Below are 57671 nucleotides of genomic sequence, written 5' to 3'. Positions count from 1 at the left end.
CGTTGATTCGTAACGACGTACTCAACCAGCTTGAGTCGGCACGTGATATTCAACAGGCCTTCTTTAATCGTAAAGGCGTGCTAGATGTTGAATTTACGCTCGAACCTGTAGAGCTGAGTGCCAACAAACGTCGCTCTGTGATTAACATTGACGGTCAGTATGTCGAATATAGCCATGGCCCGCGCAAGAATGTAGGGCTTATATGGCCGAATACCTTGCGTGAAGCAGCGGTGAGCAAAATCACCTTGGTGCCTGTTGCGGCTAACACGTCACCAAGAAGCATCAGTATTCGCGGCCCGTGGGCATTCTTCCGTTTGCTAGAGCAGGCCGAAGTGGTCGGTTCAACCGCAACCAGTGTCGATTATCGTTTCAATATCGACAGTGGTAACGTGATGTATAGGCTGCACTCAGAGGCGGACAGCAACCCGTTTACAGCGTCCATATTTAGAGGCTTTAAGCTCTCGCGTACTCTCTACTAACGTCATGACTAAGGACGTATAACCATGGCGCAATGGATGTTAACTGACATCGATGGGGTAAAGTTAGCGGCAGATGATTCTCGTCTAAAAGACTCTGCCGACTATCAAAAGATCCGCAACGAGATAAACCGCCGTTTCAACCCATTGGCGGGATCGGTGGATTGGGAAAAAGTGCGCACATTGTGCGAGAAAGTGGCGACAACCGACGGGGCAGATTTGCTGGTGGCGATTTACTACACCGTCGCCTCACTGAAAACACAAGGTTTACCGGGTTTCGCTAATGGCTTAGAACTTCAAGTGGCTGTGCTTCGAGATACACGAGTGGATCAAGCCATGCCGCAAGCCAAGCGTATTGAGCTTTATCGTTGGATGCTGGGTCGTCTTGGTGAAGAGCTTCGTGCGATGCAGCCACAACTCAGCCAATTGCGCGACTTGTACCGTTGTGAACGTGCATTGCAAGCTATCGACCGAAACCTCTCGCAGCGAGGCAGCGAAAAAGTCGCCGATCTCGATGTGTTGGGCTTTACCGTTTTTGAACACATCGACCGTCTAGAAAACAGTTCGCATTCAGGCGTTATCACGCCACCTCCAGTCGAAACAAAAGTTAAAAAACAGAATGCTTGCGCATTGGTTTTTGTTCTCGGCGTCTTGTTAGGTGGCGCGTCACTTTATGGCTTGCAGTTCGTGCAGGGAAGCAGACCATCCCCTGCGTCAGAGTTAACTGTTGCGCTTACCGAGCCAAAGATTATCTCAGTGGAAGAGGCGCAGCAAATTCGTGAGGAGTTTGGCGCTCAGGGGTTGAAACACTATCAGTCGCAGTTGTTTAGTCGATATAGCGAAAAGCTATCGATGTTGTCTGAGGCAAATGTCGCGGATTCTTTTCGTTCGAGTATGGAATTGGCAGATAGTTTCCAATATCTATTTCCGGACTCTAAGGAAGCATTGGAACTGAGCGAATCTGTTCAGCGTTGGCAGTCAAGTGTTGCAGCGGACTTCGATGAGCTAAATGAGCGTTTCATTACAGCTAGAACTCGTGCAGCAAATGTTAGCCTTCTGGTGCGAACGGGAAGACTTGAGCAGTTACAAACGTTGGCCGTTGGGCTTGAGAACTATGCGATAAGTCTGTCACCTTTGATTGCTCGAATTACCTACGCAGAAAGGCTGATTCAAGAAGGAAATGTCCAACAAGCCGAAGAGGAGCTTCGTATAGTCGACAAAAACCTCAAATCTATTGTTATGAAGAATATGCTGCTTCAAGGAACGCTACGTAAAAGCAATTAGCTTAAATTAATTCACGTTCAACATCTAACTTCATTCAGAAGTACGACATGGCTGGCTGATAATTGGCCAGTTATGCTCTAAGGAATTTATTCCTCATTCCATTTGTATGTTTCAGATGGATTTCCTCTGCAAAAGTAACTCATTGCGAAATTATCAACTACCTCTTCCTTGTCATTCTCAATTGATCTCATCGTGAGACGATCTTATTTCGATCTTTAAAAGTAAAGTTTAAGTCGGATTTTTTGCAATAAATCCATATTCCTTATTGATAATTTAGACCTTTATCCAGATAATGCCCCGCGTTGTTTGGGTGGTGATTTTCGAAGAATGAGTTTAATTAAAGATGCTCTCTAAATAAGAGCTACTTATATTAATTTGAAAGTTTTGTTTGCTTGTAGTGACGACGAAACTTATTTTCCTTAAGTGTTAAAACTGACTGGTTTTCTTAAAGCATGATTAAAAAAATCTACGCCGCATTACTGCCTTTATTACTAGCTGGATGCCAATCTACGACACCGCCTGATTGGTATATTGTTGAGACGGTTAACGACCCAAGTTATATCTATTCGGTGGGAGAAGGGCGCAGCCTAAATCTAGCGAAAAAATCCGCGTTAAGCCAAATCAATGAACAGTTATGGACTCAGGTGGATTCTTCTTTTTCCAAAGATGACAGTTTTCGAAAGATTAATGATGGTGCGTTGAGCTACGAAAGCGTCAAAAGTACCGTCAATGCAAAGTCCGCGCAGTTGACACTTGTTGGCACGGAATATATGCGCAGTGAGCAGAATGATATCGCCTATTACGTGCAGGCTCGTGTGAAGCGTGACAATGTCAAAAGCCAGATAGAGAGCGAGCTGAGCCAAATCGAAAGCAATGCTGAGGCTCAGCTGAAGAACCTGTCACATCAAGATACGCTGACGTGGTGGTTAGAGAATAACGATTTAGAAGACGAATTGTCAGAGCTTTATGTGCGCATCGGTATTCTTTCAACGATGAACGAGAAAGGTGCAAATGAAATCACCTATCTGCCCAAATTGGTCGCAACAGTAGACCAAGTAAAGTCCAGCATTTTTGTTTACATAAAACCTGATGCTAATGATAAAAAAAGCGCAGCATTTGTCGCTGAGAAATTCGGCGCTGTAGGTATTAATACAACGACTCGAAAGTCTCGTGCGGTCTCACACGTTTTATCAATGCAGTCTGACTATCGTAAAAATATGGTTGGTGATGCATTTATCACCACAAAAGTTACCGAGTTATCTCTTAGAAATATAAAGGGACAAACTTTGTCCACGAGCGAAGTTATCTCAACCGGCAACTCGGTATCAAACTTTAAACTTTCCCATGAAGGTGCAGAACGCCATTTCTCCGCTCAAATCGAAGAGGAAGGTATTTGGAAATCATTGGGGTTAAAAATAAATAGTAATGCATTGGAGAAGTAGAAATGTTTAAAAAATCGTTAGTGGCAGTGGCTCTTACAACGTTAATTTCTGGTTGTCAGTTGACTCAAATCGACACGGTTTGTATGCCAACTGGCCAAGTAGATATTGAGAAATCACCTGTCGCAGGAAAAAAAGCTGAAGACATTAAAGTGATTGTTTTGCCAGTTGATATGGCTTTTAATGATCCAGCTAAAGGCCGTCTTCAAACTGTTTACCGTAACGATCTTGAAGCCACCATTGAAAAAACCGGCAGCAAGTTGGTTGACCGTAAGTTAGCAAACAAACTGAAAGGTGAAATCAAGTTAGCGGAACAAAGTGGTCGCTACAATAAAACCGGTGTACCAATCGCCGATCTAGCCATTATCACCGAAGTGACAGCCAGTGACCTTTCATACAGCTTCACTGAACGCCGTGAAAAAACCAATGACGAGGGCGAAACCAAGGTTTATCCCGCTCACTGTGATTTCCGCACTGAAGTGAAAGCCGTTGCCAAGGTGGTATCTTTGCCAGAGATGAATCTTGTTCAGCGTATTGAGCTAGCAAGCTACGACACATTTACTTCTGAAACTTCCAACTCTAAGTGCCCAATCTCTAACGCGCAGTATACCTCTATGGCAAGTGAAGCTGCTGCGAAATCAGTGAAGTACAACTTTGAGCTTCAAAAGCTGCTTGCGCCTTCTGCTCCCGTAATGGAAATGCGTCAGTGTGAAGCTGGCACCATGGTGAAAGTGGCAATGGGCTCAAACAAACGAATTCAACCTGGTGCCGATATCTCATTTTCTCAAGTATTCAAATCAGACGAAGGGCATATCGAAACATACACCGTGGGTGATGGATATGTTGTAAACCATGACAGTGACGCGGTTAAGCCAACCTTCTCATGGGTTGCTATCGATGAAGAGTTGTCTTTGAAATTGCGCAAGGGTGATACCGCTAAATTGGTTCCTGAAGAGTGTCCGATTTGGGATATTTCCTGCATGACCAATAGCTGGGGCAACTAATGACTAAGAAATCCCTTGTTGCTGTTTCTCTAGCGCTATTTCTTTCTGCTTGTTCGAACAATGCAACCGTTGAACAAAGTCAAAACTTTGCTGCATGTACTTTCCCTGACTCTCCGAAAGATGAAGCACCAGGTTGGGTATGTGATGTGATGCCATCAGACATTGGTATTGCTGCGACAGGTTATGCGAAGAAAAGCGCAGCGGGCATGAGCGTGATGCGCAAAGTAGCTGCGAATGAAGCGCGTGTTGCTTTGGCCTCTCAGTTTCAGACCGACGTGAACAACATGTTCAAACAAGCGGTTGAGTCCACCATGAGCACAAACACCGAAGACGGTGTGAGTGAATCTGTGATGGAAACGTTTGAAAATGTCACTAAGACAGTCGTGTCTCGTTCACTCACTGACAGCCGTGTGCTGGTTAGCCAAGTGAGCCCCACAGGTGGATTGTATGTGCTTGTTGGTATGGACCAAGAAGCCTACAAAGCAAACCGAAACGGCGCTATTGACGCTGTGGGTGAAGATGCAACGTTGTGGAATCAATTCAACAACGAGCAAGCGGCCGATGATTTGGCAAAAACGCTTGAGTCTCTGAAACAACTTTAAGCGCTTTGTGCAATTAAAGAATCGATCTTATGAGGTTATCGCGAGGTAACCTCTTTTTTATGGTGCTAGGTACCGATAATGGCGACGAATAAAATAAAAGCGTTGGCAGTGTGTATCGCTGTCGTATTGAATGCTCCCTCTCCATTGGCTACTGCAGATTCTTTTGCTGAGTTAGATAGAGAAGCAAAACGGGTGAATCAGCCTCAACAAGAAAAATTCGCTGAATTTTACCAATGGCTTGATAACTACTTGTCTGAGTACGAAGCGTGGCGAGATGAATACACCTTGAATTTAGACAAAGAACGTGAATTGCTGATTGACCAATGGGGTAGTGGTGAAGTGTCTGATTCAACCAAATCGGTTGAATATTCAGGCAGTAATACAGTGAAAAAAGTCGTTGATTATGATGATAATACGGCGACCATTTCAGTGTTAGTTGATGCAGACCAAGACGCATCATCAGCACGAGAAGCGCTTGAGGTATTGGAAGTTGATGGCCAAATACTGTCACTTAAAAATGCGAGTGAAGACGTCGCTTATGTTGATTATTCGTCAGTGCAAGAAGGCATTGAAAAGCAGTTCATTATCGACCAAATTCAGGTGCAAATGCGTGAACTTGACGTTCAAGCAGAGCGACTGATCCGTTCAAAAACGGGGATTCCAGAATCCTTTATTTATGAACGTGCACATAAGAAAAAAATCGCCCTTCTACAAACTGCTGCACCACGAATTACGTCGATAAGTGAACAGTTCAGAGCCAAACGCAAAGAACTGGGTATTTCTGAAACTGTTGAGGCGAAATCTGTCAAAGTTGTAGAAACCGCTGTTGCCGAAAACGTTGTCAGTTCACCGAAGGTCAACATTAAACCTACTGAACATGTTGAAACAGTAGCAACAACGTCACCCGATGAAATTTCATCGAAAGAAGACATCGCAAAGGTTGAAGCGAAGCCGGCGGTAACGGTGCAACCCGAAAAAATAGTCACCCAGATAGGCGAATTAGCCAAGGTTCAACCTGCAGAAACCAAAGTCGCGCAAGTGCAAACTTCAAGCGTTAAGGCCGACAAGAAAGTGGTGAGTTACAAAGTAAAATTACCAGAAAACTCACTAAAAAAACGCGCATCTACCTATCAACCATTGGTTGAAAAAGAAAGCGAGCGTTGGGAAATTGATGCTGCGCTTGTCATGGCAATTATGCACAGTGAATCTTCTTTCCGCCCTGATGCGAAATCACATGTTCCTGCTTTTGGCTTGATGCAAGTTGTGCCGAACAGTGCGGGTCACGACGTGAACAAATTGTTCCGTAAGATCGATTCTCCAATGTTGGCAGCAGACCTCTACGTTCCGCCTATTAACGTGGAGACGGGCACTGCCTATCTCAATATCTTGGATAAGCGCTATCTGAAGGTCGTTACCAACGAAGAAGCACGCCTTTACTGTGTGATTGCGGCTTACAACACCGGTGCTGGCAACGTTGCAAAAGCGTTCAACAAAGACAGGTCGACCAACATTCGTAAAGCCGCAGTGGTGATCAACAGCATGACGCCGGACGAAGTGTATGACCACCTGCTTGAAAACCTACCTTACGATGAAACCAAGAATTACCTGCGAAAGGTAAAGGGCCGAATCGCGATGTACCAATAATTCTGGAGAGCAAGCATGTTTAGGATTTTTGTCTTTGGCCTTATGGGCATTGGCGTATTTATCGGTGTGCGCTTTTCTGATGATATCAAGCAGTACGTGAGTCAAGATGAAATCGAAGCGTTCAGCGAACACGTGATTGAAACCGCAATAGAAAAACTGGAAGATTTGAAGGGGTAATGCATGTCGGTGGTTGAAGCCAACGAGCTAAATGAAACGCAGGTACTTGAAGAAATACAGCGTAGTAACTTAAAGGAACGTGTACGAGAGAAATGGGCCAAGACAATCACATTTGTCTCCATTGTAGCCATTGCCTTAGGTGGGCTTAACGACACAATGGATGCAATTGATAAGGTGTATAACATTACGCTTTCTCAGTTTACGGATATTCCTTCGCACAATAATCTGGAACGTGTATATATTCGCGCGTCTGAAGATGTGCTTGAGGAAACCTTTGGCGCGCCTGTTTACATTAAGAAATCGATGTCTGGCGATTTCATCAAATATTACAACGACAAGCGTTTTGTGCTTTCTGCTGTGACTCGTGATGGCGCAATTTCGGCTTTCCTTGTTTTTCCAAAAGAAGGTTATACACCGAATAGCGCGGAGCATGCGGGTGGTGAGGAACTGTTAGAAACCGCATTTTCTTCCAATGAAAGCGTGAGCGATATTCGAGTTAACTTCTCACGTTCAGTGAGCTACTACATTGAAGAGAACACGACGGGAACGTTCAGTAATCTTTATAGCTCTGTCGCTGGGTACAGCGAGTTTCTTGAGCCGTTAGACGAACAGAAGCAACGTCTGTTGTCAGAGTTATCGGATGGCTTGATGTTAGGTGATGATATTACCGAAATGGTGGTAAGCCTGAGAGACGCGGTAACGCCAAATTTCTATGGTTACAGCAACCAAGGCTTAGAAGTGCTTGAAAGTGCGATTCTGACACTGACGGAATACAGACTCATTACAAAGCAATAGGCCAAGTCCATTGTGAGCCACACGAAGAAGGGAGCCAAATGGCTCCCTTCTTTTATTTATTTTCAATGATTACAGCGCTGGCACTCCCACCGTCACCGAATCAATCGCAAGTGGATTGCGTGTAGGAAGCGGAAGCTTTAACGCACGAACTGTAGCAAGACCTTGATCAGTAACCCCTCCTGCGTATTGCGGTTTGGAAACGCCAGGCAAAATACTCGCTACGACACCTGGGTTCCACGCTTCAAAGAAGGCGGTTAAATCAGTTTGAGCGGCATAAGATGCACACAGCAGCAAAGCGTCACTCTTACCTAAGTTTGATTGGTAACATTGGTTCTCACCGACTAAACGCATCCCATTTTCAGATTGGTTACGTGTGAGGCGATGCATTAATTTGTAAAGGTTAAAGCCATTCATGCCAAGTTCTTGATTGTAGAAATCTGGCAGTTCGCCTTCGTACCATTGGGTGATGTCCAGCTCTGTGTCTGCCCACTCTTTTAGTTGTGCAAACATCAGCAAACGTTCACCTGCGCCACCGGCGCCCCAAGCGTGACCGTTTTCAGCAGCAACAAAATCGGGCGCGATGCGAATATCTCGCTCAACGCGCGACATGGTTCCGAGGTACTTTTGCTGCATGTACAAACCCAGTGCGTTGTTGGCCACTTCCGTTGCGCCTTCCACTGTCAGTGGGGCTTCAGCGGCGTTGTGGCCGACTTCATGCCAAATTAACCAATCGTTCAGAGGCGTTGTCGGTATATTTTCGCTGTCGGCATTAAAGCTGCTGTTCATCACCGGATAACCCGAGTGAGCGGCACCAATACTGATGGCAACATCGTTAACAAACGCATGGCGATTGTTTGATGTGTCTGAGTGGGTCGCTGCACGGTTGTGTTGTCCGTTAATGCCTTCGTCTCTCGCATAAAAGTCATTGAGATCTTTTGCGAAGGTATCAAGGTCTGCTGAAAACTGAGCAATTCCTCCCTCAATGTTTGCTGCGACCATGTTAGCTTTGGGTGCGGTGTAGATGAAGCTGTTGGACACCACATCTCCCATTGGAGCAGGGGAGTGCTGTGGATTCACCCACTCACCCTTATTGCCGTCAAACAAAGGTGCGGCGACCGTGCCGTTGAACGTGATATCAACGGCACTACTGTTGCCACCTTGCACGTAAATCAAACCGCCGTAAGGCACAGTAAATTCACCGCTGCTCATCAATGAGTAGCTTTGTTGCATGCGGGGTGGACGTTTCAGTGCAAGCTCGTGTTTCTCGCGCCCGGTCAAATCGTCATGCAGACCGATGGTGAAAGTAACAGGAGACGTATTCCCAGATACGCTGACTGTCACTTTTTTATGTGCAACGGCCCATTGCCCAGTGGCTTGTCGGTTGCCCGCGTAGTAAGCAACGGTATTTCCACTCATATCAAAGGTCAGGTCTTTGCCCGTATTGTCTCCGTCTGGCTCACCCGGGAACTGGCGGATATCCACTTTCACGTCGTAGTCCCAGAAAGAACGCCCCAGCATCAAACGCGTAAGAGGTTTTTCCATGTAGTTGAGCGGGTAACTTGGGTTCATTAGCCCTGCATATTCACCGGCATCTGCGCCATAGATCATCGCCATGTTAACCAGTTGATTGCCAAGCTCTTCTGGGCAACGCGTACCCTCGGCCCCAGTGTCTTTTGAATAGCAGTTTAGGAATTGGGTGAATTTTTCGAAGCCCAATTCGTCAACGAGATTCGCTTCATAGCGATAATCCAGATCGTTCCACAGCCAAACAGACATGTTGGTGTAGAGTCGATTCAAATCGACGCTGCTTAAACGTTCCCCTTGTTGACCACTGGTGCGGAAATAGCGCTCGTGTTGGTACAGAAGCTCAATGTTGGTGCCCAAGTCCGCCGCTTTGATCATGGCGCGTGCTTCTTTGTCTCCCAAATCCAATTTGGTATAGATTGGGCGAGACATGCCGCCAGTCAGCGGAACGTTATTTCCAGGACGATACTCAAGACAGTTGATTTCATAGTGGTAATTGGAATCAGTACATTCTTGATAAGTACGTTTACCCTCGACGGAAAATTTACTCAGTAAATCATTGATGGCTTTACGCAGTGACTTGGTATCAATAACTGGCTCGCCATGTGATACGTCAATATGACCGTTGTCATCACGGACGAAATGGTCTTCTTCACGAATAAACGCTCTATGAGCAACGTCTTTATCGTCTTCGCCTTTCTCCACGTAATAAGCAGTTTCCAGATTGGGTTTTTTATCCGGCTTATTGTTCAGGATGAAATCCCAAGTCACATTGCCTTGTTTATCAATGTTGTAAGGCAATTTAGGTTGCTCGCCGTTTTCACCATCAATAGCCGCGTAACGTTCGATGATGTAATGACCATATTCACGGTGTGAGCGCACGCGATCAACATAACCATCGTTCGGACCATTACCGTTTGGCACAACGGATTCGCCCATGCCAAAAGCAATGCCAGCCGCATCCAGCAAGCGACCTAGTTCGCCAGCGTCATTGGTTGCTCGTAAGGTTTCCATGACGAGAATGCTGCCGCCCTTAGACACGTATTCCATCAGTGCCGTGGTGTCATCTTGGCTCAATTTAGGACTGTGGGTATTGGCGGTGTGGGGAGGAAGATAGGAATCACCCGTTGGACCGTTGTAATCGAATCCGTTAATGATCAGTAGAGGCGTATCTAAAGGGTCAATGCCATCAAACGACTGGGTTTGCTCAGTGATCACATTGAAATCTTCAGCAATTACGTAGTCGGCTTGATGACCCAGGGTAATGCCTGCGCGAGTGAAATACACATGCGGAATGTTGGTGCCGACTTTGATCTGCTCATCAGCGTTGCGGTTTGTCAGATAGCGGATGACATTGCTGAAGAAATGCTTCATGTCATCGCCATCTTGTCCATTGGCACATTGACGATTACCGCCCCAAGAGTACCCGTCTGGACACACTAAGATCGAGTTGTAACGGGCGTTACCCATCACCATGATTTTGCCTTTACCTAATTCACCGATGCTGACAAATGGCAGGCCATAGGTGGCAGTGTTAGCACCCGCTAAATCAGGTTTCACCGTAGGGGATTCGGTGATGTACGCTAAGTCACGCTCGTCGTAGGCTTTAGGCTGACCGAATTCAATCCAATAGTTGTTGTCGTTACGCGCCATCATGACAGGGAATGCGCGGTTCGAAATATTCACCGCCGCTTGTCCACGCGCGGTGCCTACGCTGCCATAAAACCAAGTTGCATCGGCGAAAACATGGAATCTATCGACAGGCTTCCAACCTTGGGTGACGGCATCGTTGATGCCCCAAAGCTTGTTGATGTCTTCTTGAATGTTTTGCAACTCGTCGGTAGCAACACGAACGTCCGGTTGAGCATCAAAACGAAATGCTGAAGAATGACAGGTTACCCCGCAAATGGCGTCATCGATTTGTTTTGCAATCCCACGTTCAAACTGATGTTCAAACTCGGCAGGGACGGTTTGGGTTTGACCACCACCCACTTCAAGCTCGGTGTCTTTGTCGTTAAGAGACAGCGAGATCGCTTCGTTGATCACGTTAGGGTATTGCGCGAATACACGTTCAACGGTGTCATTGATTGAGAGTGTTTCCCCCTGCTTGGTCGCATAGCGATGAACCAGTGCTTCAGCATTGCGCCCACGTTGCTCAACGCCTAAATCAGCCAGCGTAAACCTAGTTTGGTTAGCGCGAAGGCCGCCTAGTTCAAAGGTATCGATACCGAACGAGAGGGTTTCGCCCCACACAAATTCAAACTCACCTGACGCGTTAGTTTTTCCACGAGAAGATCGGCTGAAGTAAGACAAACCTTGAACGGGCTTGCCATGCGAATCAGTGATGATCGCTTTAGACAGAATCGTTTCTGTTGGTTTGTACTGATAGGACTCTTCGGCGTTAGCGGAAACGAAACTCCCATTTAGATTTGTCGATGTGCCTTCTGACACTTCGGGTTCAACATCTGGCACGTGGGTGCTAGGCAGTTTGTCAGCAAGGTTCTCTTCAGCTGGCTCTTCTTCCAGCAATTTGTCGAAGTCTACGGGTGCTAAAGACAGGTCATTGTTGTAAGTCGAAGAAAACGCGAGTTCATCTTGAGTTGTCATCGAAGGGAAATCAATTTGATTGCCATGAATTGGTGCAACAGAAGTGATCAATGCTTGTGCATTACGCAATTTGTCTGGGCTATTGGCAAATTCATTCGCACTTTTCAGTGAAAGACGATGACGAACAATGGCCTCGCGGGTTCCCGATGGTTGTTCGTCAAAGATATGACTGAAAGAGGCCAGTACTGTGCCGTTGTATTCACAAACAACCGCATCGTTTTGAGAGAACTCAAACGCATTCGCCTGTTCACCGTTACAGGTGACCGAAGCGCCAAATACCTTGGTGCCATCTAGGGAGAATTCGCCAGCAATTATTGGGTCCGGCATACCCATATCGGGAGAGCCATCAGTTCCTTCTTCAGGAAGAACTGGGGCTGGTGTTTCAACGTCAACATCAGGCTGAAGGGGAATAGATGATTCGCTGTTACACCCTGCAAGGAGGGCAATGATGAGCATGGAAAGTCGTTTTTTATTATGCATTATTGTTCCAATGTGCCACTTAACGGCAGATAAATGGAGGGGGCTTTTCTATGAGGTACTTAATGAAAAAGCGGCACGTTTTACTGCAAAATTAAGGTAAAGACGAGTTTTATATGCAAAAACCTGAACGAGTGTTGTGTATGTGCACAAAGTGAGCATTTTTAAACCGTAAGATAATGAGATTATTGCAGTTTTAGTGGGAGGCGTTGATATGAGTGCGTAGTGGGGCAAGGTGAAACTACTGATACAAGATGCGAGTAAAATAAGGTCTTTTGTTGCGCTGAAACCGGTGATAAACCGAATAAAAAAAGCCAGATCAAACGATCTGGCTTTCTGTTTTGTGCGTTGCTTTCAGGCTAAATTAGCTCGCGTTTGCGGCGCTTTTTGACGGCGTACGACGACGGTTAGCGCCGGGTTTGCCTGCGTTGTTGCCTTGTGGGCGTTGACCATTGTTACCTTGTGGCTTACCACGTGATTGCGTTTGGCCTGCATTGTTGCCGTTGCGGCTGTTGCTGTTACGGTCAGTGCCTTCACGACGTGCTTGGCCTTCGCCAGTGCCTTCCGCTTTTTGACCTTGCTGTCCGCCTTGGCGTGGCTTGCGATTTTCAAATACGGCCTTGTCACCATTGCCTTTATAGCTAGAAGAGCGGCGTCCACCTGTTGGTGCACTTGGCTTCTTCGGTTTCTTGGCTCGGATTGGACGAGAATCCAGTTTAGATTCTGGCACTGGAATGCTTGGCTTAAAGCCCTGCAGTTCTTGGCGTGGCAGCAATTGCTGAATCAGACGCTCGATGCCGAACAGATCGTCCGCTTCGTCAGCACAAACCAACGAGATGGCTTTACCCACTTCGCCAGCACGACCAGTACGACCGATACGGTGAACGTAATCTTCCGCAACGTTTGGCAAGTCAAAGTTAACCACTTGTGGTAACTGTGGAATATCGATGCCGCGAGCAGCAATGTCAGTGGCAACCAACACACGCACTTCGCCAGATTTAAAATCAGCCAGTGCTTTAGTACGCGCGCCTTGGCTCTTGTTACCGTGAATGGGTGCAGCGGTAATGCCTTCTTCATTGAGGAAATGCGAAAGCTTGTTTGCACCGTGTTTTGTGCGGCTGAAGACCAGCACCTGACGCCAGTTGCCTTCTTTGATTAGCTTAGTCAGCATTGCTGATTTCTTTTTCTTGTCGGCAGGGAAAATACACTGCTCAACAGTACGCGCCGTCGAGTTGGCAGGCGTCACTGAAATTTCAACAGGATTGTTGACCAAACCTTTTGCCAGCTGACGAATTTCATCAGAGAAAGTTGCTGAGAACAGCAGGTTCTGACGATTTTTCGGCAGCAGATCTAGGATTTTTTTGATGTCACGGAAGAAACCCATGTCCAACATGCGGTCAGCTTCATCAAGAACCAGCACTTCAAGCTGAGAGAACTTCACGGCATTTTGGTTGTAGAGGTCAAGAAGACGACCCGGTGTTGCCACCAAAATCTCAGTACCTTTACGTAGTGCTGTCATTTGTGGGTTAATTTTAACGCCACCGAAAACAACCGTTGAACGAAGGCGCAAGTGCTTGCTGTAAACCACAGCGTTTTCATGGATTTGAGCGGCAAGTTCGCGCGTTGGCGTCAGGATAAGAACGCGAGTGTGATTTGGTTTAGCACGTTCACCTTGGCTCAATTTTTCAAGGATTGGCAGGACAAATCCAGCGGTTTTACCTGTACCGGTTTGTGCTGCAGCCATGACATCCTTGCCTTCCAGAACAGCAGGGATAGCCTGTGCCTGAATTGGAGAAGGCGTCGTGTAACCCTTCTCTTGTATCGCTTTAAGGATTGGTGCAGAAAGACCTAACGAGGTAAAACCCATATTTATAATTCTCAATAAGATTACGTCCCAAAATGGACGGCTGATGGCACATTCGCCAAGTCAGTAGGGAAAGGGGCGCTATTCTGAGGCTTTTGATCGTTATCATCAACGACTATCGCTATTTAATTTGCAATACTTTATCGGCAAAATGGCATCGCAACCAAAATCAGCAAGATGAAAGGATCAAAGGGAAATAAATGACACATCCAATATGGGAACTGCCTGTAGAAACGGGCGCATTGATCTTAACGCCTTGCCCTGGCACCAAAGGCACGCCACTAAAGGAAAGCTTAGAGCAACTTAAAGCACAAGGCGTGACCGTAATAGTGACGGCGATTAACCACGCCGAAATGGCGAAAAAAGGTGTGACCGAATTGAGTGACTGCGCGGAGCAAGTCGGTATCGCTTGGTTCCATGCGCCGATTGAAGACGATGAAGTACCGGAAGCCGTGTTTGTGCAAAGCTGGCAGCAGTGCCAACCTCGCTTGCATCAGGCCATCGCCAATGGTGAAAAAGTGGCGTTACATTGCATGGGCGGTTCAGGTCGCACGGGTTTAATGGCTGCGCACTTGCTGCTAGAGCGTGGCTGGGAATTGGACGACATTATTCGCGAAGTACAAGCCCTCCGCCCTGGTGCATTCACCAAGCAAGTTCAAATGGATTATATTCGCGATTTCGTCAGCCAGTAATCCGCTTTACATCCTCGATTTAAAAAAGCTGCCTCTGCAGCTTTTTTTTTTCGATATGATTGTCACATATGTTGAGAGGCTGATTGGGAATACAAGAATAGGGGGACGTTAATAAGCAGTAATATGTATATCAATAAATCTAGCCTTTAAGTCATCAAGACTAATAAGTTAGACAATAAAGAGAGTATTGGTAGCGGCTTACTCCCTTATTTCATCAATAAATAAGAACGATTACATTTCACCTAATCACTTGAAAATTAGGCATTAATACGACTGTTCTTTTTCCGCTATACGATCTTATTAAATCGCATACTCCAATTTTTAAGACAATGCGATGGTTAAATATTGACCATGATCTTGTGTATCGTAAGATCGATACTGTGTCTGTCGTGGTATGCAACCCTGACTTATTCCCCATCCGTTTAACAACGCTAATTTAGGTTTCTATCATTGGGTTTGCGTCAGGGCATTCCTACCACAAGTTAACGCCAATCATTAAGGATCCATTGTCTTGGTAGAGGAGGTCACCCATGCCAGTAGCACTGACATATCCCGGCGTTTATATTCAAGAAATTCCCAGTGGTAGCCGATCAATTAGCGGAATTGCCACATCCATTTCTGCGTTTGTCGGTGGCTTTTCCCGCGGCCCTCTCAATGTCCCTGTACGTATGTTCCATGTCGGCGATTTCGATACGAATTTCGGCGGCGTGCATACGGACAGTGAAACCAGCTATGCGCTCTCGCAGTTTTATATCAACGGCGGCGGTGAGGCAATCGCGGTGCGAGTTGGCGGTGGTACCAACGGCAACCTAACAGCGCAAAGCTGGAATGGCGCAACCTCGCTCACTTTTTCTGCCGGACGACAATTTCAGGACAATGCGGTTCAAGATCCCGGAGGATGGAACAACCACATTCGGGTCGATGTTGATTATCAATCGTCAGACCCCTCCGCGTTGTTCAATCTCGCGGTGACCGAAATTCGCCACGTTGATGGGCTGGAAATTCCGGTTCGTAACGAGTCCTACCGCAATGTATCCATGTTGGCGACCCATCCGCGCTATGTATTGAATGTCGTCAATGATGATTCAATGATGGTGCAACTTACCTCGGCGGGTAATACCGACATGCCGGCACCTACCGGATTTTACTCCGATGTTCAGGACACCACGCAGTATGCGGGTATGGCCGATGCCAACACCTTGCAGGTTGATTTAGGGACGGGTGCGCATGACGTGACAGTGGATGCCACCACCAAACCTGTGACTATCGCTGATGCCGCATTGATGCTGCAAAACGCGATCCGCGATACAAGACCCGCCGATCCGCTTTGGGCGCAATGCCAAGTGGTGGTGCGCGGCACAAGAATAGGTGTTTTCACTGGCAGAAACAGCGCCGAATATCGTGCAGGACAAGTGGTGTCCGTGGCGGAGTCAGTCGGTGATTTCGGCACCGTAATCGGCTTAGTCGGCAGTGTCACCGCCAATGTTCAACAATACGCCATGAATACCGCGGCACCGGCTGGGCATCAGACCGTTGCGACGGCGGGAGTCGATGCAGTTGCTGCTCCTACCGCTGCGCAACTGCGTGGGAATCGGGCATTGCGCACGGGTTTTTATGCCTTGGAAGATGTGGATTTATTCAATCTTCTCGCCATACCTGAAGCGTCAGATTTGGGTTCGGTTGCCAATATGTCCAGCGTGATAAGCCCTGCCATGAGCTATTGCGAAGAGCAGCGTGCCTTCTTATTGATTGACCCACCTGCAGATGCAAACAGTGTTGACGAGGCCATAGATTGGCTTGATGAAGTCGCAGGTGCAGGCCTTCGTCATCGTAACACGGCAGCTTACTATCCTCGGGTTCAGGTTCCTGACCCCAACAATGAAAACCGACTCAGAACCATCGCCCCGAGTGGCACGATTGCTGGGCTTTACGCGCGTAAAGATACCGAAGCGGGTATTTGGACAGCAGCAGCAGGGATCACGGCAAGTCTTCGCAATGTGATTGGCTTTAATCATGCCCTGACCAATAACGAAATTGGGCAGCTAAACCCTATCGGTCTTAATTGCCTAAGAAACGGCGGGATCAGCGGGAACATTGCATGGGGTGCAAGAACCTTGCGTGGCGCGAACGAATTGGCGTCTGAATGGACTTACATTCCCGTGCGGCGAACCGCGTTGTTTATCGAAGAGTCCTTGTTCCGAGGCTTGCAGTGGGCCGTGTTCCAACCTAATGACGAACCGCTTTGGTCAGAAATTCGCATTGCGGTGGGTAATTTCATGCAGGGACTGTTCAGACAAGGCGCATTTCAGGGCACGGCACCCGAGCAGGCGTTTCGTGTCAAGTGTGATGCGGAAACCACTACGCAAGCTAACATCGATGCGGGCGTGGTGAATGTGCTGGTGGGTTTCGCGCCGTTAAAACCTGCGGAATTTGTGGTTGTGAGTCTGCAATTGATGAATAACAGCGGCGGGTAATCCTTCTACCTGTTGGTGAAAGCCCGCAGGTCTGTTGGAAATCATTTTTCGGTTCCGTGTTGTTCGGTTTTATTGGTTTAGTGTTCTTCGGTAAATAGCGAGGGGGCGACATGTCTCAGCTCAACGTGAATGGTCAACGTATTGTGCCTTATCCCGGCTACAAATTTATCATCAAGGAAGCCGGTGGAGATGTGCTCGCGGCGGTGCAAAAAGTATCGGGTCTCAGCCGTTCTGTCGAAGTGATGGAGTACCGCGAAGGGGGAGACCCTTCTCATACCCGCAAATCGCCGGGCCAAGTGAAATTTGAAGCCATCACCCTTGAACGTGGTGTAACGGAAAACCTGCAATTCGAGCAATGGGCTAACAAAGTCTGGCGAATTGGCACAGATTTGGGTGGTGAAGTTTCACTGGCAGATTTTCGCAAAACACTCATTCTCGACGTGCTGAATGAAGCAGGGCAAAAGGTCATGAGTTACACACTCTTCCAATGCTGGGTATCAGAGTACAAGGCTATTCCGGCGCTCGATGCATCAAGTTCTGCATTTATGATCCAATCGGTAAAACTTGAAAATGAAGGGTGGGAGCGTAATGCAGTGACAGTGCCAAAAGAACCTAGCTTTGTGCATCCGGAACAGTGAGTGATCCACCATGCGTGTCACGATTTCGGCACTCAATGACAATGATCGCGTTGCGCTTTGGGAAAAGGCACTTGATATGTCGCCACCCGATCGCAATCTGGCTTTGCTCGCCGCTTATCTTCCAAAGCCGTCAGATGAAGATGTTGGCGAATGGACGCTGGCAGGTCGCGACCACTTTCTACTTCTTGCCTATCGTTGTGAGTTTGGTGAAAACATCACGGTGACGTCACCTTGCGTATCATGCGATACCAAAACCCAGTTGTCTTTTCGTGTTTCCGACGTTTTAGCGACAAGTTCAGACCGCCTTAAAACGGCCTGCCATTTAGATTCAGTCAACACAGAGGCGTATCTTCCTCATTACGTGTCAATGAATGACGACGAGTTCAGTTGTCGATTTCGTCTACCGACAATCGGTGATCTTTACCTGCTCGCGTCTGCCCATTCTCCACTTTCACAGCTTGCACAATGTGTGCTGGCACCTGAAAGCTATAACGATGTCGCCACTGCAATCACGCAGAAGGACGACCCAGTTTCCGCGTGGGAAGGTGTCTATCAAACCCTCGAAGCGCAAATGTTAGCGATAGAACCGCTTACCATTGTTTCGCTCAATGCCTCTTGCCCAGAGTGCAAAGGCGAAACTGCACACCAATTCGATATTGTCAGTCAGTTTTGGGCATTGTTGGCTGCCGACGTGGAGCGTCAACTGTGGGACGTGCACATTCTTGCGTCTGCTTACGGTTGGTCGAGCCACGACATTCTGGCTATGAGCCCTGCGCGCCGCCGTCAACACATCGCGATGGTGATTGAATAGCAATGTTTATGAAAGACTTACTAAGATCAGGCTGTTACCTCATCTTATCCAAAGGATACGTGTATGAGTCGCCAATTAGGACATTACATTCGCCGAAACATTGATGGCTTTCAGACGCTGAAACCGGTGGTGAACTCTTACTATGCTGGTGCGACGCGGTCAGTGTCGGCTTCTGCGTCGAATGTCAGTCAAGATCGTGTTCAGTCAGAACCCTTGGTCGATGATTTAAATACGGTGAGTGATGGAATGGAAGGTGACACTGTCACTAATTCGTTGTTGGAAACTCACCTTGAAGAATCGCCCAATCAAACAGCATCACAGCGTGCTCCAAGCAGACAAGATGAAGTTACGGGTAATCACGATGTGACCATTAACATCGAGAAAACACAGGTTGGTTCTCATCCTTCTCGTATTTCAAAGACGAAAGGCCAAGCGAACAATACTGATGTGAGTGATGCTTTTAATCATCCGGTCTCCACCAATCCGTCTTCATCGAATACACCTATTCATGCACCGCTAAATACACCGTCGACTCCAACTCGAACACGACATGATTTCACGCAACAAGTGGCGGCATCCATTTTGGGTGAGACGGATGCGAATCAATCGCCAAGTGAGCAACCCGTAATTGAACATGCCTCAGTTGAAAGGCATATACCGAATAACAAACAAGATGAACAGAGGATAGCGTCGAATTTACATCTTTTAGCAGAACAGCGCCTTCGCGCAGAGCCTGCAGCTCATGATCTTCCGAATCGTGATGAATCGCCTCGTCATGCAAGAACAGACAAGCCTGCACTGCGCAGTGTCACCAACCGACATCGTGCCGATTCCCCGCAACCCATTACGGTAAATTTGACGATTGATCAAGTGTCGATCATTGCTAGCAAAGCGGATTCTCAAACCCCATCGCAAGCGCAGCGTCAAACAACCACTTGGAAGCCCGATCTCACATTGTCTGACTATTTACGTCAGCGTCAGGACGGTGAACGATGAGTAGTGCACTTGCCATCGCAGGCGTCACCCAATTGTTGCGCGATCTGCTCAATGATGGGCTGGTGGATCACGATGTGGCGGCGGTGGTGAACACTAATGTGCCTGTTCACGCATTGGCACCGGATCAAATGCTGGCACAAGAAGACAACAATGCCCCTGCGCTAAATGTTTTTCTCTATCACACAGAGGTGAACGCAGCGTGGGCGAATCAGTGTCTGCCAACACGTAATCCAGAGGGGAATCGAGTCAACAACACGCCATTACCGCTCGACCTTTATTATCTGGTGTGTGCTTATGGCACGGCAGATCTGCATGGCGATGTATTGCTCGGTTATGCGATGCAAATACTGCACGAACACCCTGGATTTACGCGAACAGAAATCCAAACCGCATTGAACCCTTCGCCAGCCATTGCCGCGGGCTTACCGCCACTTTTGCAAGCGTTGGCTGACACCGGACTTGCTGATCAAGCAGAAGCGCTTCGTATTGCGCCACATCAAATGCCAATGGCGGAAAAATCCGGCCTTTGGAGCGCTCTGCAAAGTCAATATCGACCCTCGATGGCCTATCGCGTTTCCACGGTATTGATCGAAGCGGAATATGGCACACGAAATCCGCTCCCCGTGCTGACCATTGGCGAAGATGATCTCGGTCCTACGGTATTTCCTCACCTGTTATCGTCCTTGCCTCAACTCACCCGTGTTATTTCGCCTGCACACCAAGCAAGTGCAAGGCTGGGCGATATTCTGGATGTTGAAGGCCGTGCACTTGATGGCGCTAATCCACGTTTCACGCTTTCTCATCTCTCACTCGACATAGAACACACGGTGGCTGCCAATGCTGGCGGCTCCGCGCAAGGGCAGTCTTTAACGCTGCCAAACGTCCCCGCCAACTGGGCATCAGGTATCTATTCAATCTCTTATGCCGTAGATGTCAATGGGGCAACACAACAATCCAATGAACTGACAGCACAAATCGCGCCTGTATTGGCGCTGCCACCAAATAGCGTTGTACGAAATGGCCAAGCCGTCATCGTCACCGTCGGGGTGTCACCCAATGTACACCCCGGTCAACAAGCAACACTTTGGTTAGGCAGCGAAGGCGCTCAGGCTGAGTCGGTGTCCGTGATTACGAGCACACTGGTCTTTCACTTTGGGCCTTTGGCTGCAGGCATCTACCCCGCGAGATTGCGGGTAGATGGCGCAGACAGTTGGTTCATCCTCAAAGACAGGCCGCCCATCGCGCCGGATTTCACAACACGCGCGCCCATTTATGATCCCACGCAAAGAGTAGAGGTGCCAGCATGACTGATACCTTCCGTGTTAATACCTCAGCGCAAGAACAACGCGCAGAATTTGGAAATAATCCGTCAGGTAGTGGACCCGCGGTTGATCTGTTTTCTCAATGGCAGGCGACCAATCAGGCACATATATCTCGACTCATCGAATGGGTACTTGTGTCGTTCGATGCGGTGCGAAATGAAGAGTCAGGGCACTGTACGTTAGCGGATATCAATAAAGGCTTCGTCTGTGATCCTCCTACCGCCTTTAACGTGTTAGTGCAGCAGTTCGACTTGAATGAGGGCGATCAAGCCGTACTGGCTTTGGTTCTAGCGATGTCATTTGATGGTCGTGTTGCTGCAAAATGCGCCATGGTGACAGAGAATTCAAGACGTTCTCACCCAACAGCAACACTGGCATTTTCAGTTTCTCATGATTGTGATTGGGGCAGTTTTTCCCCTCATAGTCCGCTGCGCTATTGGTTACTTTTGGAATGGCAGCCGATAGGAAATGGCGATGCCACGCTGGTTGTCGATGAACGTATCCTCAATTTCTTACGTGGTATCAACTACCTTGACGAGCGCTTGGCGGTGATGCTTGAGCCGATGCCCGCGGTCGCCAGTGATGCGTCGCTTTCTTATTCTCAATCACGCGGGTTGCAATCTGCACTCACCTACATACAGCAATCCCATCAGCATCAACTCAACCTGCATCAATCGCACCCGCATCAATCTCATCGCCAGCAAGTGGTGATTGAGTTTTTTGGTGAGGACAAACCCAGTAAAACCTTGATGGCTGCAGCCCTTGCACACCAACTTGGTGCGACGGTTCAAATCCTTCATGCCACCAGTTTGCCAACTCAGCCCAATGATTTGGATGCGCTGGCAAGGTTATGGCAACGCGAAGCAGGGTTAATGCCATTGCTGTTGCTCATTGAAGGGGCTGACGACCCAGCGCGTCTCAGACAGTTGCAGCAGTTTGTTGGCCGTGTCGGCGGGCTGGTGATGATTGATGCGGGCGTCATGCCCATGGGTGTGACACCCAACAGCTTTCCGCTTTTGGTTGAAAGGCCGACGGTGGAAGAGCAAGAAGGTTTGTGGCGAAACGCTATTCAAGGGGCAAATGAAAGTTTACCGGCACGATTGTCGGAGCAGTTTTCGCTCAGTCAGCAAGACATCAACCAAATGACCTTGATTGCTGAATCCGGCGGCGGAGAGTCACTCCTTCATTCTGACCCTCGATTTGAAAAAGCGCTTTGGACATGTTGTCAGCAACGCGCTGCATCATCACTCGCGAAATTGGCGCAGCGTATCGACTGTAAAGCCAGTTGGCAAACGCTGGTGTTGCCGCCAGCACAGACCAAAATGCTGGATCAGCTCACCGCACAAGTTGGGCTTCGCAGCCGAGTTTATCAGCAATGGGGTTTTCGTCATCGTATGAGTCGCGGCATGGGGATCAGCGCCATGTTTTGTGGTGACAGTGGCACAGGCAAAACCATGGCCGCTGAAGCGATTGCTAATGAACTTGGCTTGGATTTGTACCGCATTGATTTATCCAGCGTGATCAGTAAATACATCGGTGATACAGAAAAGAAAATGCGCGAGTTGTTTCAAGCGGCCGAACAATGCGGAGCGATTCTGTTTTTTGATGAAGCCGATGCCTTGTTTGGCAAGCGCAGCGAAGTGAAAAACAGTAACGATCGCTTTGCCAATATCGGCATTGATGACTTGTTGCAACGTATTGAAACTTATCGAGGTTTAGCCATTCTTGCGACCAATTTGAAATCCTCCGTCGATAAAGCGTTTCTGCGTCGACTACGCTTTGTCGTCGATTTCCCCTTCCCCGGGCCATTAGAGCGCGAACGCATTTGGTTTACTGCATTCCCGCCTGAAACACCGCTCTCAGCCGATGTGAATCCCACTCGTCTTTCTAGGCTCAATTTAACGGGCGGGAGTATTCACAATGTCGCTTTGAATGGCGCGTTCTTAGCTGCTCAACACGGCGATTGTGTTTCCATGCAATGGCTAATGGAAGCGGCGGCGGCCGAGTTACAAAAGCTAGATCGACCGATTAAAGCGGGGGACCTAGAATATGAATGAATTCGCCAACCCAAGCCTGCATGCCGTAAAAGATCAGCCTGCGCCAGCACCCTTTCAGATGTCGAGGCAATCGCCAGTTCTGCAACGTAAATGCAGTTGTGGTAACACCGCGACACAAGGCGCACCTTGCTCAGCGTGTGGGGCGAAAGCGCCTATGTCAGCTCAGTCTAGCGCTGCGTTCGCGGGTTCAGGTGTGAGCATGACAAAGCCACCGATGAGCACCAACTCGCAACAGCCAGACGGGCATTTGCCTGAAGCGTTACGTCAGCGAGCAGAAAAGACATTCGGCGCAGAGTTTCCGGAAGCCAAGCTTTATACCGGAGGTGTTGCCCAGCGTTACGCCCGTCAACTTCAAGCAAAAGCCTTTACCGCAGGGTCAGATGTTTACTTTGGCTCAGGCTTTTACAACCCCGATTCGCAACAGGGTCTCTCACTCATAGGCCATGAACTCACCCATGTTGTTCAGCAGCGACGAGGTTTGGCGTTCTCAAAACTTCATGGCGAAGGGGATACCTACGAGCAAGAAGCGGATCGAGGCGGCGAAGCGTTCGCTGCAGGTAAGCGGTTTCAGATTTCATCACCTAAAGGTTCTGTCGGTAAATGGGCGCAACGCATGGGAGCGGCGTCATCTGCAAAGGCTGTAGGAATGGATGACCCGACTCATGATCTCGATTTCTTGGGCGAGATGATGGAGGAGCCAGAAGTCGAGAGTCTGTTTGCAGATTTGCAGTCTTTGGAAGATCACAAAAACAAACTCTATTTAATCCCAGAGTCTGCCATAGAATCATTCGGTAATAATGGCACACCAACGCCGACCCCAACACCAAAGGCTGCACCGATCCCACAAGCCAAGCGACTGGATGGAGTGACACCAAGAAATAGCATGCCCCTCATCCAAAGGGCGGTTGTGGCGGGGTGTCATGTACCCGCGATGACCATGGGGCAAATTGGCATCGTCGCTCACCGTCAGATTGGCGGATTTTGTGGTGTTATTCATCAAGCCATTTCACCGTCAACGCCTTGTCTCGGTGGTGGTCATCCCGGGTTCCAAATCCCGGGCTCAACGCGCCCAGATATGGTCAAGCAATACAGTCAGGGGCCGTTTTTGGATGAAGTTGGAGAAATTAAGCCCGCCTCTTGGCTCAATGGTCGTCAGGCTGACGCCGAAGCGCAACTTAATCGTGATATTGCTAATTACCAGAGGATTATTGGTCCAGCGACAAGTATGTGGTCATACGCTTTTCCTACCATGCCATTCGTTGGCAATCCCCTGCAGAACATAGATGTGTGGCCACCAACGGGTGGGGCGACTTCCAACGGCGTTTACTACTATCGCTGTCGAAACACGCGCCGAAGACGCGCTCCTCGTCGAGTCAGAATTCGCGTCAGATTACCTGTTCCCGTGTTACTTCCGCGAACAGCACCGAGGTTGGTGCCGCATCCAACGCCAGCGCCTCAACCACAACCCACGCCGAGGCCAGTAGAACCCCAATCTGAACCGTGGCAAGTGCCGGAAATGCCGGATCTTCGCCCCGCTGTAAAACCCGTACTTGTTGGAGCCGCGGCTGTAGGACTTGGTTATTTGATTTATCGCGGCGTTCGCATGATCCCGTCGCTGGCGCCGCCGCTATGGTGGACGATACCCGGCAACTTAGCGGTGCCATAAGGGAGAACGAAATGACACAACTTAACGTGCACTTCCGGCACATTGAAATCAGCAGCGACGCGGGTTATGCCGATGTCTATCGCGCGATGTCTACCGCCGTGTCGACGCAATGGCCAGTGATGGAGTCGTTCAGCACTGAGCAACAGTTGGTGGCCAAAGAGAAGGCGATAGTGAGGGCCACTGATGCATTGATGCATCAACTGACTAGCCACAAACACAGCGTAAAGGGGCGATAAATGTTATCGAGTCAGCCGAACTACGTTAAAGCCGGCATTGTGTTGCTCGATCCGCAAAGTGGCGAGCCCGTAAATGCGATTCCATTGCTGATCAATCCTTCCACGCTCAGTACGCAGTTTGAAGTGAAATCGCAGGCAGGGTCGCAAACTCGTACAGAGCAGATGCGACTCAATGGGCCTCCAACCGAATCGATCAGTTTTGAGGCCATTCTCGATGCCACTGATGCGCTCGAGCGGGGCGATGAGGATGCGGTGACTTATGGCATTGGCCATTACATCGCCGCGTTGAGAAGCTTGATTTCGCCGACGAAGCGGCAACTGCTGCAAAACGATGCGCGAGCCCGAGAAGGAAAGCTGACCATTATTCCGATGGTTCAGCCATTGCCCTTGTTTAGTTGGGGCGCGTATCGCCGCGTACCAGTGAAAGTCAAAAGCTTGGCTCTGACAGAAGAGTTTTTCAGCGCGCGGCTTAATCCATTAAGCGCGAAAGCCAACTTGAGTTTACAAGTGTTGACGGTCGACGATCTTGGCTTTGATCATCCCGCTTCGTCACTGTTTTTGCATTACCTCACTGGGCTAGAAACGCAGGCGGGGCGGGTCATTAAACCTGTCACAAATAGCTAAGTCCTGTTAGCCAGCTGCTGATTGCAAAAAGCAGCAACCGGAACACCACAAAACGGACGCCAATAAGGAATCATTGATGACTGATCTCACGCACTATTTACTCAGCAACACGGAAGAAACGGCGGACTTTGCGTCCAGCAGCCGTTATGCCGGTGCGCCGTTGAATGTGATGATGGATGATCGTGGCACAGAGCGTGTGTTTGTCAGTCGCCGATTCCTGCCGCAGCCTGCGTCCATTGAAAACGTGCAAAGCATGACGATCAGAGAAGGAGACCGGCTGGATTTACTCGGTGCGGCGTATTACGCCGACCCAACCCTTTGGTGGCGAATCGCCGATGCCAACTTGGTGCAGAATCCGAGCGAATTATTGACCATCGTCGGGCGCAGAATTGCTCTACATGGCGATGAAGGAGAGCAGTAATGTCAGAGGTGGTGATGAGTCTCTACATTGGCCCTGTTGCCCCTGTACCCGTATCAAAAGTGGTGATTAACGCCTTTGTCTCTTGCGAAGTGCGTTCAGTGACGGAAGGTAAATCAGGGTTTCAACTGGTGTTCGAGATTGACAATAACTCACCGCTTCATACGGTATTTCTGCTGTCAGCCAACAATCCCATCCCCTTAGTACGCACCGTGATCGCGATAGATATGTTCGGTCAAAAATCCGTGCTTATTGACGGTGTCGTCACCGATCATCGCGTTAGCCCCGGCAGTGCACCCGGTGTGTCTCGGCTCACGCTGACGGGAGAAGATCTCAGCCGTGTGCTCGATTACATCGATTTCAGTTTTATGCGTTATCCCGCCATGCCGGATTTTGCCCGCATTAATCTGGTTCTGGCGAAATACGCGTTTTTGGGGCTGATACCAAAAGTCATCCCGTCTGTGTTGATTGATGTGCCTATCCCCACAGAACGTATTCCGTCTCATCAAGGCACTGATCTGAATTACATCTTGTCGTTGGCGGAGCGTGTCGGCTACGTGTTCTACATCGAGCCCACGTCTCAAGTGGGTGTTTCAACCGCCTATTGGGGGCCTGACATTCGCATTGGCAAGGTTCAACGCCCGATTAATGACGACTTAGATGCACATCGAAACGTGGAATCCCTTTCAGGCAGTGTTGATACCCAAAGTGCGGTGATGCCTACGATCACGATTCAAAATCCGCAGACCAAGGTACCGCTGACGTTGCCCGTTCCTGATGTTAATCCCCTTAACCCGCCACTTGGCGTGTTGCGCCCAATCCCCCTTCGCACAGCACCGATCACAGGCACGGCCAAATACTCGCCCGTTCAAGCCGCGCTGGTGGGGTTAGCCAAAGCGGCAAGGTCTGCCGTTAGGGCGGTGAAAATGTCGGGTTCGCTTGATGTTTTGGCGTATGGCTCCTTATTGGAAGCAAGAAAATTGGTGTCAGTGCGCGGCGCAGGTCATGCGTTTAATGGACTGCATTACGTGGAATCCGTCACCACGACCATGAGCGAAGGCCAACTCAAACAGCAATTTGAACTGAGCCGAGATGGGCTGCTTTCAACCGTCAGTAGGGTGCCAGTATGAGCGAAAAGTTTTACGGGAAATATCGCGGCGTGGTGGTGAACAACGTCGATTTATCTCAGCAAGGGCGAATCCTAGCCACCGTTTCCGATGTGACAGGCATGCCACCCGGCAGCTGGTGCATGCCGTGTTTACCCGTGTTGGGTTTGAACGCCGGCATCTTTGCTGTGCCGCCCATTGGCGCGGGTGTCTGGATTGAGTTTGAACAGGGCGAAGTCGACCATCCGATTTGGACAGGGTGCTTTGCAGGCTCTGCGGCAGATGTGCCGACGTTGGCAAAAACCGCACCCGCGCCGATCTCCGCCATTACGCTGCAAACCATGGCGAAGAACGGCATCGTGATTTGCGATGCAGGCGGGCCTATGGGGTTGGGGGGTATTACCTTGCAGACCGCCACCGGCGTCACCTTGTCGGTGACTGACGCAGGAATATTCATCACCAACGGGAAAGGTGCACAAATTAGCTTGGTCGGGCCGACGGTAGATATTAATACCGGTGCGCTCACCATTACTTAGCGCTTAATGCTTAGTGATTAAACGCTCAACCACACCGTAAGCGCGAAACGAAGGAGACAGCCATGCCCGGGCCCTTGTTACATGTTGGTGCGACAGTCATGTGCTCCCATGGGGGTCAAGCGACACCGACAGTGCCGAATCCGCGAGTCGTGGTTTCGGGCGCGGCCACCGTATTGCTGACGTCTCCTTATGTCGTGGCAGGGTGCGCCATGCCACCCCCGACAGCGGGCAATGGACCTTGTATAACAGGGCAATTTTTATCGGGTTCGGTGCGTGTGGTGTCGATGGGGCAGCCTTTTGTGCTGCTAACTGGCCAATCTGTCTGCGCGCCAACAGGGACACCCTTGCTGCCAACTGTGGCGCAAGTACGTGTGATTGCGAGTTAATTTCCGACTTATTAACGGCTTAACTTATTAACGTCTTAATTTCGCGGAGGAAAGATGAATTATCCAGATTTCCCCTATCGCATTGATACTCAAGGGCGGACAGCGACAACGCTCCGCTTTGACCTCATTCGCGATCGCATTGAGCAGGTGTTATTCACTGAGCCAGGAGAGCGGGTGATGATGCCAACTTTTGGCTGTGGCTTAAACCGTCTGCTGTTTGCGGGAGTCAGTGATGCTTTGATAGAAGATACCCGCACATTGATTGCCACTTCGCTACAAAGCTGGATGCAAGATGACATCGAAGTGACGGATGTCTCTGTGCTATTTGATCAAGGTGCCATGTTTATCGACGTGTCCTATTTAGTGCTGCCATCGGGTGATCCCCAGCAAGCCCAATTTGTGAGGGAGTCTGCCGCATGATTTATTTTTGCTGTGACCAACGACGCAGAGAAGCAGTACGCAACAGTGCATTCAACGGTATCGACTTCGTAGAAGTATTGGACTTGGAGGCGGTGAATCCCGCTGATCGTCAGCGTTTTTTGCATCTTCACCTTGTCAACGACCCCGGCGCGGTGGTGTATACAGAAGACAATATTCGCATTGAAGGCGACGCCGCCGTTGAGATAGTCGCAGTCACCATGGGGCTGGACGGACAGCAAAACGTGGTCGTGATTGAACTCGCACAACCGGGCGATTTCGGCCCCTATATGCTCAATATTGTCACCAGCACGTTAAACCCTGCGCCGCCGCCCGAGATAGACCCCTTTCTGGCATCCATTACATTTTCGTTCAAAGTAGAATGTCCGACAGCGTTTGATTGTGTGAGTGATTGCGAGTGCGAAGCGCCGCCTGAACCAGAGACAGAAATAGATTACACCGCGCGTGATTATCTGTCGTTTCGCCGCATGATGCTCGATCGCATGGCCATTGTTGCTCCCGCTTTTGCCACTGGGCATCCTGCCGACCTTTCTACCGCCATTGTCGATATTCTCGCGTACACCGCCGATCAGTTGGCTTATCAACAAGATGCAGCCCAAACCGAAGCGTATCTCAACCGTGCGCGTTCGCGTATTTCACTGAAGCGGTTAACACGATTGTTGGATTATTCCGTGGATGAAGGCTGCAACGCGCGATGTTTTTGTCACTTTGCCGTGTCGGCTGATGTGCTGCCCATTGCGCCAAGCACAGCGGTGATCCCACAAGGTGCAGCAGTGTGTACAAGGCTGAGCGAACAGCCGATCACCTTTGCTAGAAACAATGCGTTACTGGCTCAAAGCGCCGCGGTGTACGAAACCTGTCACGACGTGCCAGCCTTGTTTGCCGCACACAATGAAATGGAATTTCATACGTGGAGTAACGCCCGGTGCCATCTCGCCAAAGGGTCAACGAGCGCGACGTTGGCAGGGCATCTGCCAAATCTCAGCCAAGGCCTGTATGTCGCGATGGAGGAAATCACTGGCGCGAAAACAGGCAATCAAGCCGACCGATTTTTAAATCATCGCCAAGTCGTGCTGTTGACAGAGGTACGCGCATTTGACGTCGCTAACGCGCCGCTGACTGACCCCATTACGGGCGATTTGATCACCGAAATCGTGTGGCATGATCGTGATGCCTTGCGTTTCCCCGTCTGCATATCGTCAGAAACCTCGATGGAAGAAGGAAGGCGATACATTGAGCCTGTCAGTGTCGTTCGTGGCAATGTGGTACTCGTCGATCACGGGCACACACAGGATGACGAAAATCTCGGCCAAGTGCCGTCACCATGGCTCAGTTGGGCGGCGGGCAAAGGCTTTGAATCAGGTCAGAATCACGGCGTGACTTGCGCCGATAGTCAATGCGATCAAGAACAGGCAGAAATGATCATGCCTGCATTTCGACCCAAACTCGCTCAATCACCACTGACCTTTGCACCAAATTATGCGTCAGGCGTACCGGCCTCAGATGCGTTGCGCACCCCTGAGCCGAACGCGACGTATCCTTGTATTGAACTCGATGGTGATGATGGTGTTGAAGTGCTGCCTTATCAGCCAGTCGCAGATTTGTTAGCCAGTGATGCCAGCGCGCGTGTGTTCACCGCTGAAATTGAACGCGACAACAGTGCCTCACTGCGGTTTGGTGATAACCAGTTTGGCCGTCGTCCACTTTCCGGCACCGCATTTAGCGCCCGTTATCGCGTGGGCTTGGGCACGTCGGGACATATTGGGCCTGATAAGCTGCATCACTTAGCGATAAACCTGCCTGAAGTGATTGAAGTGAGAAACATCACGGCGGGCGCAGGAGGGCGAAACCGAGAAACCAATGCCGCCATTCGTAAGCGCGCACCGTTCTTGTTCAAAACGCAAGAGCGAGCCGTCACTCGAGAAGATTATCAGACCCTTGGACGCCGCGTGGAATGGGTGCAAGACGTGAGTTGTGCCTATGTGCACACGGGCAGTTGGATCACCACGTTTGCATTGCCCGACCCAAAAGGGCGTATTGGTGTCACCGAAGATCAGCGCACGCAGTTACGCGGTCATTACGAAACATTCCGACTTGCCGCCCATGATGTCGCCGTGTCCACGCCCGTTTATGTGCCGCTGGAAATTACGCTGCATGTTTGTGTCGCGCCCAATGCGTCTAAATCTCATGTTCGCCAGCGCTTATTGACGATTTTTTCTCCGCAGCGACAAGCCAATGGTGCACTGGGGCTACTTCATCCCGATCAGTTCCGCGCCGGACAAATCTTGCACCTGTCGCCCATGTTAGCGGCAGCACAAAACGTAGAAGGGGTGATCGCCGCCAAAGCGACCCGTTTTCGTCGTTTTGGCGACCCGCGAACCAGTGGGCTGACAGGGCGAAAACTCCTGTTCGGTCGCACCGAAATTGCGCGAGTAGACAACGACGCCAGCCATCCTGGCAACGGTGTGTTTTTGCTCGACTTAGAAGGAGGGCGCTGACATGGTCGATTCTCTGTTAAATGCTCGTTCACAAGAACAGTCACATTGTGGCGCGTGTAATGGCACTCGCGTACTGACGCCGCAAGCGCCTGATAACACAGCGGGCTTACCTCGGATTCGTTTTCGTGCAGGTAGCCACCAAGATTTCTATCAAAGCATGGTGGCGAGGCTTTCTTCATCGCAATACGGCGCACTCGGTACATTAACCACACGAGAAGGGGAAGATTTTACTCTGGCGTTGTTAGAGGCTTGGGCAGCCAGTTGTGACGTGCTGACTTTCTACAATGAAATGTGGCTGAACGAAGCCTATGTGCGCACCGCGCAACTGCCCCAATCGCTGCATGAAATGGCGCTATTGATTGATTACATTCCCCATCCCGGCGCGGCAGCCAGTGCCGATCTGTCGTTTAACATTGCCGCGGGCGCAGGCATTCCTGAGCGTATTACTGTCCCAGCAGGCACCAAAATACAAAGCACGCCGGGGCAGGATGAAACGCCCGTTATTTATGAAACCCTTGATGATCTCTTGGCTCGCGCGGAATGGAATGCCATTCGTCCAAAACTGACGGCTCCCCATCCGTTAACGACCTCGACGACGCAACTGCCGTTTTGGGGCACCAATACCAAGCTGAAAGCGGGAGATGGGGTCTATTTTATCGCCGACGACGGCACGCCAGTTTTTGCTGTGGTGAATGCTGTCGATCCGGTGTTGGCGAATATCGCCCAAGACCCGGACGCGAAAGATCTGACATGGGTGACGGTATCGCCAATCGGCACGGAGCCGATTTCTGAACCTGGTTCGGGTCTGGGATTTTCTGCGTCAAGCAGCTTTTCCGCCACGGTGTCTGGTGCGTTGGCAGAAAAGCTTGATCACACCCTTGGCACCTCAGAGCTGGTCACGGTATTGGCGGATGCTGAGTTGTCAGAAAAAGCCTTTTTCGCCCCTTTGGAAGCGGCGAGCCAGAGCAACAAAACCGTGCTGGTTTTTCGTGCGTCAGCCGCTATTTTTGGTCACGCCGCACCGCCCCTGAGCAGCCTTCATCATTCGTTGACGGGCATGGTGCCAGTTTACAGTGTGGACGGCAGCGATGTGGTGGTAGAAAGCCTTGAACCGGGTCCATACGCTGACAAGACTGCTGCAACATGGGCCGATGCAGGGACATTATCTTTGATGAGAGACGGCGCTAATCATGTTTACCTTGAACGGCAGATAGCAGAAATCGCCAATGACAGTGAGGTTGTTATTCGAGATGGAGACACATGGGCGCGTTATCAGGTCACAGACACTGCCGAGGTCGCGGCTTCATTTTTTGCCGTCACCGGAAAAAGTAGCCGCTTGGCGTTGGATCGAAACGAGGATTTTGGCGAGTTCTCTATTAGACAGACTACGATATTTGGTGCCAGTGAGTTGTTAACCTTGGCAGACCCGCCGATCACTGCCCCCTTGGATGCTGACACGGTTTCCGTTCAGCTTAATGGCTGGTTCCCCGGCCTAGAAGAAGGGCGCAAAGTGATTCTCAACGGACTGGCTGAAGGATCAGGCGCGATGCCTGTCATTGCCACGCGCATTGTGCAGTCCGTTAACCATGAACTCACGGCGGGTACGGGCACATCAGTCACTCTGACTGAACCCTTAGGCGCGGCTTACTTCCCGCAAAGCCTGCGTATTGCTGCCAATGTTGCACAAGCCACTCAAGGTGAATCGGTGGTGGAAGTCTTGGGTGATGGCGCGGCCTTGCCCCATGCTTCTTTTACTACCCGCCAAGCGCCACAAACCTTTGTGCCCGCGGCGACGCCAACGGGCGTGAAACCCACGTTAGAAATTCGAGTTAACCAAATCCTGTGGCATCCCGTGGCGAACTTTTTGAACACACAACCCGCTGATCGCGTGTATTCGATGCGTGTTGATGAACAAGGTTACAGTCACGTCACCTTTGGCGATGGCGTGAAAGGCGCGATGCCGGGTAAAGGTCAGCAAAACATTCGCGCCAGCTATCGTAAAACCCATGGTTTGATGGGGCGAGTAAAAGCCGGGCAACTCAATTTATTGATGTCGCAGCCGCTTGGTGTACAGGCGGTTAATAATTTGCTCGATGCTGACGGCGGTGCGGATCCCGAAGGGCGTGATGCGATAAAACTCAGCGCACCTTTGTCCTGTCGCACCTTGGGACGCGTGGTTTCTTTAACGGATTACGCAGACTTCTCCCAAGGTTATGGCGGCATTGCCAAAGCCAGTGCGCAGTGGTTGCATCTCTCTGGTGGGCCACAAGTGGTGGTCACTGTAGCAGCAGAAGACGGGGCGCAAGTGCCAGAGGGCAGTGCGTTGCATAGCAGCTTAACGGAAGCGTTGACCGCAGCCGGCGACCCGTTTGCACGCTTTATTTTGCGAAGTTATCGCCAGCGCTTTTTTAAGCTTGGTGTGCGTCTTCAAGTCCATCCTGATTATCTTCCCGATGAAGTGAGTGTGAGTGCCGAAGCTGTATTACGTGCGGCATTGTCGTTTGACGCTCGCCGTTTTGGTCAGCCTGTTTTTGCCAGTGAAATTATTGCGCTGTTGCACGATGTGGCGGGAATCGACGCGGTGGTGATTGAACGTTTATACACGGGCGAGATCCCTACACGCCACGATGGTCTCGCGGCAGCGAACGCCGAGGTGATGGGTAGCGGCGTTGATGCCGAAGTGCTGGGCGCATCAGTGCTGAGCTTGCATCCTGGGCCGCTCGATTATCTGGAGGTTAGCGTATGAACAGCTTGTCACCTGACGCGCTCTATCAACTCTTGCCAGAGGTTTATCGTAAACGCGATGAAGCACAGGGATTTCCCCTCAAAGCCTTAATGGAAATTCTCGCCGAGCAAGCGGCGATCGTGAAAAACGATGCTGATCGCCTTTATGATAACCAGTTTATTGAAACCTGTGATGAGTGGGCTGCGCCTTACATTGGCGAGTTGGTGGGTTATCGCTACGGGCCAAATATTCCCGGTGTGAGTCAACGCGCAGCAGCAGCTAATCAAATTCGCTTAACCCGACGCCGCGGTGTGGCGTTAGCGCTGGAACAATTAGCATCTGATACCACGCGCTGGCCTGCCAAAGTGGTGGAGTTCTTCCAACTGCTGGCGCGCCCAGAACATCTTGCCGCGCCGCGTCCTGATAATCATTACACCTTGAATGTCAGAGACAGTGCGAAGTGTGAAGCTATCAACACGCCATTTGATACCGCCAGCTACACGATGGCGACAGGGCGGATCAGCCAAGGTGAAGGGAAACATCATTTTCAACATGTCGGCATATTCTTGTGGCGATTGCGTCATTACCGTCAATCGTTAACGCCTGCGTTTCGGTTGGCAGCGCGACGATATCTGTTCCAGCCGATGGGGTTCAATGCTCCGCTGTTTAATGAGCCTCAGACTGAGCCTGATATTAACCATTTAGCTCGCGAGGAAAATCTGCCTGTGCCGCTGTTGCGCCGAAGCATCGCAGCAAATCGGCTCGACGGTTTTTATCCTCATACGTTCACTGTGGTAGTTGATGGCATTATGCAAACCGCCAATCAATTGCAGATCTGTAACCTCAGTGATGACGGCGCAGATTGGGCGCATTCGCCCGTAGACAGAATCTCGGTCGACCCCGAACTTGGGCGCTTGTCGTTTCCTGCCAGCATGGTTGAGCCAGAAACCGTGGAAGTGACATTCCACTATGGCGCAAGCGCTGATATTGGAGGCGGGGCGTATTCTCGCAGTGAAGGCTTTATTAGCCATTCCGCTAACGTGCACAGTGTCGGCGCGGGCGGCGATATTCAAGCCGCACTGGGCAATGTGGAATCCGGCGGTGTGGTTGAAATTGGCGTGTCGCATCGTTTTGCCGTTTCGCCTGACGTGGCCGTGAATATTGATCAAACGGTGTCGCTGCGCGCCGCAGACGGACACCGCGTATTTATCGATCTTGAAGGTGATGATTTTACCGTGGTCGGTGGCGTGGAATCCGAAGTGATCATTGATGGGTTGGTGGTGTTTGGTGGAAGGCTGGTGGTGCCTGATAACGGCGATAATCAATTACGCCGCTTAGTGCTGCGAAACGTCACCTTAGTGCCTGGACACGCGTTGTCGATAAACCGACAGCCGATGCTGCCCAATGCAGCGTCGCTGGTGGTTGAAATCCCCAATGTTACCGTGGAAATTGAAAACAGCATCGTCGGTGCAATTCGCACGGTAGAAGGGGCGTCAGTGTCGGTGAAAGACAGCATTGTCGATGCCACTTCACATAACCATGTCGCCTTTTCAGCCCTTGATGAAATCAGTCATGGCGGTGTGCTGACTCTGTGCGAAACCACGGTCATTGGCAAAATAGCTGCGCGGTCTTTTCCACTGATATCAAATTCCATTCTCGACGCCGCACTGGGCGAAGGGGATGCGTGGACATCACCGGTTTGGGCATTACAACGACAAACCGGATGCGCCCGTTTTTCTTATATCCCTCCCTTTTCTCGTGTACCGCGTCAGCATCGTTGTCAGCCGCAGTTCGCAGGGTCAAACGCTATCGAAAAAGCCGAAGCGCGCAACCCCTCGCTCACTGATGCCGAACGCGAACATATTCTTCATGGTGTTCGGGCGCGTGTCGTGCCTGCGTTTACCTCTACCCGTTATGGCGACCCCGCTTACGGGCAGTTACTGCTTTCTGCGCCAACCGAGATATTACGTGGTGCAGACAGTGGTAGCGAAATGGGTGTGTATCACCATCTTTATCAGCCGCAGCGGCATGATGCGCTGCTGTTTCGTCTCAATGAATTCTTACCCATCGGGCTCGATGCTGGTTTGATCTATGTGACTTGAAGGAGAGTTCCATGGCTGTAGATATTTCAGGAAAGACCTTTGACCCACGCCACAATTACGCCGAATTGGTGTCGATGCAAGGCAGGGTGGTCTCCGACACGCCGCTGAATGAAGCGGCGGCCATGATAGATCGCCGCTTTCGTGCTGAAACTATCGATTTAGCAGGCTTCTGTGGCTATCCCGCGCATCTTCCAGACAGCTTTCGATTGGATGTGGTTGCAGGCAGTTTGCTGATTCATCCAGGTCGATATTATGTCGATGGCTTGTTAGCTGAGAACTTTGGCGACGATGAGCATCACTTTTCATTGCCCCTTGAAGAACTGCACAGTGAGGTGCCGATCCCCTTTGATGATCAGCCTTATCGACCGATGCTGACTAGCGCCGATCCGGGAATACAGCCTGAAGACGGACGGTATCTGGCCTATCTCGATGTGTGGAAACGTCCGGTCACGTTTTTGGAAGCCCCCGATTTAGTTGATCCGGCGATTGGCGTCGATACCAGCGCCCGCATGCAAACCGTATGGCAAGTGCGATTGTTTGGTCCTGTCGGTGAAGGCGTAACGTGTAATACCGACGATGAAGACATTGAAGGTTGGGACGCGTTTATTGCGCCATCTTCAGGGCGATTATCCTCCCGTGCCAATCCCGCATCTGCGGTCAACGACCCTTGCTTGCTGCCGCCAGAGGGCGGTTATCGAGGGCTAGAAAATCGCACCTACATGGTGGCGGTTCATGATGTGAATGAAGCGGGTTTGCCCTTGATGAAATGGTCGCGGGTAAACGGCGCATTCGCTGGACGAATATTGGCGCAACCTGCCAACAACACCCTGACCCTTGAGCAAGTCGCCAAAGACGATTACCTGCGCTTCAGTGCAGGCGATTGGGCTGAAATTACCGACGATGTGCGCGTGTTGGAAGGCCTGCCTGGCACCATGTTGCGTATTCTTTCAGTCAATGATGCTGCCAATACCGTGGTGTTGGTAAATCCGCTCGCAGCAGGGGAAATCGTATTGGTTCCCGCCTCGACAGCGGCTAACCAAACCCTTCATCCTATTCTTCGTCGTTGGGACCAGTTTGGTGTGGTACTCGATACCGATGGCAATGAAATCACCAATCTTGATGCACCAGCCAGTGACGGTTTAATTGCCGTCCCTGAAGGTGTGTTTATCGCACTCGAAGATGGGGTCGAAGTGGCCTTGTCCGGCGATGCAGGGGCATACCATATTGGTGATAATTGGAGTTTTGTCACCCGCTATGCCGACAGTTCAGTTGAAACACTGACCAATGCGCCGCCACAAGCTTTTCATCATCATCGCTGCCGCTTAGCGGTGATCGATGCGTTAAATGGTGAGTTTGTCGTCCCGGTTTTTCAAGATTGCCGTGATCCAATAGGTGTGACGGGCTGTTGTACCGTGGTGGTGCGTCCCGGCGAAGATATTCAAACCGCATTAGATAGCTTGTCGCCAGAATTTGGGGGCTGTGTCTGCTTAAAAGTGGGCGTGCATGTCATCCGTCGTCCGCTTCGTATTCGTTATCCCAATGTCACCTTGCACGGTGAATCTCATGGTGCGCAAATTCGTCACCTTGGCAATGATGCCGCGTTGCTTGTCAGCGGCGAACAAGAAGAAACCTTGTCGGGCATTCATGTCACCATGATTTCTGTTTTAACGGGTTTAGGCACTGAAAAGCCGCAAGGCGTGATGGTGTTTCGTCACGTGCAAGACAGCTTGATTGAAGATTGTCGAGTGATCTCGACTCGAGAGAGTGCCGTGCCAACCGATAACCCTGCCATTGGTCTATTTGATTGCGAGCGCGTCCGCGTGGCGCAATGTTCACTGTCAGGTACACAAATTGGTGTTTGGATGGACGATGGCGGCGAAGATCTGGTGATTGAAAACAACCAAATCAACGCCCATGTCGACAAAGGAGGGCAGGAAAGCGGTATCGTCGGCGTAGGCGTTGCACGTCTAACGGGACGAGTACAGGTGCTCGGCAATGATATTCAAGGCTATGTGCGCGGCGTGGTGATCAATAACCAGCCACTGGGTCGCTCGTTCTCTACAGCGTCCTACAGCACAGTGATGGGAAACCGAATCGTGTTGGGACGATTGCAAAGCAATCAAGAAGCTGTCGCGATAGAAAGTGCCTGTGCGTTTGGCGTCGTGTCAGAAAACCTGATCATGCTCGCCGCTGAAGACAGTACCGGCATCATGGTGCGTGGATTGGGTGCGTTAATTGAACGTAATCGCATACAAACCAAAGAACAGATTGAATCTCAGATTGCCATTTTGTTAGGGGGTGACGATGAAATGTTCACCGGCGGGATCACCGTTGCGCAGAATTGGATTCAAGGTTGTACCGGCAACATTGTGGCAGAGCAGGTCGCAGGGCTGCGGATCAAAAACAATGATTTTGCAGGAGATTCCGGTGACGAACTTGCTGTGTCTCTCTCGGAATGCACCGTGGTCAATGTGGACGACAACACCCTATCGGGCTGCACCATCGGCGTATTTGCCAGCCAAAGTGAAGACATTCAAGTGCAGAATAACCACATTGTGGATGGCGGCGCGGCGGTACTTTGCGAGCGCTGTGTCAGGGTGGATATCGCCAACAACCAAATCAGCAATTGCCGCAACGGTGGGATTTTCGTCGCGCTGTGTTTGGCGCGTGCCGCCATTATTGGTAATCGGCTCAATTATGTCGGTGCAGAAGGTAAGAACGTGCTGGCGTCGTCCATTGCGTGCATCTTTCAGCTTGGCGAATGTCATGTGGAATCTAACGAGGTTTTGAACACGGGCGTGAGCAAAGATGAAAAGGTCAATCCCGCTCGCACCGTGGGAATTGGCGCACTTTTCGTGCTGGAAGCGCGCATCGAAAGCAATCTGGTGTCTTATTCCGATTTGTTAACGCGAGAGCGGACATTGGAAGACAGGGCGCTGCTGATGCAAGGGTTGATCGAAATTGCCTTCCCTTTGGGTGCAACGGCACTGCGCATTGGTTATTCCGCGCAGATCAGCAATAACAAATTTTTGGGTCGAGGGGCTGACACGGTGGTGGAAATTCTCTCCAATTCCTTGATAGATAACTTCCATATTCGTTTTGAACGCGTGTTCTTCAACAACAATTATGTTGAACATGTGGGCTTTGTGCCGGATGAAATTGGGCAACATGCCACCGTCGTACTTCGTGGTTTCCGTGCGGTGGTCATGGGCAATCAGGTCAAAGCCAATACCCGTTTTTTACCGTCGTTTGATTTCAACAATATGCAGGGGCCATTCGTTGGCAACATCACGACCAGTTCAGTGATAAATCATGCTGAATTTCCTGCCCCTCAGAACGCATTTAATCAGCAGATTTGAGTAAGGAGTACATGATGGCTAAGGCAAGTGAGGTACTGAAAAAACACATTTCTCTGGTCGAGGCGTTGCAGAAAGTCAGTCACCCCGACAAAGAGCCGGATCCGATTGGCAGAACCAAAGCCAATGCGCTGGCACAGCAGTCTCGGGTTGAACGTCGTATTGTCGATCTGGAGCAGCAACGTGCAGTGTTTAATAAGCAAATTGATGAATCTATTCAACGTGAACGTGAGCAGTTGAAAGAGATAGGCAAGTTTGAAGACATGGTTTCTCAGACGACTGAGCCCAAAAAGGAGCAGCCAAAAGAGGAGCCGATCAAGCAAGACGAAATAAGACCCGAGAAACCCGCGCCGAAACCGCGACCTAAAACGACACTCAATGTGGACGAAAAATTGAAAACCGCTCCAACGGAAAAAGCCGCAGCAAGGCGCAAGACAACGTTAAGACAACCCGTGAAAGGCAGACCGACGAAGAAATAGCCTAAAGCAGTTTGGAGTAGCGGTAACCATGCCTGATTTTGCGCCGCCACAGAAAAAGACGGAGACTGCGAATTCCGAACGCAGTAAGAACGGCCTCGTCCAAAAATCGCGCACCAGTGCTGTGTTATCGGTGGGGAATGGCGCTTTGATGGAGACAAGTTCTTTATTATCAGAATCGGGCTCTTTACTGTCAGAAAGGGGTTCTCAACTGCTATCGAGAAGCGGTGGCACGCCTATGTCAGGCACACCACCGGCATCTTCGTCATCTTTGCCATCATCACAAACGCGCCAGCGGTCGCTTCCAGGTGGCTCCGATACGAGGCCCATGGATATGGCACGGGTGATCAAGCGGTTTACGCCGACAAAGCCCGCACCCGCATTGCCGCCCGTTCCTCGTTCTGTGTCCTCTTCGCTGGGGGCGTTCGGGAATGCGTTGTTGAGCGCAGCAACTGAAAGCCCCTCTCCGGCAGCTTTCTCCCAGCAAGAATCCACGTCACGTTTCGCGTCTCCGCGCTTGGCACCTCAGGTGCACTCATTGGGACTTGAAAGCGGACAGCCCATTCCCGCAGCAGTAAGAGCGCCGTTTGAACAATCGTACGGTTACGATTTGTCGCCCATTCGTTTGCATCGAAGTGCAGCAGCCACTCAATCGTTGAAAGCCCTAAACACGGTCGCCTACACGCTCAATGATCATATTGTTGTCGATAGCAGTCTTGATCTAGCCAGTCGGGCAGGGCAGCACGTTCTTGGTCATGAATTGGCGCATACGGTGCAAGGTCGTTTAGGCGCGGGAACGGCTTATGCCGATCTGCGTATTAGCCAACCTTTTTGGCATTCTGAATATGAAGCGGAATATGCAGCGAGTGCGGCGCTGCGTGGGAAAAAATATGAGATTAACCGGGCCGTTGATCAGGACCTTCACCAAATCGCCCCTTGGCTTATTCTGGCAGGCATTGGTCTTGCCGCAGGGCTGGTAACGTGGGCGGTGTCCGACAGCCCAGAAGAGAACCGCGCAAGACACGCGGCGGGTGAACCTGACCCATCACGCAGTCTTTGGACCTTAGTGCCGATTTACGGCTCAATCCAGCAAATACGCGAAGCCGAAACCTATTTTCAGCGTGTATTGGGCGTCGGCTTTCTGATGTTGGACATGGCAACACTAGGTTCGGCGGGTGTGGCTGCACGGGCTTTGATCCGCGCGCCTGCGGCGTTAGTGAGAACAGCAGTGCAACGGCAAGGCTCACGACTCGTGGTGCGAGAAGGCGGCGAGATTGCGACGGAAGCCGTGTTAAGGGAAACCGGTGAAGCGTTTGTTCGTGAAGGTGGCGCAGTGTTTGCTACTCGCACAGCTGCGACGGCTGAAATGATGCAAGCGCTTCAGCGCGGCGCCATGATTTTGGTGACGGAAGGTGGAATTAATCACGCCGTCATGTATGCGCGAAATGCCGCAGGCCAGTTGATCAAGCTCCATGGTGGCCCGCTTAAATTGTTGTTTGAAGTTGCGCCAAGAGAAATCACAGAAAGAGCCGTGGCGGGCATGGGGCAGCGTGTCAATGCCTACGTGGTGATCGAAGCCGCAGAAGCCGCGGTTGATATCGAACGCGCGACGTCTCTTGTGCAAAACAGTGCACCAGCGATTGTTCGTTGGTTAGGCGGCAACCCAACCAGTTGCGGCATTATGCAAGGTGCGTTGCTCGAGGCTTCAGGGCTGTCTGCCGAAGCACTCGCGCGATTGATGCCAGCAGGTGCGGCGGCAAATCGACTCGTTCCCATCACGATTTTGGATCATATTGCCCAATCAGGTGCGGGATTACGTCTAGTTGAAGGGGGAACGGCAAGGATCATTGGCGGTACCGTAGTACAAGAATCCATGTTAGCGGCAGGGGCGGTTATTCCGACCATTGTCTCCACGCTGATGCGGGTGATGTTAACGCCAGATGGCGGCTCATCGGGTTCTGGCAGCAGAACGGCTAGCCCTGCCCCCGGTGTTGGCAGTCCGGTGACGGGCGGCGAACCGCAAGTGATCACCGTTGAACCCGTTCCAGAGTCACAAATAGAGACCACGGTGGCTGTGTTTGTTGACGTACTTTCCGATGCAGATAGGCAAGGTTATCGTCGAGTTGTGTTCACGATTAGACGATCTGCCAGTGAGATTGCGCCGGGGTTTGAGAAATTGGAGCGCGGAACACCCATGACAGAGCAGGGCGAAAGTATGCGTAGCATCATGCCATTTTTTGTGGCTCAGGCAGCGCGAGCAGGCATGGGAGAGTATCGAATCATTGCCACGCGATCGGCTTCTGGGTGGAGTTTGGATTATCAAGGGGGATAGGCTACAAAAAACGCCGCCCTGTTTTAATCGGGCGACTAAGCCTGTTTTCATTGGCACTCACACCACGTGTATCATCTTCATTGGAATGGTTTTCATTTGGGCCTTCTTCGCATGACATTTTCTGAGAGATCCGCACAATAGATTTCGTGAAAGCACTGTCAGGATCGCGATAATAAAGCCGAACTTCAAACGGGACATGCCAGCTTTCATCACCTGCAATACACAATTCGCCGCGCATCAATTCGTCTTTAACAAACGAGCGGGGAAGCCACGCCACGCCATAACCGCCCAACACCATAGATTTTAAAGTATGGGCAAACGGATTCTCGTAGCGTCGAGTCAGATAGCAAGGTTGTTTATCCAGTAATTGATTAATCGCTTTGCCAAACAGTGATTGATGGGTATAAGCCACTAACGGGAGGGGTTCATGCTCAGTGCCAGGAAGGCAATATTTAGGTTGGGCGTTCACGGCTAAAGAGACGGGAACTAAGGTTTCCATGCCAATCACCGCGCTTTGAAAGCGCGATGGGTCAATGCCGAGCCCCAGTTCTTTGTGGGTATAGCACAGTAAATAGTCCACGGTGCCTTGAACGAAAAGGTCAATGCAATCCGCGAGTCTGTCTGAAGAAAGGCGGACATAAACCGGTCCTACCGCTTTCTCGACGTGTTGCATCCATTGCATAAACAAGGTTTGCACTATCGAGTTTTGCGCGGCGACTGAGATTTCATTGTTCGCGTTCTTTTTCAGCGCTCGGGCAGAATCACGTGCCAAATAAAGGCGATTAAGAATTTCCTCCGCCTCCACCACAAACGCTTGCCCTTGTTCGGTTAACTCAAGCTGTTGCGATTCCCTGTTTACCAGTTCTGCTCCTACCCATTGCTCGAGTGCTTTAATTCGACGGCTAAACGCAGGTTGCGTAACAAATCGTTCTCTTGCCGCTGACGTAAAGCTGGTGGAATGGGCGAGACACACCAAATCTTCCAATAGTTTAAAGTCCAAACATCCTCTCCAAACCCGTTATGCATCCAAGTTGCTCGTAGCGATGAGGCTATATCTAGTTAACCTCACATTGCAGAGTCCAGAGCCTTTCATCACATTCCTTTGTGTGAACTGCGTTCCGCATATCGCTTCTTTAAACTTAACAAAGCGCATTCATTGTTCAGGCATTAAAGATAAGAAAATACTCAATCAGCGAAAAATCCTTACGTAAAAACCCTTTTCTTTTTCAGGGGTATAGCAGGTGAAATTGCTCCAACTCTCTGATTATTCGCGATAGATCTTGTGCCCTTAAAAATCGGCATGCCGACCAATCGAATCGGCATAACGCATAAAAACGGTATGTGGTCATGCTTATTACTAGCACCAGTTGTCAACCTCGCCGCAAATCACCAATGGGCGGCCTCATGTTTTAAACGTTCCAATCTGTGTCGAAAGAGACAAGGAGAAGTCACATGAACATTGCAAAATCTGCCAACGCCTTCCGCCTCACCGCAATCACTTGTGCGCTTATTGGCGCGATGCCGATTGCCGCACAAGCGGCAGAGACCATTCGTTTGTCGACGTATGTGAATGAATCGGATGTTAGGTATCAAGGCTTTCAGAAGTTTGCTGAATTGGCTGCTGCGAAAAGTAACGGTGATTTGAAAGTACAAATCTTCCCATCGTCGACGCTGCACGGTTGGAGTGAAGGTGTCGATGCCGTCCAAGGAGGGGTATCTGACATCAGTTGGGTTCCTGCGGATACACGTCTGCCGTGTTATCGCGTGACTTCTTTATATCCCGTCGCCATTGATTTGGAGAAACAAATTGAGCTTGATGCCGCTTATGCCAGCTTGATTGAAGCGGAAGCGGCGAAGTCTGATCTGATCCCTTTGATTAACTCAAACTATTCGTACGATCAGGAATGGTGGTTTGAAGATCCAGTATCAGACATCGGCAAGTTGGATGGAAAGCTAGTGCGTTCAATTGGTCCATTGGTGAGCCTGATGATTGAATCTTGGGGTGGCAAACCTGTTTTCGTCGCACCCAAAGAAGTGTTCCAGTCGGCAGAGCGTGGCGTCGTTGATGGCATCAACATGGGTGTGGCGACGTACAGCTCTTGGAAGTTGTGGTCAGTGATGCCGTACATGGTTAACGCCAATATGTTCTATGGCAACATCATTTACATGATGAACAAAGACAAGTTTGATGACCTCAGCCCTGCTAATCAAAAAGCGCTGAAAGAAGCCGCAGTAGAAGCAGAAACCTGGTTGAAACCTCGCTATGAAAATTGGGTTAACGAACGCGTCGGTGATGCAGTGATGGCTAACGGTGGCTCTGCGGTTTCCATGTCAGAAGACCGCACTGAAGCGTTGCTAGAAGGCATTGAGAAAAAATGGACATCAGAAGTGAACAAAGCTTGTGGCGTCCCATTGGCTGATGAGATTCGAACCTTGTTTGCTGCGCACTCTGATTAATTGCTGAGGAGCGGGCAATGAAGGCAAACGTGTTTCCACTACTGCGCCTTATGTCTTTGGCGATGTTGTATGCGGGTGCCGCCATCGTAGTGATCCAAGCTGCTTGGATCACTTACGGGGTGGGGGTTCGTTACATACTCAACAGCCCAGATGGCATGGTGACAGAAGCCACCGCACTCTTGCTAGTGCCTGTGGCATTTCTTGGCGTGTCTTACGCGCTGCTCAATCATTCTTACCCAAAAGTCAGCCTGATCAGGGACAGGCTGCCCAAGGGAATCCAATTTTGGGTCGATAAGTTCAACATGCTGGTCATGCTGATGGTCGGCAGTTTCTTCTTGGCTGCGTCATCCAAAGCCATGTTCAAATCCATCAGCTCAGGTGCGGCGTCTGAAATTTTACTTTGGCCGCGCTTTTACTTCTGGATCCCGGTCGTTATTGCCTTACTTAGCTTCTGTATCACCGCGTTTTGTATGCTGATTTTCGGTGATCCACCTGAGGAAGAGCACGCATCCCCTATTGATGATGACATTCGCTCGCAGGATGCGACGTGAACATATTGTCATCACGTGAACACAGTCATCACGTGACAACAAAAGATTAACTGAAGACTAAACAAAGAAAACAAGGATCAGTGATGGAATGGTACGTAGTTGGGTTAGGGATGCTGGGTTTGTTGATGGGGTTTATCCTCATTGGCGTGCCGATCCCTTTTGCGCTCGCCGCCGCTTCAATCCCGTTTTTGCTCGATATTCTGAGCCTCAAATCGTCGCTAGTCACGGTTGAGTTGAAACTCTGGGGTGTGTGGTTTGATTATATTTTACTGGCTGTGCCGCTGTTTGTGTTTCTGGGAGAGCTCATAGGGCGATCGTCAATTGGGCCAAATCTCTATTGGTTTATGCACAGCAAACTCCCGATCCGTGGGGCAGCCGCCTACGGCAGTATTGGTGCGTGTGCGGGCTTTGGTGCAGTATGTGGTTCCAGCATGGTGGGTGCGCTGACCATTGGTGGCGTTGCTTTGCCTGAAATGCTCAAACTTGGGTATGGCAAACGCCTGTCCAGTGGCGTGCTCGCAGCAGGGGGTACACTCAGTGTTCTGCTGCCACCAAGCTTAATTTTATTGTTCTACGGCATTGTGACCGACCAGTCGATCGGCGCATTGTTCATCGCTGGTGTCGTACCCGGTCTCGTGTTAGTGACCATGTTCTTCATCATCGTGTTTATTTGGGGAAAAGTGAATCCGGATGATATTCCGGGTCATGAAAATTCGACCCCCATTCCCTGGCTCATCGCGTTCTCTGCATTGCTTCCAATCACCCTTGTTGGCTTGGTGATTACTATCTCCATTTATGCCGGTATCGCAACGCCCACCGAGGCAGCGGGCGTGTCGGCGATGTTTATGTTGGGTCTGGCATACTTCTTCGGAGGGTTGCGACTGAAAGGCTTGCTGGAGGCACTGAAATCCACCATGCAAACCATGGGATATTTGGGTTTGTTGCTGTCGTCAGGTGTGCTGTTCGGCTTTGTGATGACCTACCACCAGATCCCGCAGCAATTCACGGAATTGTTTGTCGAAATGCAGTTATCGCCTTATGCCGTGCTCGCGATGATCATTGTGTTCTATATCATTCTCGGCATGTTCTTGGAACCTGTTTCCATGACATTTATCACCTTGCCGACCTTGTATCCTTTGATACATGCCGCTGGATTCGACCTTATTTGGTTTGGCGTGGTGTACACCATCACCATGGAGATTGCCGTGTTAACGCCCCCCGTGGGGTTAAACCTCTTCGTAATTCAAAATCTCGCCCGGGACAAGGTGACCATAGGCGACGTGATTATTGGGTGTCTCCCATTTATTGCCGCACTGGTGGTCTTGTTATTCGTGCTGATTGGCATGCCTGATACTGCGCTTTGGCTCCCTGAATTAATGGAATAAAAATACGATGAATTGTTTACGTGTCGGTACTGGGCCCACGTTGGTGCTAGTGCATGGATTTCTAAGTGGTCTGGCTTATTGGGAAAAACAGATCTCACTGTTTTCCTCACGCTTTGATGTCGTCGCCTTTGATTTACCGGGATACGGCGGAAAAGCGGATGTGATTGGCTTAGACAGTGTTGATGGCTTTGCTGATTATGTGTTGGAGCGACTGGACGAAATGGGCATTGACCAGTTTCACCTGATGGGGCATTCCATGGGTGGCATGATTGCACAGGAAGTGGCGCTCAAAGCCCCTGAAAGAGTGATCGGTTTGGTGCTTTACGCGACTGGGCCAATGGGGAGTTTGCCTGGGCGTTTTGAATCTATCGAAGAAAGCATCGTGCGCGCCGAAACTCAGGGGACTGAGCAAGTCGCGCATGATACGGTCAAAACCTGGTTCTCAGATGGAGAAGGCGATCCTGATTTTGCCGGCGGCATGGAGTTGGCAGAACGTGTTCAGACACAAACCTATATCAACGGGTTGCGTGCGATGGCGGGGTGGCGCTCGCTAGAGCGTTTGAATGAAATAGAGGCTAAAACGCTAGTGCTTTGGCCAGACAGTGATCGCTCTTACATGTGGCAACAAACCGAGTCGCTGTGGCGGGGAATTACGGGGGCAAATCTCGCGGTAGTGCCGCAGGCCGCGCATAACATTCACCTTGAGAAAACCCAGATCTTTAACTTGCTCGTGCTTGATTTTCTACAAAGTGACAAGGTGAAACAGCGGCGTTTAGCACTCAACGAATGCATTTAATACGATTCTAGATAGACAACTCCCTCGCTGTGTTGATAACGCTCAGCGCATAGACACAGTGAGGAAGTTTTTAATGTTGAACGGTTATTGTTTTCTCAGTGAATCGAGATAAGCAATGTGTTCGGGGAAAATGGCGCAACAGCCGCCAACAATGTTAGAACCTGCATCCAGCCACGCTTTCACGTAAGCCGCATATTGATCGGCAGATAATTCTCTCACCGTGGTGAGGGCATCGTTTGCTTGGTGTGATTGCTGAATCACGGAAAACCCGTTGGCATACGCACCCAATGAAATCGTGTTTGAATGCCCGTCTACTATCACGCGAGCCACGCCGATTGCATCCAGCATCACTTCGGGTTGAGAACAATTAAACAAAATGCCATCCACATCGCGCTCGCAAGCCGCTTTCACTGCATCTACCACGGATTCGCCAGAGCGCAAGCGAGGCTGATCCATTTCCGCGTCCATCAAAGAAAACGCAAAATAAGCGGGCTTAAGCGACGTGGCGCGAGTAAGGGCATCACAAATCGTGTGGAACTCTTCAATAGAGCCAATGGTTTCGGCTAACCAGAAATCAATGTAGGGTGCCTGTGCATCAATCAGATTTTCAATGATAGGTGTGGCGGCTTCCGCGTTAAACAAATCAGGGCGATAAGAACCTAGCACGGGCGGAATACAGCCAGCCACACGCACTTCGCGCTCGCTGTCTTCGGCAGCGCGTTGGGCAATTTGTGCGGCCAATTCTGCAAGCGCAAAACCGTGTTGCTGATAGCGATCTTCGCCAAGGTGGAAAGGCACACAGGCATAGCTGTTGACGGTGATCACGTCACAGCCCGCATCAATAAAGTTCTGATGCGCTTGATATACCGCATCGGGTGCTTCAATTAACGCCTGAGCGCTCCAAAGTGGCTGTGAGAAGGGTGCGCCAATGCGCTGAAGTTCTCTTCCCATGCCTCCATCGAGTAGTACAAACATCCGTTTCGCTTCCTTGTAACGTCTATGAGCGAGAAAATCGCATATGTTGACAGTATTGTCGATAGAATTTCGGAAGCGAATGTTTGGCAGCAATATTTTATAGGCGTCAAGTTACATATTCACCGCTTTGCGATTGTCTTTTCTTCCTTGCAGCATGAGCAAACCAAAAATCGTGAGGGCATATAGCATTGACCAGCCCAAACAGATAAACACAAAAGTACATAGCGCAAGCGACAAAGCAGCAAGCCACTTGGATGCGCCTTGGAGTAATTTGAACGCGGCGAGCATCGCCATCAGATACACCAGCACGAAAATGCCGTTGGCGAGTTTAAGGAAAAACTCCAAATTCAACCCTGACAATTCACCGATTACACATGAAATAGCCAGCACTGCGCCTATCGCCAAGGTGGCGTTTTTAGGCACGCCACGTTCAGAAATCTGCGCCATTTTCCCGTCGGGTTTATATTCTCGTGCTTGTGCCCACACCATGCGAGATAGGCTTTGTGTGTAGAGATTGACGCTGGCAAAGCATGCAGAAAAACCGACAACACTGACGAGCAGTTTAAAATTGGGGCCGAACAATTTTTCACTCAGATAGGGAATGGACGCGGTATCAAACTCAACACTGCCATAGGCGTGGAATTTTAAGATAACCACTGACATGGCCCAATAGGTCGCGCCCGCCACAAAACAGCCGACGATGATCGCGATGGGGAAATCTCGTTGCGGGTTTTTGAATTCTTCACCCATATGCGCAAAAGCCTCAATGCCGACGAAGCACCAAAACATCACACCCAATGCCGCGCCAATCGGCCAGAGGGAATCTGAACTCATCGCAGGCATGGTTAAATCCGCGATGCCGACTTCGCCGCGCCACAGAAATGCGCCGACAAGAGCAAAGATGCTAATCGCGATAAGGGTTTGTAATTGGCCTGATGATTTCGCACCCATCAAATTGACGCCGATCAGCAGCGCTACCGTGATCAGTTGTGCTATCAGAAAATCATTCAACGCACTGGGAAGAAGTTGTTGTAGGAACCCCGCCGCCAGTGCAATTGCCGCCGGAACACCCACGGGGATCACACTGACAAACAGCCAAGCGACACTGCGTTCTAGGTGAGGGTTAAATGCTTTGCGAACGAAATACGCCGTGCCACCCGCGTTGGGGTAGCGTTTCCCCAATTGCGCAAAGGTTAATGCTATTGGGCAAATAGCGGCAAACAGCACCAACCACGCCCACAATGAAAATTCACCTGCTATACCAGCAACAATGGCAGGGATCATAAAAAGCCCCGTGCCTAATAGCGTGGTGGACAGTTGCCCAATACCCGATAACAAGGTGATTTCTTTTTTCAGTTGGTTCATTGGCGTTCCTTGAGCGGGGCAAATACCTGTGAAGCAATGACAACAGGTTAATGAGTTGTCAGATAAAAAGCATCGGTCAAACTGTCTTAGTTCAGTGTCAGATTAACGGAATTTACTTGCGTCGCCGTCAAAGTGACGCTTTTTCGCGAAGGTAACGTGTTCTTGAACGAAATTTATGAGCGATAAACGAAGAGGAAAGATAAAATAGAGGGCTAAAGTGATGGTGAAGACGCGATAACAAAATCAACAGGTAAGTTGAGAGAAGAAAGATGGACAAATTTGATAAACAGATCTTAAGCATATTGCGTGTTGATGCCCGCCGTACAGTCAGTGAAATCGCACGAGATGTGAGTCTGTCTCGCTCTGCGGTCACCGCCCGAATTCGCAAGCTAGAACAAGATAAAGTCATACTCGGCTACCACGCTGATATTGCCGAAGCAGAATCAGACATCGGCGTGACAGCGTATTTAGCATTGAAGTTTGATACATCTGCATGCTCTCAGCACTGCGAAGCCTACGCGGCTGACATTTACACGATAGATGGCGTGAAATGGTGTCATGCGATCAGCGGCGAAACGGACATGATGCTGTATGTTGATGTGCCCAACATGGCGCGTTTAAATAAAATTCGTGAACACATTCAGGCCTATCCTGAGCTGAAGCAAGTGATCACCCATACGGTGTTAACGGAGTTTTTCAATACATCCAAGTAGCCGTTTTGGCTGGCGAATACCCGTTCGATTGGCCGCTATTGCTGCCCATAAAGCTCGCACAAGTACTGCCAAAATCGCTCAACTTCCGGTTTGGCAGTATGGCGGTTTCGGTACAGCAAAATTCGCAAATCAATTCTAGGTAACGCTTCATCGAGCTCGACCAATCGCTTTTCTTCTAACTCCTGCTTGATCAAACTTGATGGCAACCAGGTTGCACCAAAACCTTGCGTTGCCATCGCCTTCAATCCTTCTGCCATTTCGTTTTCACACACCACCTCATAGCGAAAATGGGAAGGGATCGCACTTATCGCGGATCTCTTAACCAATCCGCCAAGATAGATTTCTTCGGGAAATGCCAGCAAGCGGCAGGTTTTTCCTTCGGCGAAGGTGTGTATTGGCGCGCCAAATTCATCCGGCGCAGAAACAGGAATAAGGCGGTCACGTCCCACTTGAATCGACTGACTCTTGCGCTTCATTTGTGGGCTATCAAACGCTTGAGATGCAAACGCGAGCAGAAAATCCCCTGAACCTGCCAAAAACGATTCATTCAGATGGTGAATATTGCCCGGAACGAGTTTCACCAAAGCATCACCAATTAATGGACTAAGGGTTTGTATCCACCCCGGAAAGAAAGAGACCGCCGTGGAGTGTTGAGCGAGAAAAATCAACGAATGCGGGTTCTTACGCTGTTGCAGTCGATGCCTGACATCCGTGATGTCATTGATTAATCGCCGCGCCTCGTCAACAAAATCGGTCCCAGCCTCTGTCAACGTTGTGGGCAGGGTGTCGCGGTTAACCAAGGCAATGCCTAACCAATTTTCCAGCGAACGGATCCGCCGACTAAACGCTGGTTGTGTCACAAATCGCGCGTCAGCGGCTTTAGAGAAGCTGCCGTTCTCACTGAGCGCAATGAAGTCTTTAAGCCATTTCAATTCCATCAATTCAATCCCTTAGCGTCCTGCTAAAACAGATATGCCGAAAAGTAACCGGTGTCTATTCAATATAGGTATTGGCGGAAGTCCTCGGCGTCTCACAGGCTGTAATTATTGTAAAAGGCCACTTGAGCCGATTTTTTTAGTTATTGATTAAAAGGGACATGACCATGCATTTATCTCGCTTTCCTCGTCTTCACTTCGCACACCTTTCTACGCCGTTAGAACCTATGCCAAACCTGTCTAAAGCGCTTGGCGGCCCCAATTTGTGGATCAAGCGTGACGATTGTACGGGTCTGGCCGGTGGCGGTAACAAAACGCGCAAATTGGAATTTTTGATGGCAGATGCCATTGCTCAAGGAGCAGACATCATCATCACTCAAGGCGCAACCCAATCAAACCATGCGCGTCAAACCGCCGCCATTGCGACCAAGTGCGGCATGGCGTGTCACATCCTGTTGGAAGATCGCACCGGTTCAGAAGACCCTGAATATATATTCAACGGCAACGTCATGTTGGATCAACTGTTTGGTTCTTCTTTGCAGAAATTCCCAGCAGGCGTCGACATGAATGCGGCGATGGAAGATGTGGCAGCGACGATGCGCGCTGAAGGCCGCAAGCCTTACATCATTCCGGGTGGCGGTTCTAACGCAATTGGTGCGCTGGGTTATGTGAATTGCGCATTGGAGCTGTTGACGCAAGCCAACGATCAGAGCCTTCTGATTGACCACCTTGTTCATGCAACAGGTTCAGCGGGCACACAAGCGGGCTTGATCACCGGTTTATGCGCCTCGAACAGCCAAATCCCACTACTGGGCATTGGCGTGCGTGTGCCAAAAGACAAGCAAGAAGCCAACGTGTTTGCACTGGCAGAACGCACGTGTGACTTATTGGGCATCCCAGGCGCAGTACCGCGTGAAAGCGTGGTGGCTAACTGTGATTACGTGGGCGAAGGCTACGGTATTCCTGCTGAAAGTACGATTGAAGCTATCTCGATGTTTGCCAAGCACGAAGGCATTTTGCTCGACCCTGTTTATTCAGGCAAAGGCGGCGCGGGCTTGATTGACCTTATCCGTAAGGGTCACTTCAAAAAAGGCGAAAACATCGTGTTCTTGCACACAGGTGGTGCACAAGCGCTACCAGGCTACCGCGACGCGTTTGGATTTGAAGATTACTGTTAATCCGTCCTGATAAAGCCGCTTTCTTTGAGCGGCTTTTAGTTTGGAATCTTCACGTATCTCTTTCTTTTTGAATCCGAATATCAGTGAGTAAACACAATGGAATATCTAAAACGCGCTGAGCGGGAAGCCGACGTGCAAACCGATGATGAGCGCATTCAGCAAGTGGTCAAAGACATGTTGACTAAAATCCGTCGTGAAGGGACGGCGGCGGTTGAAGAATACGCCATGCAGTTCGATAACTGGCAGGGTGATTTCGTTCTGTCCGACGAAAAAAGAGCAGCACTGATTGCCTCTGTGCCGCAACGCGTAAAAGACGACATCGATTTTGCGCATCGTCAGATCCAACGTTTTGCAAATGCACAACGGTCGAGTTTACAAGCTTTTGAGATTGAAACCGAAGAAGGCGTGAAACTGAGCCAACGGGTGATCCCTGTCGATTGCGCAGGGTGCTACGTGCCCGGTGGTCGTTATGCTCATGCAGCGTCTGCATTGATGAGTGTGGCAACGGCGAAAGCGGCGGGTGTGCCAACCGTGATTGCCTGTTCTCCGCCTCGCGGTGACTCAATCAACCCCGCCGTGGTGTACGCCATGGATCTTGCTGGTGCAGACATCATCCTTGAGATGGGGGGTGTGCATGCAATTGCAACCATGGCATTCGGGCTCTACACCGGAAAATCCGCCGATATTCTAGTTGGCCCAGGAAATGCTTATGTGGCAGAAGCTAAGCGTTTGTTGTTTGGCGAAGTGGGCATTGATGTGTTTGCAGGGCCAACCGAGTCCGCCGTCATTGCCGATGAAACCGCTGACCCGATGACCATTGCAGTTGATCTGGTTTCACAAGCCGAGCATGGCCCGAATTCTCCGGTTTGGTTATTCACTACGGATAAAGCACTGGGTCAGAAAGTGATTGAATTAATGCCCCATGTGATTGCAGACATGCCCAATGCAGATGTCTGCGAAGCCGCTTGGCGAGACCACGGCGTGGTGATTGTGTGCGACGACCGTGAAGAAGCCGCGAAAGTGAGTGATGAATGGGCGTGTGAACATGTTCAGGTTCAAGCCGCAGACTTGGTTTGGTGGAAAGAAAACCTCACCAATTATGGCTCGTTGTTTTTAGGCGAAGGCAGCACGGTCACGCACGGCGATAAATGTGCCGGAACTAACCATATTCTGCCCACCAAAAAAGCGGCGCGTTACAGCGGTGGACTGAATGTGCAGAAGTTCCTGAAAATCTTAACCACGCAGGAATTGAGCAAAGAAGCCAACTTGACGTTTAGCACCGCAGGATCGCGGATTTCCCGTACGGAAGGCATGGAAGGTCACGCACGCGCATGTGATTGGCGATTGAAAAAATACTTCCCAGATGCGGATTGGGATTTCGAGGTCTATCAGCAAAAGCGTTACGACTGATGACGACCCGATCGAATACGGCTTGAATGCGCAAAGCGTAAGGAACACGACGATGCACACGTTTAAAAAATCGTTTACGCAACAAATGCCAATACCGGAAAGCGCCATTGCCAGTGCCGTAGAAGTCATGCGTACTGGCAGGCTTCATCGCTATAACACGGTGAGTGGTGAGCGCAGCGAAGCGGATTTGTTGGACAAGCAATTTGCTGATTATCTCGGTGTGAAATATTGCTTGAGCTGCGCATCCGGTGGTTATGCCCTTTATGTGGCTTTGCTCTGTGCGGGCCTTAAGCAAGGTGATCGGGTGCTGTGCAATGCGTTCACACTTGCACCTGTTCCAGGGGCGATCAACAACGCGGGTGGTGTGCCTGTGTTGGTTGAAACGGCAGACGATCTGACGATTGATCTGGACGATTTAGCAGCCAAAGTGAAGGAAACTGGCGCTAAGTTTCTGCTGCTTTCACACATGCGTGGTCATATCGCTGACATGGATGCGGTGATGGCGATTTGCGAGCAAGGTGGCGTGGCGCTGATAGAAGATTGTGCCCACACCATGGGGGCAGATTGGAACGGCAAGAAAAGCGGCACGTTTGGCTTAGCCTCGTGTTTCAGCACCCAAACTTACAAACACATTAATTCCGGTGAAGGGGGCTTTTTAGTCACCAACAACGATGAAGTGATGGCCAAAGCCATTATTTATTCCGGCTCATATATGTTGTTTGGCCAACACCCCACGCTTCCGCCCCTAGAAACGTTTGAAGGTATTGCCAAAGGTACACCTAATTACAGCGGGCGAATGGACAACCTTCGCGCTGCCATCTTGCGCCCTCAATTGGCGCATTTAGATGAGCAGTGCGAGCGTTGGAATCAGCTCTATCTCGCCATGGTGTCTGCGCTGTCATCGTTGCGCGGCATTCGCTTAATTGAACGTTCGCCCAAAGAACATTTCGTTGGCAGTTCTATCCAATTCTCATTCCCTGATCTGACGGCTAACCAGCTTTCACAGTTGGTGAAAGGATGCACGGCGCGAGGCGTCAGCCTGAAATGGGTCGGCGACAGTCAGCCTTCGGGATACAGCAGTAAATATGACCATTGGGAATATTTGCATGATCAACCCCGTTTACCACAAACCGAACGCGTTCTCGGCTCGCTATTGGATATGCGTATCCCACTGACGTTTGAACAGTCAGACGCGGCCAGTATCGCCCAAGTGATCGCAGAGGTGCTTGAGACCTTGTAAGCATCGCGAATGCGGTGTCTGTAGTGCATTAAACAATACAACAGGTTCTAGAAAGCGGCGTGTTAGCGCCTAGAAATTCACGGATGTTATCGACTAAGAGGTAAAGGATATGAAGTTAAAGCAATTGGCAAAATTGGCCGTCATTACTATTTTGGCACTTCCCGTAATCGTCAGCGCTAAAACGATGAAAGTCGGAATGGGCGACCCAATTGAATCCGATCAGGGCGCGTATGCACTGCGTTTTAAAGACTTGGTTGAGTTCTATTCTGGCGGCGATATCAAAATCAAACTCTACCCCGGTGGTGCGCTCGGCGGTGAAACCGAAATGGTGCAAAACATCCGCTTGGGTTCATTGGATATGGCGTTAGTGGGCATAGGTAACGTAACCCCGTTTTCGAAAAAACTCGGCGCACTCACCATGCCGTATTTGATCACCAACTCTTCTGATGCGGTGTTAATTACCACCGGTGAATTGGGCGAATATTGGAATACCCTCGCTAAAGAAGAAGCGGGCGTAAACATTCTGGGTTGGACCTATTCCAACTTCCGCCACCTGACCAATTCAAAGCGCCCCGTGAAAAACATGGAAGACGTGAAAGGGCTGAAAATCCGCGTTCCGCAAAACAGCATCATGCTGAAATCATGGGAAGTGTTCGGTGCAAACCCGATTGCGATGGCGTGGACAGAAACCTTCACCGCACTGCAACAAAAAGTGGTGGATGGACAGGACAACCCGTACATCGTGAACAACACCATGAAATTCTACGAAGTGCAGCCATACCTGACAGAAGTACACCACCAGTATTCGTTGCAACCGCTGCTGATTGGTAACCGTACCATGGGCAAACTGAGCGAAGAGCATCAAGCCATTTTGAACCGTGCAGGATTAGAAGCGCAACAATACGCCTTGGTGTTCCAGATGACAGAAGCGGAAAACGCCAAGCAAAACATGATTGATAACGGTGTGGAAGTGTTCACGCTGGAAGACGAAGACAAATGGGTTGAGTTGGCGAAAGAGAAAGTATGGCCTGAGTTTTATGAAGACATTGGCGGCAAAGAAAGCTTCGACAATGTACTGCAGAAAATGCAGAAGTAATAGTCCTCTCTACTAGGAATAGTTGACGAACTGTCCAACTAACAGAAGGGGCGGCAACGCCCCTTACCAGGACGTGTCTATGCAAAATTTACCGCAAAATGTACCGCAAAGTGTATGGCAAACTTTTTGGCAAAGAATGGACAAATTTGAAAGTTACGCCTGTCAGGCGCTGCTTTGTCTGTTTGTCACCTTACTGTTTATTCAAGTGATCCTTCGCGTGGCCTTCAATTACGGCATTCCATGGAGTGAAGAGTTATCCCGTTTCGCCTTTGTGTGGTTTGTGTTCCTCGGCGCATCGTATGCGGCGCGTCTTGCTGCACATAACCGTGTGACCTTTCACCTGAAAATGCTACCGACCAAAGTACGCACCGGTATTGAGCTGATCGCCGATATGCTTTGGATTGCTTTCAACACCTTAATGACAACCAAAAGCATTGAAGTGATTGAAAGCTTGATGGAATACAAGTTCATGTCTCCGGCACTTGATTGGTCAATGGCCTACCTCTATTGGATTTTCCCCATTTCTTTCACGTTGACCTCCATTCGGATCATTCAGGTTAACTACTTGAAGTTAGTGAAAGGTGTTGAGTTCAAAGATGTGGACGATGTTCAGGTCGATTGACGGGTCGTCTCGATAAGTTCTAGCAGGGTTCAGCCCTATAACCCGTGACGATTGTTAACAAAGACAAAGCCGCAATACGGATTGTTGCAATCAAAAAGAAAAGGAGTCCTCCATGGAGGCATCGCTCGTTCTCTTCGGCTCATTCTTTGGGCTTCTTCTCATTGGCGCTCCCATCGTCATTGCACTGGGTGGCTCGGCCATGCTGGTGTATTTGCTGTCGGGTGACGATTACGTTTCTCTCGTACAAACCGCATGGAACGCCGTGGACTCATTTCCCATTATGGCGCTACCGGCATTCATTCTTTCTGGCGCATTAATGCAGGCTTCGGGTATTTCTCGCCGTTTGGTACACATTGCCGAATTGATGGCCGGCCCAATGGCGGGTGGTCTCGGTTTTTCGGCCATTCTTGCCAGTATGTTTTTCGGCGCGATTTCAGGATCAGGCCCAGCAACCACAGCCGCTGTGGGCATGTTGATGATCCCCGCGCTCGCCGATAAAGGCTACAACAAAGGCTATGCCGCAGCACTTACCGCGTCTTCCGGTGGTTTGGGTGTGGTTATTCCCCCGAGTATACCCATGGTGATTTATGGTGTGACTGCCAGTGAATCAATCGGCGCACTGTTTATTGCGGGTGTGGTTCCCGGCATCATGTTGGCGGGTGGTTTGATGATCACCAACTATGTGATCAGTAAAAAGCGCGGTTATGTCGGCGCGGTAAATGATGAACCCGGCGCACTTCGCAAAGCGTGCAAAGAGGGTATTTGGTCGATTCTCGCACCGTTTGTGATCCTTGGTGGTATCTACTCGGGCATGTTTACCCCAACCGAAGCTGCCGTGGTGTCTGTGTTCTACACCTTGTTCGTGGGTAAATTCATTCACAAAGAACTGACGCTAGACGGCTTGAAAGAGTCGCTCAGTTCCACCACCTGGCTGACGGGGCGTGTGTTGATCATCATGTTCGCCGCGACTGCGTTTGGGCGCATTCTGGTCGAAAACGATACACCCACCGAAATCGCCAATGCGTTATTGTCGATGACAGACAGCCTCGCACTGATCTGGCTGGTGGTGATCCTGTTTTTGATCTTAATTGGCATGTTCATGGAAACCCTTGCCACCATCATGATTGTCACGCCCGTGCTATTGCCCGTTATGGTGCAGTTTGGTG

Annotated in this window: 47 protein-coding genes (2 of these 47 cut by a window edge); 40 read left to right on the top strand and 7 right to left on the bottom strand. The window is 50.2% G+C overall.

From position 1 onward, the window contains the following. From tssM to ACED36_RS02480, 8 genes are all read left to right on the top strand, one after another. Positions 1–479 carry the 3' end of a type VI secretion system membrane subunit TssM gene (gene tssM, locus ACED36_RS02515; protein WP_017003671.1) on the top strand. It extends 3067 nt beyond the left edge of the window, so the window shows 479 of its 3546 coding nt (coding positions 3068–3546); the start codon falls outside the window, past its left edge; its stop codon occupies positions 477–479. Between the two features lie 24 nt (positions 480–503). After that, the gene (locus tag ACED36_RS02510; RefSeq protein ID WP_371732725.1) at positions 504–1760 is read left to right on the top strand and encodes a type VI secretion system ImpA family N-terminal domain-containing protein; all 1257 of its coding nucleotides are present in this window, start codon (positions 504–506) and stop codon (positions 1758–1760) included. A 452-nt stretch (positions 1761–2212) separates the two neighbouring features. Continuing rightward, positions 2213–3202: an LPP20 family lipoprotein gene (locus ACED36_RS02505; RefSeq protein ID WP_371732724.1), complete on the top strand. Its 990-nt coding sequence runs from the start codon at positions 2213–2215 to the stop codon at positions 3200–3202. Between the two features lie 2 nt (positions 3203–3204). Beyond that, positions 3205–4203, top strand: a complete 999-nt coding sequence (locus ACED36_RS02500) for a hypothetical protein (protein ID WP_371732723.1) — start codon at positions 3205–3207, stop codon at positions 4201–4203. Then, positions 4203–4805, top strand: a complete 603-nt coding sequence (locus ACED36_RS02495) for an LPP20 family lipoprotein (protein ID WP_371732722.1) — start codon at positions 4203–4205, stop codon at positions 4803–4805. Before ACED36_RS02500 ends, ACED36_RS02495 begins: the two co-directional genes overlap by 1 nt. A gap of 78 nt (positions 4806–4883) precedes the next feature. Beyond that, on the top strand, positions 4884–6449 hold the full coding sequence (locus tag ACED36_RS02490) for a transglycosylase SLT domain-containing protein (protein WP_371732721.1): 1566 nt from the start codon (positions 4884–4886) through the stop codon (positions 6447–6449). Positions 6450–6464: 15 nt separating this feature from the next. Beyond that, on the top strand, positions 6465–6626 hold the full coding sequence (locus tag ACED36_RS02485) for a hypothetical protein (protein ID WP_371732720.1): 162 nt from the start codon (positions 6465–6467) through the stop codon (positions 6624–6626). Between the two features lie 3 nt (positions 6627–6629). Continuing rightward, the gene (locus tag ACED36_RS02480) at positions 6630–7421 is read left to right on the top strand and encodes an ETEC_3214 domain-containing protein (RefSeq protein WP_371732719.1); all 792 of its coding nucleotides are present in this window, start codon (positions 6630–6632) and stop codon (positions 7419–7421) included. Positions 7422–7490: 69 nt separating this feature from the next. Here ACED36_RS02480 and ACED36_RS02475 read toward each other — a convergent pair whose 3' ends face one another. Together ACED36_RS02475 and ACED36_RS02470 are read right to left on the bottom strand one after the other, a co-directional pair. Beyond that, positions 7491–12032, bottom strand: coding sequence for an SslE/AcfD family lipoprotein zinc metalloprotease (locus ACED36_RS02475; protein ID WP_371732718.1), 4542 nt, complete (start codon positions 12030–12032; stop codon positions 7491–7493). A gap of 361 nt (positions 12033–12393) precedes the next feature. Then, positions 12394–13896, bottom strand: a complete 1503-nt coding sequence (locus ACED36_RS02470) for a DEAD/DEAH box helicase (RefSeq protein WP_017005638.1) — start codon at positions 13894–13896, stop codon at positions 12394–12396. A 197-nt stretch (positions 13897–14093) separates the two neighbouring features. Between ACED36_RS02470 and ACED36_RS02465 the strand changes: the two genes are divergently transcribed. The 20 genes from ACED36_RS02465 (at position 14094) to ACED36_RS02370 (ending at position 39453) form a co-directional block, all read left to right on the top strand. Next, entirely contained in the window at positions 14094–14585 is a 492-nt protein-coding gene (locus tag ACED36_RS02465; protein ID WP_017005637.1) for a cyclin-dependent kinase inhibitor 3 family protein, read from the top strand. Between the two features lie 530 nt (positions 14586–15115). Beyond that, the gene (locus tag ACED36_RS02460) at positions 15116–17059 is read left to right on the top strand and encodes a phage tail sheath family protein (RefSeq protein ID WP_371732717.1); all 1944 of its coding nucleotides are present in this window, start codon (positions 15116–15118) and stop codon (positions 17057–17059) included. A gap of 110 nt (positions 17060–17169) precedes the next feature. After that, complete coding sequence (locus tag ACED36_RS02455) at positions 17170–17697, top strand: phage tail protein (RefSeq protein WP_016958829.1); 528 nt, start codon at positions 17170–17172, stop codon at positions 17695–17697. A 10-nt stretch (positions 17698–17707) separates the two neighbouring features. Continuing rightward, complete coding sequence (locus tag ACED36_RS02450; RefSeq protein ID WP_016958828.1) at positions 17708–18508, top strand: hypothetical protein; 801 nt, start codon at positions 17708–17710, stop codon at positions 18506–18508. 63 nt (positions 18509–18571) lie between these two features. Next, on the top strand, positions 18572–19504 hold the full coding sequence (locus tag ACED36_RS02445; RefSeq protein WP_371732716.1) for a hypothetical protein: 933 nt from the start codon (positions 18572–18574) through the stop codon (positions 19502–19504). Further along, entirely contained in the window at positions 19501–20811 is a 1311-nt protein-coding gene (locus ACED36_RS02440) for a DUF4255 domain-containing protein (protein ID WP_017003647.1), read from the top strand. The genes ACED36_RS02445 and ACED36_RS02440 overlap by 4 nt, the downstream gene beginning before the upstream one ends. Beyond that, positions 20808–22883 (top strand): ATP-binding protein, encoded by a 2076-nt coding sequence (locus ACED36_RS02435; protein ID WP_371732715.1) that lies wholly within the window; start codon positions 20808–20810, stop codon positions 22881–22883. Before ACED36_RS02440 ends, ACED36_RS02435 begins: the two co-directional genes overlap by 4 nt. Then, positions 22876–24549 (top strand): DUF4157 domain-containing protein, encoded by a 1674-nt coding sequence (locus tag ACED36_RS02430; RefSeq protein ID WP_371732714.1) that lies wholly within the window; start codon positions 22876–22878, stop codon positions 24547–24549. The genes ACED36_RS02435 and ACED36_RS02430 overlap by 8 nt, the downstream gene beginning before the upstream one ends. An 11-nt stretch (positions 24550–24560) precedes the next feature. Further along, positions 24561–24785 (top strand): hypothetical protein, encoded by a 225-nt coding sequence (locus ACED36_RS02425; protein ID WP_016958823.1) that lies wholly within the window; start codon positions 24561–24563, stop codon positions 24783–24785. Beyond that, complete coding sequence (locus ACED36_RS02420; protein ID WP_017005648.1) at positions 24786–25409, top strand: hypothetical protein; 624 nt, start codon at positions 24786–24788, stop codon at positions 25407–25409. A 76-nt stretch (positions 25410–25485) separates the two neighbouring features. Then, on the top strand, positions 25486–25830 hold the full coding sequence (locus tag ACED36_RS02415; protein WP_371732713.1) for a LysM domain-containing protein: 345 nt from the start codon (positions 25486–25488) through the stop codon (positions 25828–25830). Continuing rightward, entirely contained in the window at positions 25830–26957 is a 1128-nt protein-coding gene (locus ACED36_RS02410) for a hypothetical protein (protein WP_016958820.1), read from the top strand. The genes ACED36_RS02415 and ACED36_RS02410 overlap by 1 nt, the downstream gene beginning before the upstream one ends. Further along, on the top strand, positions 26954–27469 hold the full coding sequence (locus tag ACED36_RS02405; protein ID WP_017003639.1) for a phage baseplate assembly protein V: 516 nt from the start codon (positions 26954–26956) through the stop codon (positions 27467–27469). The genes ACED36_RS02410 and ACED36_RS02405 overlap by 4 nt, the downstream gene beginning before the upstream one ends. Positions 27470–27531: 62 nt before the next feature. Next, positions 27532–27855: a hypothetical protein gene (locus ACED36_RS02400; RefSeq protein WP_016958818.1), complete on the top strand. Its 324-nt coding sequence runs from the start codon at positions 27532–27534 to the stop codon at positions 27853–27855. 54 nt (positions 27856–27909) lie between these two features. Next, on the top strand, positions 27910–28275 hold the full coding sequence (locus ACED36_RS02395) for a GPW/gp25 family protein (protein ID WP_016958817.1): 366 nt from the start codon (positions 27910–27912) through the stop codon (positions 28273–28275). After that, a complete protein-coding gene (locus ACED36_RS02390) occupies positions 28272–30791 on the top strand; it encodes a baseplate J/gp47 family protein (RefSeq protein WP_371732712.1) in 2520 nt (839 codons plus the stop codon). The genes ACED36_RS02395 and ACED36_RS02390 overlap by 4 nt, the downstream gene beginning before the upstream one ends. 1 nt (position 30792) lies before the next feature. Next, a complete protein-coding gene (locus ACED36_RS02385) occupies positions 30793–33537 on the top strand; it encodes a hypothetical protein (protein ID WP_371732711.1) in 2745 nt (914 codons plus the stop codon). Next, on the top strand, positions 33534–35618 hold the full coding sequence (locus ACED36_RS02380) for a hypothetical protein (protein ID WP_371732710.1): 2085 nt from the start codon (positions 33534–33536) through the stop codon (positions 35616–35618). The genes ACED36_RS02385 and ACED36_RS02380 overlap by 4 nt, the downstream gene beginning before the upstream one ends. An 11-nt stretch (positions 35619–35629) precedes the next feature. After that, complete coding sequence (locus tag ACED36_RS02375; protein WP_371732709.1) at positions 35630–38977, top strand: DUF6519 domain-containing protein; 3348 nt, start codon at positions 35630–35632, stop codon at positions 38975–38977. Between the two features lie 14 nt (positions 38978–38991). Further along, entirely contained in the window at positions 38992–39453 is a 462-nt protein-coding gene (locus ACED36_RS02370; RefSeq protein ID WP_371732708.1) for a hypothetical protein, read from the top strand. A gap of 204 nt (positions 39454–39657) precedes the next feature. Here the strand turns inward: ACED36_RS02370 and ACED36_RS02365 are convergent, their stop codons facing one another. Continuing rightward, positions 39658–39945 (bottom strand): hypothetical protein, encoded by a 288-nt coding sequence (locus tag ACED36_RS02365; protein ID WP_371732707.1) that lies wholly within the window; start codon positions 39943–39945, stop codon positions 39658–39660. Between the two features lie 43 nt (positions 39946–39988). Here ACED36_RS02365 and ACED36_RS02360 point away from each other — a divergent pair, with 43 nt between their 5' ends. Further along, positions 39989–41782 carry a DUF4157 domain-containing protein gene (locus ACED36_RS02360; protein WP_371732706.1) on the top strand — a complete coding sequence of 598 codons (1794 nt, stop codon included), beginning with the start codon at positions 39989–39991 and terminating at the stop codon, positions 41780–41782. 1 nt (position 41783) lies between these two features. Here ACED36_RS02360 and ACED36_RS02355 read toward each other — a convergent pair whose 3' ends face one another. Then, positions 41784–42782, bottom strand: a complete 999-nt coding sequence (locus tag ACED36_RS02355) for a LysR family transcriptional regulator (RefSeq protein WP_017006025.1) — start codon at positions 42780–42782, stop codon at positions 41784–41786. 452 nt (positions 42783–43234) lie between these two features. Here ACED36_RS02355 and dctP point away from each other — a divergent pair, with 452 nt between their 5' ends. From dctP to ACED36_RS02335, 4 genes are all read left to right on the top strand, one after another. Continuing rightward, positions 43235–44239, top strand: coding sequence for a TRAP transporter substrate-binding protein DctP (gene dctP / locus ACED36_RS02350; RefSeq protein ID WP_017006024.1), 1005 nt, complete (start codon positions 43235–43237; stop codon positions 44237–44239). A 17-nt stretch (positions 44240–44256) separates the two neighbouring features. Further along, complete coding sequence (locus tag ACED36_RS02345) at positions 44257–44790, top strand: TRAP transporter small permease (RefSeq protein ID WP_371732705.1); 534 nt, start codon at positions 44257–44259, stop codon at positions 44788–44790. An 83-nt stretch (positions 44791–44873) separates the two neighbouring features. After that, the gene (locus ACED36_RS02340; RefSeq protein WP_017003628.1) at positions 44874–46175 is read left to right on the top strand and encodes a TRAP transporter large permease; all 1302 of its coding nucleotides are present in this window, start codon (positions 44874–44876) and stop codon (positions 46173–46175) included. A 7-nt stretch (positions 46176–46182) separates the two neighbouring features. After that, positions 46183–46971, top strand: a complete 789-nt coding sequence (locus ACED36_RS02335) for an alpha/beta fold hydrolase (RefSeq protein WP_371732704.1) — start codon at positions 46183–46185, stop codon at positions 46969–46971. An 84-nt stretch (positions 46972–47055) separates the two neighbouring features. On the opposite strand, the gene ACED36_RS02330 is transcribed toward ACED36_RS02335, so the two are convergent. After that, positions 47056–47946: a homocysteine S-methyltransferase family protein gene (locus ACED36_RS02330; protein WP_371732703.1), complete on the bottom strand. Its 891-nt coding sequence runs from the start codon at positions 47944–47946 to the stop codon at positions 47056–47058. 111 nt (positions 47947–48057) lie between these two features. Then, positions 48058–49311: an L-methionine/branched-chain amino acid transporter gene (yjeH, locus tag ACED36_RS02325; RefSeq protein WP_016961473.1), complete on the bottom strand. Its 1254-nt coding sequence runs from the start codon at positions 49309–49311 to the stop codon at positions 48058–48060. Between the two features lie 269 nt (positions 49312–49580). Here yjeH and ACED36_RS02320 point away from each other — a divergent pair, with 269 nt between their 5' ends. Beyond that, positions 49581–50024: an Lrp/AsnC family transcriptional regulator gene (locus ACED36_RS02320; protein ID WP_016961472.1), complete on the top strand. Its 444-nt coding sequence runs from the start codon at positions 49581–49583 to the stop codon at positions 50022–50024. Positions 50025–50059: 35 nt separating this feature from the next. Here the strand turns inward: ACED36_RS02320 and ACED36_RS02315 are convergent, their stop codons facing one another. Next, the gene (locus tag ACED36_RS02315) at positions 50060–50962 is read right to left on the bottom strand and encodes a LysR family transcriptional regulator (protein WP_016961471.1); all 903 of its coding nucleotides are present in this window, start codon (positions 50960–50962) and stop codon (positions 50060–50062) included. A gap of 164 nt (positions 50963–51126) precedes the next feature. On the opposite strand from ACED36_RS02315, the gene ACED36_RS02310 reads away from it, so the two are divergent. The 6 genes from ACED36_RS02310 to ACED36_RS02285 all read left to right on the top strand — a co-directional run. Further along, the gene (locus ACED36_RS02310) at positions 51127–52137 is read left to right on the top strand and encodes a D-cysteine desulfhydrase (protein WP_016961470.1); all 1011 of its coding nucleotides are present in this window, start codon (positions 51127–51129) and stop codon (positions 52135–52137) included. 96 nt (positions 52138–52233) lie between these two features. Continuing rightward, complete coding sequence (hisD, locus tag ACED36_RS02305; RefSeq protein ID WP_016961469.1) at positions 52234–53547, top strand: histidinol dehydrogenase; 1314 nt, start codon at positions 52234–52236, stop codon at positions 53545–53547. Positions 53548–53599: 52 nt separating this feature from the next. Continuing rightward, on the top strand, positions 53600–54787 hold the full coding sequence (locus ACED36_RS02300) for a DegT/DnrJ/EryC1/StrS family aminotransferase (protein ID WP_371732702.1): 1188 nt from the start codon (positions 53600–53602) through the stop codon (positions 54785–54787). A 109-nt stretch (positions 54788–54896) separates the two neighbouring features. After that, positions 54897–55883 (top strand): TRAP transporter substrate-binding protein, encoded by a 987-nt coding sequence (locus ACED36_RS02295; RefSeq protein ID WP_016961467.1) that lies wholly within the window; start codon positions 54897–54899, stop codon positions 55881–55883. 136 nt (positions 55884–56019) lie between these two features. Further along, a complete protein-coding gene (locus ACED36_RS02290; RefSeq protein WP_026023898.1) occupies positions 56020–56505 on the top strand; it encodes a TRAP transporter small permease in 486 nt (161 codons plus the stop codon). Positions 56506–56617: 112 nt separating this feature from the next. After that, positions 56618–57671, top strand: the 5' portion of a protein-coding gene (locus tag ACED36_RS02285) for a TRAP transporter large permease (RefSeq protein WP_016961465.1). The gene runs 227 nt beyond the window's last position; only the first 1054 of its 1281 coding nucleotides appear in the window; its start codon is at positions 56618–56620; its stop codon lies off the right edge, out of view.

The organism is Enterovibrio sp. FF113 (assembly GCF_041439165.1).
GTDB lineage: Bacteria > Pseudomonadota > Gammaproteobacteria > Enterobacterales > Vibrionaceae > Enterovibrio > Enterovibrio norvegicus_A.
Note: the sequence above shows the minus strand (reverse complement) of the source record. Positions and strands in the feature narration are given on the sequence as shown.

What these genes read in the sequence shown, in the direction of transcription:
- ACED36_RS02510 (WP_371732725.1), top strand. Translation starts at nt 504, where the DNA reads ATGGCGCAATGGATGTTAACTGACATCGATGGGGTAAAGTTAGCGGCA.
- ACED36_RS02505 (WP_371732724.1), top strand. Translation starts at nt 2,213, where the DNA reads ATGATTAAAAAAATCTACGCCGCATTACTGCCTTTATTACTAGCTGGA.
- ACED36_RS02500 (WP_371732723.1), top strand. Translation starts at nt 3,205, where the DNA reads ATGTTTAAAAAATCGTTAGTGGCAGTGGCTCTTACAACGTTAATTTCT.
- ACED36_RS02495 (WP_371732722.1), top strand. Translation starts at nt 4,203, where the DNA reads ATGACTAAGAAATCCCTTGTTGCTGTTTCTCTAGCGCTATTTCTTTCT.
- ACED36_RS02490 (WP_371732721.1), top strand. Translation starts at nt 4,884, where the DNA reads ATGGCGACGAATAAAATAAAAGCGTTGGCAGTGTGTATCGCTGTCGTA.
- ACED36_RS02485 (WP_371732720.1), top strand. Translation starts at nt 6,465, where the DNA reads ATGTTTAGGATTTTTGTCTTTGGCCTTATGGGCATTGGCGTATTTATC.
- ACED36_RS02480 (WP_371732719.1), top strand. Translation starts at nt 6,630, where the DNA reads ATGTCGGTGGTTGAAGCCAACGAGCTAAATGAAACGCAGGTACTTGAA.
- ACED36_RS02475 (WP_371732718.1), bottom strand. Translation starts at nt 12,032, where the DNA reads ATGCATAATAAAAAACGACTTTCCATGCTCATCATTGCCCTCCTTGCA.
- ACED36_RS02470 (WP_017005638.1), bottom strand. Translation starts at nt 13,896, where the DNA reads ATGGGTTTTACCTCGTTAGGTCTTTCTGCACCAATCCTTAAAGCGATA.
- ACED36_RS02465 (WP_017005637.1), top strand. Translation starts at nt 14,094, where the DNA reads ATGACACATCCAATATGGGAACTGCCTGTAGAAACGGGCGCATTGATC.
- ACED36_RS02460 (WP_371732717.1), top strand. Translation starts at nt 15,116, where the DNA reads ATGCCAGTAGCACTGACATATCCCGGCGTTTATATTCAAGAAATTCCC.
- ACED36_RS02455 (WP_016958829.1), top strand. Translation starts at nt 17,170, where the DNA reads ATGTCTCAGCTCAACGTGAATGGTCAACGTATTGTGCCTTATCCCGGC.
- ACED36_RS02450 (WP_016958828.1), top strand. Translation starts at nt 17,708, where the DNA reads ATGCGTGTCACGATTTCGGCACTCAATGACAATGATCGCGTTGCGCTT.
- ACED36_RS02445 (WP_371732716.1), top strand. Translation starts at nt 18,572, where the DNA reads ATGAGTCGCCAATTAGGACATTACATTCGCCGAAACATTGATGGCTTT.
- ACED36_RS02440 (WP_017003647.1), top strand. Translation starts at nt 19,501, where the DNA reads ATGAGTAGTGCACTTGCCATCGCAGGCGTCACCCAATTGTTGCGCGAT.
- ACED36_RS02435 (WP_371732715.1), top strand. Translation starts at nt 20,808, where the DNA reads ATGACTGATACCTTCCGTGTTAATACCTCAGCGCAAGAACAACGCGCA.
- ACED36_RS02430 (WP_371732714.1), top strand. Translation starts at nt 22,876, where the DNA reads ATGAATGAATTCGCCAACCCAAGCCTGCATGCCGTAAAAGATCAGCCT.
- ACED36_RS02425 (WP_016958823.1), top strand. Translation starts at nt 24,561, where the DNA reads ATGACACAACTTAACGTGCACTTCCGGCACATTGAAATCAGCAGCGAC.
- ACED36_RS02420 (WP_017005648.1), top strand. Translation starts at nt 24,786, where the DNA reads ATGTTATCGAGTCAGCCGAACTACGTTAAAGCCGGCATTGTGTTGCTC.
- ACED36_RS02415 (WP_371732713.1), top strand. Translation starts at nt 25,486, where the DNA reads ATGACTGATCTCACGCACTATTTACTCAGCAACACGGAAGAAACGGCG.
- ACED36_RS02410 (WP_016958820.1), top strand. Translation starts at nt 25,830, where the DNA reads ATGTCAGAGGTGGTGATGAGTCTCTACATTGGCCCTGTTGCCCCTGTA.
- ACED36_RS02405 (WP_017003639.1), top strand. Translation starts at nt 26,954, where the DNA reads ATGAGCGAAAAGTTTTACGGGAAATATCGCGGCGTGGTGGTGAACAAC.
- ACED36_RS02400 (WP_016958818.1), top strand. Translation starts at nt 27,532, where the DNA reads ATGCCCGGGCCCTTGTTACATGTTGGTGCGACAGTCATGTGCTCCCAT.
- ACED36_RS02395 (WP_016958817.1), top strand. Translation starts at nt 27,910, where the DNA reads ATGAATTATCCAGATTTCCCCTATCGCATTGATACTCAAGGGCGGACA.
- ACED36_RS02390 (WP_371732712.1), top strand. Translation starts at nt 28,272, where the DNA reads ATGATTTATTTTTGCTGTGACCAACGACGCAGAGAAGCAGTACGCAAC.
- ACED36_RS02385 (WP_371732711.1), top strand. Translation starts at nt 30,793, where the DNA reads ATGGTCGATTCTCTGTTAAATGCTCGTTCACAAGAACAGTCACATTGT.
- ACED36_RS02380 (WP_371732710.1), top strand. Translation starts at nt 33,534, where the DNA reads ATGAACAGCTTGTCACCTGACGCGCTCTATCAACTCTTGCCAGAGGTT.
- ACED36_RS02375 (WP_371732709.1), top strand. Translation starts at nt 35,630, where the DNA reads ATGGCTGTAGATATTTCAGGAAAGACCTTTGACCCACGCCACAATTAC.
- ACED36_RS02370 (WP_371732708.1), top strand. Translation starts at nt 38,992, where the DNA reads ATGGCTAAGGCAAGTGAGGTACTGAAAAAACACATTTCTCTGGTCGAG.
- dctP (WP_017006024.1), top strand. Translation starts at nt 43,235, where the DNA reads ATGAACATTGCAAAATCTGCCAACGCCTTCCGCCTCACCGCAATCACT.
- ACED36_RS02345 (WP_371732705.1), top strand. Translation starts at nt 44,257, where the DNA reads ATGAAGGCAAACGTGTTTCCACTACTGCGCCTTATGTCTTTGGCGATG.
- ACED36_RS02340 (WP_017003628.1), top strand. Translation starts at nt 44,874, where the DNA reads ATGGAATGGTACGTAGTTGGGTTAGGGATGCTGGGTTTGTTGATGGGG.
- ACED36_RS02335 (WP_371732704.1), top strand. Translation starts at nt 46,183, where the DNA reads ATGAATTGTTTACGTGTCGGTACTGGGCCCACGTTGGTGCTAGTGCAT.
- ACED36_RS02330 (WP_371732703.1), bottom strand. Translation starts at nt 47,946, where the DNA reads ATGTTTGTACTACTCGATGGAGGCATGGGAAGAGAACTTCAGCGCATT.
- yjeH (WP_016961473.1), bottom strand. Translation starts at nt 49,311, where the DNA reads ATGAACCAACTGAAAAAAGAAATCACCTTGTTATCGGGTATTGGGCAA.
- ACED36_RS02320 (WP_016961472.1), top strand. Translation starts at nt 49,581, where the DNA reads ATGGACAAATTTGATAAACAGATCTTAAGCATATTGCGTGTTGATGCC.
- ACED36_RS02315 (WP_016961471.1), bottom strand. Translation starts at nt 50,962, where the DNA reads ATGGAATTGAAATGGCTTAAAGACTTCATTGCGCTCAGTGAGAACGGC.
- ACED36_RS02310 (WP_016961470.1), top strand. Translation starts at nt 51,127, where the DNA reads ATGCATTTATCTCGCTTTCCTCGTCTTCACTTCGCACACCTTTCTACG.
- hisD (WP_016961469.1), top strand. Translation starts at nt 52,234, where the DNA reads ATGGAATATCTAAAACGCGCTGAGCGGGAAGCCGACGTGCAAACCGAT.
- ACED36_RS02300 (WP_371732702.1), top strand. Translation starts at nt 53,600, where the DNA reads ATGCACACGTTTAAAAAATCGTTTACGCAACAAATGCCAATACCGGAA.
- ACED36_RS02295 (WP_016961467.1), top strand. Translation starts at nt 54,897, where the DNA reads ATGAAGTTAAAGCAATTGGCAAAATTGGCCGTCATTACTATTTTGGCA.
- ACED36_RS02290 (WP_026023898.1), top strand. Translation starts at nt 56,020, where the DNA reads ATGGACAAATTTGAAAGTTACGCCTGTCAGGCGCTGCTTTGTCTGTTT.